Genomic DNA, 54,820 nt, shown 5'->3' with positions numbered 1-54,820 from the left:
ACCGGGATGACTGGAACAGCGAAGTCCCCGCTCACGAAGCGAAGGTCACCATCAGGGTGGACGACAACGCGGTGAGCCCCGGCAGCCAGCCAGTGGCACACGGCGGGTCGAGCCGTGCTGCATGTCCAGCCGCTCCTGCGTGACGGTCTTGCCGTGAAAGCGCCGCCGAGGCGGGCTGGCCCCCCGTGCGCTCTGCTTGTCGATCAGCAGGTGCGGGTGGGGGTGTCGGGCCAGCGTCAGCGCCGGTGTTCCAGCCAGGCACGGACGTTCGCCGTCGTACCTCGGGTTACAGCAGGCGTGCGAGAGGCAGCGTCGCGATGTCGGGAGCGGGCCGGGAGACATACAGGTCGGTGTGGTAGTAGCCGTCCGCTTCCTTGCCGGCCGTGTGCAGTCCGTTCACAGCCAGGGCGTCGAACGCCGCGTACCGCTCGGAGCTGTCGGCGAAGCGGCGCTGCCTGAAGGTACGGGTGGGAAGTTTCTCCGTCACCAGACCCGAGCGGGCCAGAAGATCGATGATCGGCTGGTAGGGCACGGTGCGCAGCACAAACGCCGCGACCCACGGCGGGGTCGGCATGGAGTCGAGAAGCCTGGTGAAAGTCCTGGTGAAGACGTAGCCGACGCCGCCCGTGACAGTGATGAGGTCCGTGCCCACCAGTGCGCGGCGCAGGGCGGGGCTCGGTTCGGTGACTTCGAGGTTCTCCGCGAAAGCGTGGTCGAGCAGGCCGACGGCGCGGGCGTATGCGACGGCCCGGGCTGCCGAGTCGATGCCTGTCGCCGTTGCGGCTTTCGGGCTGCGGCACGCTGCGAAGAAGGTCCGGTCCTCGGCCACGAGGTGCCAGGCCGGCAGCGCGGAGAGGCGGTGAGAAGTGTACCGGGCGAACAGGTCCGCCAGAGTGACATGGTGGTTGAGGAGGGCTGTATTGATCCCGTAGGAGCAGCACAGGTCCACCACGTTCAGTGGTGTCCGGTCGGGGTGCAGACAGCGCAAGCCACGGGCCAGTGCCCGGAAGACGGCCTGGCCGTGGTGGGGTATCTGGTACTCGAGGGATTGCAGGGTTGCAAAGTACGGACGGGGGTCGGGACAGTCGTAGATTTCGTTGAAGTTTGCTTTGCCCCAGTCGGCATTCGCGGTGTTGCTCGCTCCTGCTGCCATGAGCATCTCCTGACCTGCGTCGGCCGGTGGGAAGAACCCGATGGCCGCAGGGATACGAGGCCAGCGCCTGTGCGCTCGGCAGGCCACGCCACGGTCTCACTATGCACTCTCCGGCGCCAGGCGGCAGCTCGGAGGGGCTAACCGGGTGACTACGTCCGTGACCGGGGCCTTGGTGCGGCCTGTCCCCGGCCGGGGACAGGGACGGGGACGGTTGCCGGGCTCCGCGCGCACCTGGTGCGCGCGGAGCCCGGGTGTCCGTACGCTCCGTTGTGGCCGTGATGCTTCGGCTGCTGCCGAAGCGACCGGATTCTAGGCTGCCCGCCATGAAACCAGCACCGTCCCGTCATCTGCCTGCGGAATCTGTCGTCACACATCTGGAGATCGAGCCGAGCATCCTGTACTTCGGGACCCCGGTAGTGCTCCTGTCGACAGAAAACCAGGACGGCTCATTCAATCTCGCCCCCATATCCTCCGCATGGGCGCTCGGACGGACGGTCGTGATCGGACTGGGCCGCGACGGGCAAAGCGCGTACAACCTCAGCACCCGGCGCGACCTGGTGATCAACTTGCCCGCTCCCGGCCAGTGGCAGGCGGTGGAACAGCTGGCGCCCCTGACCGGCAGGAATCCGGTGCCCTCGACCAAGGCCGAGGGGTGCCGCTTCGAGCCGGACAAGTTCGGCGCGGCAGGGCTGACCGGAAAACCGTCCCACCTGGTCCGGCCACCGCGTGTCGCAGAATGCCCGATCCAGCTGGAAGCCCGCGCCGAGCGGGTGCAGCCGGCCCTCACCGGAGCTTTCGACATCGTCGAGGCCGTCGTATGCAAGGTCCACGCCGACTCCCGCGTGGTCGTACCCGGCACTGATCACATCGACCCCGCCGCCTGGAGCCCCCTCATCTACAACTTCCGCCACTACTTCGGACTCGGCCCGGAACTCGGCCACTCCTACCGAACCCGGACATCGCGCAGTTCCGAACGGCCCGCCACGGAGCACGTGCCCGTGAGCGCCCCGTCCCGTTGAGCCCAGGTCCGAGCAGCGCGGCCCATGCCCACCACGATGACGAACCGAAACGACTCTCAAGCGGCGATACCAACGGCCCAAACGTACGGATCCGCTCAGTTTCCGTACAGCAGGAACCGCCGACCTGGACGATCCCTTGTGCTGGTGAAGCCCCGGCCAGAGCCTTCACCAGCACAAGGGACGACTTCGTGCTACTCAGTTGGCGATGCCGACGGGGTGGACCTGGATCTCGTCGTCGTACGGGCCGGCCAGCTTCCGCGACACGCTGTGGGTCTCGTTCGGCGGCGTCACAATGATGTGGGTCGGGGACGCCAGGCTGTCGCCACTGAAGTCGACCTCACCCACCTTCTGGTCCGGCGGATCAGCGCAGTCCGGCGAAGAGATCGTTCTCGGGTACGGCCGCGCCGGTGGCGTCCTGGACACGTACGAAGGTCTCCATGCCCATCAACTCGCCGAACCTCTCCTTGTCGATCTTGAAGGTGGCAGGCCACCTAAGCTGCACGACCATGACGACATCACCGGACGACAGCATGCGACCGTTCCGAGTCGACATCGCGGACAGCGACTTGGACGACCTGAAGAACCGCCTCGACCGCACCCGCTGGCCGGACGAACTGCCCGATGTCGGCTGGGCCTACGGTGTTCCGCGTGACTACCTGCAGGAACTCGCACACCACTGGCGCCACACGTACGACTGGCGGGCGGCGGAGACTCGTCTGAACCAGTGGCCGCAGTTCATGGCCACGATCGACGGCGCAAACATCCACTTCGCACACATCCGCTCCCCGGAACCGGATGCCACGCCGCTGATCATCACCCACGGCTGGCCCGGCTCCATCGTCGAGTTCGAGCGGATCGCCGGACCGCTCACCGACCCCCGGGCGTACGGCGGCGATCCTGCGGACGCCTTTCATCTGGTCCTGCCCAGCATCCCCGGCTTCGGGTTCTCCGGCCCCACCCGGGACAGGGGCTGGGAGTACCACCGTGTCGGGGCTGCCTTCGCCGAGTTGATGCGCCGCCTGGGCTACCACCGTTACGGGACGCAGGGCGGCGACTGGGGAGCGGCGATTTCCCGCGAACTGGGCCGTATCCGCCCCGACCACGTCATCGGCGTCCATCTGAACCTCATCCCCGGTGCCGGCGCGACAGCCGAGCCGACCGAGGAGGAACTCGCCGCCCTCAGCCCAGCGGAACGTGAGCGGGCCTGGGCCTCCTGGGAGCGTATGCAGGCGTGGAGCCGCGACAAGCAAGGCTATGCCGACATCCAGTCCACGCGTCCGCAGACCCTCGCCTACGCACTCACGGACTCCCCGATCGGCCAGCTCGCCTGGATCGCGGAGAAGTTCAAGGAGTGGACGGACTCCGCCGACCGGCCGGAGGACGCCGTCGACCGCGATCATCTCCTGACCAACGTGATGCTGTACTGGCTGACCGGGACCGCCGGGTCCTCCGGGCGTATCTACTATGAGCGCGCTCACGCCGCCTACTCGGGAAAGCCGCTGGAGCCCTCGACGGCCCCTACCGCGTTCGCCTCCTTCCCTCAGGACAACTTCATCGCCCTGCGCCATATCGCCGAACGCACCAACAACATCGTCCGCTGGACGGAGTTCGCCCGGGGAGGCCACTTCGCCGCGATGGAAGAGCCGGACCTGCTCGTCGGCGACATCCGAGCCTTCTTCCGCAGCCTGCGCGACGCGGCCCCGTCCTGACCGAAGTCAAATTTGAACGCCGAATTATCCGGAATCTCTGAACAGTTTGTGCACGGCGGGAAGTGGCGGGGGTCGTGCGCTACCGCTTGGCGGAGCATGTCACCGGTTGGCCTGCTGCTCCCTTCTGTTGGTCCAGAACGCGGTCGTCGCCTTCCTGCAGGAGGCAGTGCGCCACGGCTTTGCCAGTAGGTACGACCTTGATACGCGGAGCGTGCCCGCCGTCCTCCTGGATGCTCCACGAGGCTCCACTCACCTTGGCCGGCATGCTTACCGCGCCGTTGGGGCCATCGACGTAGTCGTGCCTGACGGATTGCAGGTTGCCTCCTTCGGTCCAGGCCTTGTACGTCACGTCGGGAGTCTCGGCACCGCAAGCGGTCAGGAGTCCGCAGGCAACAGCCAGCCCCGCCATCGTGGTAACGAGCTTTGTGGCTGCTGGTATGGGGAATGTGGGCATGACGTGGCCTCTCAGCGAGTTCACTTGGGTGTGGGGTCGGGGAAGGATCTGTCGCCGAAGAGGACTCGGCTTGCCGCGGCCCGGCCGAACGGTGTGCGTAGCAGGGTGAATCCCGCTGCTGCTGTGGCAGGCGTCCGTACGCGGGCCAAAATCCTGCGCAGCATGAGTCGTCCGCGAAAGTGGGGGCGGAGCGCGGCTCCGTCGTAGTGGGTCATGGTGTCCGGATTTCCGGTGCGCAGTGCGTCGTCGAGGACCTCGGCTGCGAGCTGTGACTGCCGTAGGCACGGGTCCAGGCCGCCGGCGGTGAGCGGGGAGACCGCGCCTGCCGCATCTCCCACGAGGAGCCCGTCGGCGCAGCTGATCCGGCGCAGCAGGCCGCCGACGGGAATGGGACCTGCGCGCCGCTCCACCTTCTCGGGACGTTCGACGCCGGTCAGTCCGGGCGCCGAGGCGCTGAACTGCTCCATCGCACGGCGAAGACCGTCCGGATAGCGGTCGGCGTAGCCCGCGACTCCGACGTGGGCGTGTTGCCCGTCGTTGATCACCCAGGCCAGGTAGCCGGGGGCGAGTGAGGGGTCGAGTACGCAGTGGAATGTCGGTGGCTGGTCACTGCCGGGGAGTTCGAAGACCTCTTCGGCGCCGACGATCAGGTGGTGGTTGCAGTCGAGAGCGAGGTCGCGGGCGACTCTTGAGCGGGCCCCATCGGCGCCGACGACGAAGCGGGCCCGGACCGTGGCCGGACCGTCGCGACCGGCCAGGTGGAAGATGTTGCCCTGTCGGCCGGTGTAGCGCGTGCCCAGTGCGATACGGACGCCGGCGTCGACCGCGGTGGCGGCCGTCGCTTCGTAGAGTGCTCCCATGTCGCCCACCCGGTATTCGTCGCGGGTACTGGTGAGGCTGACCGGGCGGCGCAGGTCAGGGGGGTAGAGGACCACGCGTCGGATCGGTGGTCCGAGGCAGTCGGGGGGCAGCGGGAAGTCGTCGAGTGTCTTCCGTACGAAGATTCCTGTGGTGCGGATCGCTCCGGCAAGGTTCGTCCGGCGTTCGACCAGGAGCACGTCGTGGCCTTGTCGGGCGAGGAGTGTGGCGGTGTTGAGTCCGGCCAGGCCGGCCCCGACCACCAGTACGTCGGCACTGCCGGTGCCCCCGAGGCGGTAAGAGAGCCGTGCTGTCGTCATGTCTGCTCTGTTCGTCGTGGAGTCCGTCATCGGTGCGCGCGGCGCGCGGCGGGCGCCGACCGGCAGCGGGCAATACGGCCGAGCCCGTGCCGGGAGGAGGTGTGCGGACGTCGTCGTCAGGTCGTCACTCGGGAGCTTGCTGAAGATCAGGCGGAGCGGGTCGCGTAGCAGGGATGGTTGTGGGCGTCGCATCTGGTGGTGGTGTGCGGGCGGCCGGCTACCGCGACTGCGGTCACCGCGGCGGGGAGGGGGTTGGGACGGATGCTCCGGATTCGTGCGCAGCCTTGTCCCCGTCCCCGGGGCCGTCGGGCTCCCAGCGCAGCAGGTCTCCGGGCTGGCACTCGAGCACCTCGCACAGTGCGGCGAGCGTGGTGAAGCGCACCGCCTTGGCCCGGCCGTTCTTGAGCACCGCCAGGTTGGCGGGTGTGATCCCCACGCGGTCCGCCAGTTCGCCCACGGACATCTTCCGCTTGGCCAGCATCACGTCGATGTCGACGGCGATCGGCATCAGATCACCTCGGCCAGCTCGGCCCCCAGCTGCGACGCCTCGACGTCGCGTGCGACGGCTTGTGCGAGCAGCATCCGCAGCACGAGCACGATGAGTGCGTTCCCGAAGATCGCAAGGCTGGCCCCGCCCAGCAGGGCCACAACGCCCGGGGGAACGACATCGCCAGGCGCCAGGACCGCCCCGAGCGCGAGCACCAGGAGCGAGGCCGCCACGAACGCGCCCATCACGAGATGGACGTAGCGGAACGCGGCGTGGGAGAACACGGTTCCGCGTTGCGCCATCGTCACCAGCCGCCACACGCAGACCAGGACCACCTGGACCATCACGACGCCCAGGACCATGATCACGAGGACCGGAGTGCGGCGGTCCACAAGGATGCTCTCCTCCATGGCGCCCGTCAGCATCGCCACCATCACCGCCTGGGCGGAGACCGCCCCGGCGTGCAGTGCCACCATCACGGCGCGCAGCGCGAGCACTGTCAGTTTTCCCAACGCCACTCCCTTGATCGAATCACGATGGAAATCTATCGAATATCGATAGGTGTGGCAAATCCGGTCCATCTGCGGGATGGCCCGCGTGCCCTCCCGAACTTCTGACGCAGTGAGGCGAGCCGCCTCCGGAGCCCACGTGGAGCGGCTAACTGTGGTCCCCAGGGCGTCCCCCGCCAACTGGCGATACATCAAGAATGAGATGCGCCCACACAAGAAAGAAGCCCGCTGAACTGGAGTTTTCCAGAGCAGCGGGCCTCTTCGCACCGTCGGGACGACAGGATTTGAACCTGCGCCCCCTTGCCCCCAGTCAAGAGGGTCCGACAGCCTTGATCGCTGCTGAGTCTGCTGATTGGCTGGCCGACATGAATGATCTCGGACCCGTTGCGTGGCCGCCTGCACCGATCAGGACCGACAGGCTCGTGCTGCGTGAGCCCGAGGCCCGGGACCGTGTGGTGTTCATCGAGCTGCTGGCGTCCCCAGATGTGCACACCTACCTCGGCGGGCCCCGCCCGCGTGACCAGCTTGAGCGCGAGTTGCCCGAGGCACCCGGGCGGTGGCCCGGGAGCTTCGTCGTCGATCTCGACGGGGAGATGATCGGCCAGATCCTGCTCAGGCGAGCAACGGAGCACCTTCGTCCGGCTGCTGTGGGGAAGGCCGATCTCGGCTATCTGTTCCTGCCACGGGCGTGGGGGTTCGGGTATGCCACCGAGTCGTGCGCGGCGGCACTTGACTGGTTCGACGGCGTCCTTCCCAGTGAGCCGGTGGTACTCACCACCCAGACCGCCAACCTCGGCTCGATGCGCCTCGCGGCAAAGCTGGGGTTCACCGAAGTAGAGCGATTCCGGGCCTGGGACGCTGAGCAGTGGCTCGGCCTGCGGTCCCCGCTGCCGCCCTCCGACTGAGCTCACGCTCGACAGCTCGGATCTGTCGAAGCGTTGTTGACGATGCCGGGCGGGTTTGCGGTCATGCAGGCGCTTGGAGGGGTGACACGCCGAGGCAGGTGTGCAGATATGGCGACTCCAGCAGCTCGATGAGCATGACACGGTCCCGGGCCAGGCGGCCACGCAACAGGTCCGAGAACATTCATGTCGGCCAGCCGGTCAGCGGACTCAGCAGCGATCAAGGCTTGCCACGAAGCCCTCTGGCCATGATTCGCCGTTCTGCTGAACGCCACGGCGTGAACCGACTCCGCCGCACCGCCGCCGGCCACCGCGGGCTGCGTCGCAGCCCGCGGTGGCCGTCGGGGATGTGCTTGCCGACCGTGCCGCCTAGGCCGGCCCAGGTGGATTGGGGACGAGCACGGTGTTCGGGTCGGAGGTGCGGGCATGCGTCGACGCCGTCGGCGAGCGCCTGGACGCGGGCTGCCGCAGCGGAACTCGCTTGGGCAAGCCCCCTGGTGTGTGACCCGCTCGATCACACCGTGCAGTCAATGCGCCTTACTGGCCGGGCGGGCGGGCGAGCAGGCGGATCAGCGCAGTCCGGCGAAGAGATCGTTCTCGGGTACGGCCGCACCGGTGGCGTCCTGGACACGTACGAAGGTCTCCATGCCCATCAACTCGCCGAACCTCTCCTTGCCCATCTTGAGGAAGAAGATGTTCTCGCCCTGACTGGCATGCGCGGCCAACGCGTCGAACTTCTGACCGCTGAACGCGGTGGTGTCCACCCATGTGGTGATCTCATCGTCGGGGAGGCCGATCTCGGCCAACGCGGCGGCCTCGGCAGGATCCGGCTCCGGCATGTCCTCATGAAACTCACGCATGATTTCGCCGAACCGCTGCATCATCGAGCGGGGCATCGTGGTCCAGTAGACCTTCGGTGTCAGCGCGGTCATCTTCAGCGCCGCCATCGTGATGCGGTTGGCCTGGATGTGGTCGGGGTGGCCGTAGAAGCCGTTCTCGTCGTAGGTGACGACCACATCAGGTCGGTAGTGCCGCATGAGCTCCGCGAGACGGGCCGCGCCTTCCTCCACGGGGGTCTGCCAGAAGGATCCGGGGGCGTCATTGCTGGGCCAGCCCATCATCCCGGAGTCGGCATAGTCCAGCATCTCCAGATCGCTGATCTTCAACGCATCACAGCTCGCCTCGAGTTCTCGACGGCGCATTGAGGCGACCGCCGCCGGATCGTGCCCGGGATCGCCCGGCTTGACACCCCCCGGTCCGTCACCGCAACCGCCGTCGGTACACGTCACCAGAACCGTGCGGATGCCTTCGGCCGCGTACTGCGCGAGGATCCCTCCGGTTCCGGTGGCCTCGTCGTCGGGGTGGGCGTGCACTGCCATGAGCGTCAAGGGCCGGCCGGTCATGAAAGGGTCCTCCTGCAGTAATACGTCTTGGTCCGAATGCGCGGCGGTCGTACCGCGATCCTGGGCCCGGATCCTGGTGGGGCGGACGACCTCGTGGTCTCCGCGTTCCCCGCCCATGCGGCGCCGGTCCCCCGGTCGATGCAACCGCGCCGACCGGCCCGAATGTTCCCGGCGCAGCCGCCTGGACATGTGCCGGTGCTTCAACGCGGACGAAGTACAGGCCTGACCTGCATATCTCGGCGCCACGTCGGATCCGGCGTTCATCCGGTACCAGCCGTGAGATTCTGAGACTCTACAGGCCATGGATCATGTCTGTGCGATGTCGACAAAGCGCCCACCTCGACGGCGTCGGCCGAGGACCTGGGCAGCGTGATCCGTCGCTGCACCACCTGACGGACCACGAATGCCGACGGAAGGCGCCTCAAGGACATCGTGAGCAGGCCGACGCCGCCTCATGTCATCACGTCCCGGCGGAACAGCGCGGTCCACAGGAATGCCGCCCCGAAGAGCGATGACTCGGGTGGCTCCTCTCGCATGCGGCGCAGTTCGACCTCTACAAGGTCAGAGAAGATCCAGCGCAGGGATTCGGGTGTGTACGCGAGGCCGCCCCGCAATTCCCGTTCACTATAGATGTCCGCGTCGGCGAGCTCCGACCCCATGCCGCCCTCGCCGGCGGCGAAGCTGGTGAGGGCGAGATGGCCGCCAGCGGCCAGGACTCGATCGAGGAGAGCCAGGTAGCTGACACGGCGATGCGGCGGCAGGTGATGGAAGCATCCTGAGTCGACGACCAAGTCGTACCGGCCCCTCAACTCGGCGGCGGGGAGAGCGAAAGCGTCACCGCAGAGGAAGCGAACGTCGACTCCAGCCGCGTGTGCCCGGTCTTTGGCCCAAGCGATGGCGACCGGGGAGAGGTCGACGGCGTCCACCTCGAAGCCGTGCGAGGCGAGATACAGGGCGTTGCGACCCGGCCCGCACCCCAGGTCCAGAGCCCGACCAGCACTGATCAGGCCCTGGTCGAGGTAGGCAGCCAGGTTCTCGTCCGGCTTCGCCGCGAAGAACGGGACCGGCCTTGACCGGTCGGCGTAGAAGCGATCCCAGAAGCCCTTGCCGTCGCCGGTCGCCAAGCGGTCGGCCTCGGAGTCATCGGAGTCAGAGGTGAAGCGCCCGTCCAGGAGCGCGAGAACATCCTCGACGGTGCGTATGGTCCGGTCCATCCGGCCCCCTTTCGACCGAGATCGATCATAGGGATGATGGCCGACGCCGAGTTCAACCCAGCGCGGCGGGAGTTGCTGGAAGGGATCCCGGAAGGCTTCGGGCTCGTTGATGCTGTGGTCTGACCTGCGCTTACGCTGACGGCCCATGCCGATGGCGAGTCGGGACGCGGCTCTCGACGGGATGAGCTCCGCTCACGCGGCGTTGAGGCCCCCGGGGCACAGTGCGTGGTCGATCAGGGCACTGACGGCGTTCTCCTGGCCCAGGATGTGCTCAGGAGTGTCGCCGCGTGCCTCGGACATGCACACCACGGCGCTGCGCCTGCCGTCATCGGTGACGCCATTGAGCGTGATGTAGCCGCCGTCCCCGCCCTCGTGGCTCCAGTAGGTTCCTCCGCAGCTCAGGGGCCGTTCGACCAGGCCGAGGCCGTATCGGCCGCCGGGCCAGAGCTGTTGGACCTCCGCGTTCACGGGAACGGTCCGCTTCATGGCGGCCAACTGCCGTGCCGGGAGCAGGCGGCCCCCGAGCAGCGCGCGGAGGAAGCGGTTCTCATCCCGTGTGGTCGTGACCCATGAAAGGTTCTCATGGTCCACCGGTATCTGGTCGGTGACGTCCACCCGGGAACCAGGGCCGAAGAGCTGGTAGCCCCGGGCGTGCGGCCGGGGCAGGGTGGAGGAGGTGCCCATCCATCGGGTCTGGTCGAGGCCGAGCGGGCGCAGGATGCGGTTTTCGATCTCCTGGTGGGCGGGGTGCCCGGTGGTCTTCTGGATGATCAGGCCGAGCAGGATGTAGCCGGTGTTGGAGTACGCCCAGCCCTCGCCGGGCGGGAAGTCCGGCGCATGAGCCATGGCGCGGGCAATCAGCCGCCCGGGGCGGTGGACGTCGTGACGCTGCTGGTAGTACTCCTTCGGCGTGGTGTATCCGGGCAGGTCGTCGTGGATGCCGCTGGTGTGCTGGAGCAATTGGCGGATGGTGATCCGGCTGCCGTCATTGCCATTGCCCCGCACCATTCCTGGCAGCCAGTGGTCGACTGTGTCGTCCAGGGACAGCCTGTCCTCGGCTTCCAGTTGGAGGACCACGGTGGCGACCAGCGTCTTGGACGTGCTGGCCATGCGGAAGTAGCCGTCGGAGGAGACTGGGCGGCCTGTGTTCAGGTCGGCGGTGCCGCTGGTGGCGACCGACTGCCGGCCGTCAGGCCCGATCACGCGGGCCTGCACACCGCTGATTCCGAGTGCGTGGATCGCCTTGGTGTCCTGGCGCAACCGCTCCACAGGGGAGGAACTGGCGGACTGGGCAACGGTGGTGGCCACCTCGGCGACGAGCAGCGAGGTGACGGCGAGTGCCATGACGAGGTGCTTTCGCGGAGTCACAGTCATGACCGAACGCTATTTTCGCCTCCACCGGAGCACGATCCGACGCACCCCAGTACCGGAGAGGGGGATATCCCCAGCGGGGGCTCTGGCGTCGTGGTACTCGACCCATCGCGGATGCAGTGAGACAAGCCACCTGGAACGGGACGCGGGACACCACTGGGGATGACCGCACTCTCGACAACAGCCGCCCGACATGAGATTCGAGGCGTGCCCTGATCGACGCCTGCTACGAGGCAGCCGAAGGCGGCGCGGACGGGGCCGATCCGGGCCGGTCTGCTACAGCTTCCGGGTCCCGGCCAGGACGACCCGGCCGCCGATCTCGATGGAGCCGTCCGGCTGGGGGCTGGTGAGGATCTGCGAACCCACCCCCTGCGTGATGTTGAGGGCGCGGCCCAGCTCGCCCGACAGAGTCAGCGCGGCAGCGCCGGTGGCCTCGTCCTCCGTGATCGCATCGCCCCGGCGTGGGAAACCACGGGCCCGGACCCGGCCGGCCGGTTCGTCCAGCCACGCCCAGGCGTACAGCCAGCCCTCGCCCTCCGGCGGCGCGGGAAGGGTGTCGACCTCGGCCGCGGAGGCGTACCGCCGGGTGCGCCGCCCGGTGACCCACTCGGGCCGACCGGTGATCCAGGTGAACTCGCCGTCCTGGCGGGCGAAGACCTCACCAGCGGGCGGCAACAGTTCGGGCAGGTCGAGCAGCCAGGCGGTGCCCACCAGAGGATGGCCCGCGAAGGGCAGCCGGGCGCTCGGGGTGTAGATGTCCACGACGCCGCGCTCCGGGTCGTCGACGAACACGGTTTCGCTGAAACCCAGCCGGGCGGCGAGCCGTTGCCGCTCCCGCTCGCCGGTGACCGCACGGCCGTCGCGCAGCACACCGAGTTCGTTGCCGCCACGGCCGCCGGGCCCGCAGAACACCCTGAGCACGTCGAGATCCGTCACCTGGGCATTCAAACATGATTGCCGGGGGGGAACGCTCCGGCGGGAAACCGGCTGCCAGGCTGCCACGGGGCGACCGGGGTGAGCGCATGGACCGTGATGCGTACTGGCACGGTAACGACCGCCCTCACCGCGGCCCGGTGTCGGCGTACGTGTGAGCGTCACAGGTATGCCGACACCAACAACCGACAGCACGCGGCTCCACCGTCACCGACGGACAGCCATGTACCGCTCCTCCCCCGACGGCCGAGACGCCGCCCCTTGGTCAAGTCACCAACCCGCTTGCAACGCCGAAGCCTTACTTCGGTGGTCGTCCTGAAGACGCGGTCTACACCGTCCCGCCTGGTCCGGCCGCCGCGTGGCGCAGAATGCCCGATCCAGATGGGACACCCCCCGCGGTTCCGAACACAGTAAGCGGGGAGCACGGCTGGGAGCCGGACACACACTTCGTGATCGGGCCCGTTTCGAAGACACGCATTCACGCGAGGGTCGGCTCCAGGGCGGCGCGGCCGAGGAGGTGTACGCGTGCCGTTTCGGCGACCCGGATTCCCAGAGCTTCCGCGGTGCGCAGGTCGGACGAGGTGGCCATGCACTCGGGGGGCTCGTCATTGTTGGACTGCGCCATGGCACCGAGCCAGCTTCCGAGGCGGTTGAGGTCCTCGCTGGTGCCGGTGGAGGTGTTCCAGCCGCCGTATTCGGCAAGCCCTACCCAGATCATTCCGTGCTGGGCCGCGAAGAGGGCGATGTCTGTGAGTGTGTGCAGCTTGTCGCCGCTCATGCATCCGCTGTTGGTGAATCCGGCTGCGATCTTGTTCTTCCAGCGGAGGCCGTCCGCCCAGACGCTGCTGGTGGCTTCCACGAAGGTGCGGAATGCGGCGCTGCTGCCGCCCATGTAGGTGGGGGTGCCGAAGATGATCGCGTCGGCGGAGTCCAGGCTCGCCCAGTGCTCGTCCAGGAGGTCGGGGAGCGGGATCAGATCGACGTGGGCGATCGTTCCGGCGCCCCGTGCGACGGCTTCGGCCTGCTGCGCGGTGTGCCCGAATCCGCTGTGGTAGACGACGGCGATGCGCGGTTCCATGACCATACCTCTATCCTGAAAGCTATATGGAAAGCTATATCCTGAGAATAGAGCGCGCACAGCGGGACCACAAGACGGTTGTCAGGCGGGCGCCCGACTACAGAGGGTGAGAACACCCTCTCAACAGGGGCTCAGGCGGCACGCGGATAGCTTTAGACTGAGGGAGTTGGAACAGCGGATCCCGAGTGAGCCGCCGAGCGGGACGGAGGGGCATGACCACCGAGACCACGCCTACCGGCAAGGCCCGTCCCGATCACGTGGACGAGGTCATCACCGCGTGGCAGAGGGAACTCCCCGGGGTTGCCGGTCTCCCTCTGGAGGTCGCCAAGCGCACCTCTTTGCTCAACCATCTCTTCGAAAAAGCCACCCAGCACCAACTGGCCAAGTTCGGGCTCACCCCCGCCGACTACGGCGTGCTCGCCACCCTCCGCCGAGTGGGAACCCCCTACCGGCTCAAGCCCACCGAGCTGAGCAACGCCATCCTCCTGACCTCGGGCGGCACCGCGAATGTCCTGCGGCGTCTGACGCAACTCGGCCTGGTCAGCAGGACCGCGGACGCGACCGATGGCCGAAGCACCTGGGTTCAGCTCACCGAACAGGGCCTGGTCACGGCGGAGCAGGCCGTCGAGGCCGCCACCACGGCGCACGCCCGGCTGCTGGACCGCCTCCCTTCCGACACCGCGGAGCTGCTGAACGATCTGCTGCGGCGCACCCTGAACGCGTTGGACAACGAGTCCAGCGGCATCTGAGCACCCAGCGTGGGCCGCATGGTCGACGAGTCAGCCGACAGGTACCAGGCCGGTGACGACGCCTCTGGTGCCTCACCCGCGGTTCACCACCGCGGGAATCCCATACCGGCGTCTCGTTGCTTCCGTACAGCAAGTCCGCCGACCTGGACGGCCCTGTGCTGGTGAAGCTCCGTCCGGAGCTTCACCAGCACAGGGCCGTTTTCGCGGTACTCAGTTGGCGATGCCGACGGGGTGGACCTTGATCTTGTCGTCGTACGGACCGGCCAGCTTCAGCGCATCCGCGGGCCACTTCAGGGACACGCTGTGGGTCTCATTCGGCGGCGTCACGATGATGTGGGTCGGGGACGCCAGGCTGTCGCCACTGAAGTCGACCTCGTACGAGATGCTGAAGGTGGCGGTGTCACCGGGCTTCAGATCGGTGATGCGGGGCTGCTCACCGCCGCGGTGGACCGGGGCGGACGTGCCATCGATGTCCTTCAAGTCGACGCCCGCGAACCCCGTGGCCGAGCAGGTCTTCGCGCCCTTGTTCGTCATCTGAACGGTGACCTCACCCACCTTCTCGTCGGGCGAGCTGTCCACAGCCTCCATCATCAGATCGTCCGCTCGGCAGAACTTGCCCTTCCCCCCGCCGTTCGCCGAACCACCCCCGGAGTCCGACCCGTTGGCGTTGTCCGGCTGGGCATCGCTGCCCTGCGCACCGGCAGAGGAGTCTGCGCTGCTGGCCCCGGCCGTAGGCTTCGATGCGGTGTCGTCCGAGTTGTTGCAGGCGGTCACAGAAAGCGCGGCGGCTGCGGTCAGGGCCGCGGCGGCAACGCGCACGGTGCGGCGACGGGCGGTGCGGATCGTGGTGCTGGAGCTCATATCGGATTCCCCCAGGGAAAGCGGTGTCGGTCTGTCCTCGGAACAACAACCACTCTGGTCCGGGCCACTATCGGCACACTGCCGCCCCACTAACACCCCGCTAAGACAGCGTCTGCCGTACCTCTACGGAGCGGGTCCCCTGGGGCCCGTGGTGAATGGATCCTCTGTCAGACCTGCCTGGGATGCTCCGAGCATGGAGATGACAGTGCAGCTGACGATCGACTGCTCCGATCCGCAGAGAATGGTTGCTTTCTGGGCCGAGGCCCTGGGCTACGTGCCTGAGCCTCCGCCGGGCGGACACCCCACGTGGCGGGCTTACTGGGCGGCGATGGGGGTGCCCGAGGCGGAGTTGCCGCCCGGTGCCGGGGATATTCCGGAGTCGATCATCGATCCCGCGGGACATGGGCCGAGGGTGTGGTTCCAGCAGGTTCCGGAGCCGAAGGTCGCCAAGAACCGGTGGCACTTCGACCTGAAGGTCGGTGGGGACCGTGACGTCCCACTGGACGTCCGCGCCCAACGGGTCAGCGCTACAGTGGAACGGCTGGTCGAAGCCGGTGCCACCGTGCTGCGGATCAAGGATGAGCCGGACATGGGGCTCTTCGCAGCCGCCATGCGGGATCCCGAGGGCAACGAATTCGACGTCGTCTGAGGGCCGTTGCGATTGCTCTGGTCACAGCCACTGGTTCACGGTTGATCCCACACTCCGGCCCTTGGCGTCTGCCTCGGCCTGGAGCCGGGTGAGCATCCGGGCCCACGTGCCGTTCCCGCTGCCAGCCCCGGAACAGGCCATGGACCCGGTCCCACGGCCGGGGCTTGTCTGTTCCGGGCGGTGGCTTCCCGTCTGCGCTACCGGCTGAGCGCGTCGAGGGTGGCGTTGAGGTCGGTGGTGCGGGGCTGGTTGTGGGGCAGTTTGGCGAGCAGGGCGGCCATGCCGCAGGTATCGGTGAGCGCGGAGAAGACCAGACCGCTGCCAATGGCCGCGGACAGCCAGCGGGCGGGCCGGTAGCGGGTCCCCAGGGCGAGGCCGGTGACGACAAGGGATCCAGCGGCGAGACGGACCTGGCGTTCTATGGGCCAGGCGGCCTTGGTGGTGTTGTCGCGGTGGACGGGGTGGCCGTGCTGGATCCAGGCAGTGGTGCCGCCGGCCAGGTTGGCGGAGGGTATGTCGGCGGCGGCGAGTTGTTCGCAGGCGGTGGTGGAGCGGTTGCCGGAGGCGCAGACCATCAGCAGCCTGCCGCGGGCGGCGGCGGTCTTGAGGGCGGGCAGGGCGGTTTCGAGGTGGTCCAGGGGGATGTTGTGGGCGCCGGGGAGGCGGCCGGAGGCGTATTCGCCAGGGGTGCGGACGTCGATGACGGTGTAGTGGTGCAGTTCCTCGGCGGCCTGGGCCGGGTGGAGGGCGGTGGCGGTGTTCACGGGGCGGAGGTTCCTTTTCTCGGTGGCGGTGTCGAGCGGGCTAGAATACCCATGGGGGTATGGATTCAGGAGGCAGTGTGGAGCTGGAGATGGCGGCCGAGGAGCTGAAGAGTGTCCTCAATCGGCTGCGGCGGGCTCAGGGGCAGATCGCCGGGATCATCAAGATGATCGAGGACGGCCGGGACTGTGAGGACGTGATTACGCAGCTCGCGGCGGTCTCCCGGGCGCTGGACCGGGCAGGGTTCGCGATCATCGCGACCGGTCTGCAGCACTGCCTGGCCGAGGGCGGGCAGACCCCTGCGGACCGGGAGCAGATGCGGGCGCGGCTGGAGAAGCTGTTCCTCTCCCTTGCCTGAGGGGTGGCTCATGTCAGGGCGTCGGCCAGCATGAAGGCGGCCACGGCCAGCAGCAGGATCGCGAACACCTGCTGAAGGCGCCGTCCGGAGACCTTGGCGGCGAGGCGTTTGCCGTCCCATGCGCCCAGGATCGCGGCACCGGTGAACGGTCCGACGACCGCCCAGTCGAGGGTGACGGCGGCACCGGAGCGGGTGGCCAGGGAGGCCAGGGAGTTCACCGTGATGACGAGCAGGCTGGTGCCGACGGCGACCTGCATCTCGAAGGCGAGGACGGTGACCAGGGCGGGGACGGCGAGGAAGCCGCCGCCCACGCCCAGCAGGCCGGTCAGGGCGCCCAGTCCGGCGCCGGCACCCGCCGCTTTCCCCGCATGCGCGCGCCGACCGGTGGTCTCGGTCCGGGCAGCGGGTCGCAGCATGCGGGTCGCGGCCAGGGCGGCGACGGTGGCGAAGGCCGCGGTGAGGAGTGCCTGGGGCAGGTGGGCGGCCGCGGCTCCGGCCAGTGCGGCGGGCAGGATCCCGGCGGCGGCGAACGCCGCTCCGGCCCGCCAGCGCACATGGCTGGCGCGGGCGTGTGCGTACAGCGCGGTGGCGGAGGTGGCGGTGACGATGAGCAGGCTCGCGGTGGTGGCTGCCGCGGGGGTGAAGCCGAGCAGGTAGATCAGGGCGGGGACGGCCAGGACGCTGCCGCCTCCGCCGAGGGCGCCCAGAGCAAGGCCGACGACGGCCCCGGCGATCAGGGCCAGGAGCAGGGCGACACTCACGCTATTCGGCCGCCCTGTCCGCCCTCGTCGACGACCGGAAGCCCGGCGGCCGCCCAGGCGTTCATACCGCCGGTGACGTCCACGGCGTCGACGCCGCGTGCGTCCAGGAGCGTGGCGGCCCGCTGCGACCGGTGTCCGGAACGACAGATCGCCACCACCGGCCGGCCCTGCGCGGTCTCGGGCAGGGCGGCTCCGGCCAGCAGACGCGTCAGGGGCAGATGGAGCGCACCGGGTGCGTGCCCGGCCCGCCACTCCGGGGTTTCCCGGACGTCCAGCAGGACGGCGCTCCCATCGGCGGTGTTGGTGTGGGCCTGCTGCGGGGTGAGTCGCCTTTGACTGCGGCGGAAGAGGAACATCACATGCCTTCGCGGTCTGCGTGAGGAGGCGGGGGTCAGGAGCGGGTGACGGTCAAGCCCGCCTCGGCGGCGGCGTCGAAGCCGTCGTCGACGGCGACGACCCGGCGTCCGCTCGCGTCCAGGAGAGAGGCGGCGATGGCCGCGCGCATGCCGCCGGCGCAGTGCACCCACACGGTGCCGCCCGGGACCTCGCCGAGGCGGCCGTGCAGCTCGTGGATGGGGATGTGCACCGCGCCCGGGATGTGACCCTTGGCGTGCTCGGAGTCACGGCGCACATCCAGCACGACCAGCGGCTCGCCCCGTTCGCGGGCGGCGGCCAGAGCGGCGAAGTCGGCACGGGGGAAGGAGGCGAGGGCCTGACCCGGTTCGACCCAGTCGGCCGGGCCGCCGGTGGCGGCAGCGGCGGGGCGGTCGAGACCGACCCGGACCAGCTCCCGCTGGGCAGCGGTGATCTGTGCGGGGGTCTCGGCGAGGAGGGTGACGGGCTTGCCCCAGGGGATCAGCCAGGCCAGGTAGGTGGCGAGCTTGCCCTCGCCCTCGAAGTTGAACGAACCGGCCACGTGGCCGTCGGCGAAGGCGACCCGGCTGCGCAGGTCCACCACCCACTCCCCCGCCGCCAGCCGCCTGGCGATCTGACCGGCGTCGGCCGGCTCGGGCGGGGTGAGGTCCACGGGTGCGGGACCGGCGGCGTTGGCCGGACCCATGTGCGCGTAGTAGGCGGGCACGTCCTCCAGCCCGGCCAGCGTGCGGGCCACGAAGGTGTCCACGTCCAGGGTGAACGCGTCGTTGCTCACGCGTTCCTTGCCGATCGTGGTGGCGTCCCCCTCGGCCTGCGAGGACGAGCAGAAGCTGCCGAACCCGTGGGTGGGCAACACCGGCACCTCGTCGTCGAGTTCGTCGGCGAGCCGGTGGGCGGAAGCGTGCTGAGCGCGCGCCAACTGCTCGGTCAGCCGCGGCTCCACCAGGTCCGGGCGGCCCACCGAGCCGATCAGCAGGGAGCCGCCGGTGAAGACCGCCACACCACGGCCGTTCTCCTCCAGTACGTAGGAGGTGTGGTGCGGGGTGTGGCCGGGGGTGGCGATGGCGCGCAGCGTCAGGTGGCCGTCCACGTCCACCGTGTCGCCGTCCGTGACAGGAGTGCGTGCGTAGGACACCGCAGCGGCGGCCGGGACCAGGTAGCGGGCGCCGGTCAGACGGGCCAGCTCCAGGCCGCCGGTGACGTAGTCGTTGTGCACATGCGTCTCGGCCACGTACGCGATCCGCACCCCGCGCACGGCTGCCGCCGCGAGGACCCGGTCGACATCGCGGGGCGGGTCGATCACCACCGCGGTAGCGGCGCCACCGGCCAGGTAGCTGCGGTTTCCCAGGCCCTCGGTCTCGATGGTGTCAATGAAGAACACGCGGTTGCTCCTTTCGACTGGCGTTTACCCCCGGGGGTATATCTCGAGCCTAGCACGGGTACCCCCGGGGGTATTTTTCACGCCATGAAGCAGCCGCGGGGACCGTCTGCACCACGGCGCGTGCGCCCCGCCGCTCGCACACCGGGCCCCGTACACGACCGCGCCGTCGGCCCGCCGCCGCCCTGCAACGTCGTCGCCCGACGTGACGGCGACCACAGCCTGCTCCAGGCCCTGGGACCCCGGAGCGCGGCCGGCCTCGGGAATCCGTTCAGAGGCATGTGCACGTGGCGCGCATGATGACCACCCTCAACGGGTGGCCGGGCGGCTCTCAGGGCTCGTCATCCACAGCGCCGGGAGCCAGTGCCGGGGCGGGGAAGGCGTGGCGGGCCTCGGCGCCGGACCACCACACACCGATGGCGAACACCGCGGCCGCCTCCAGCAGCGCGGCACGGTGCAGACCTCCGCAAGGCAGCGGGGTGCAGCCCATCGAGGTGATCAGCTCTGTCGTCAGCGCGGTGGCGGACGGAGCGTCGGCGCAGAAGGGCACGGTCAGCGGCACGGCCTCGAAGACCGGTCGCGTCAGGGTCCAGATGCTCTCGTGCGGGATGCCGAAGACCTTGGCGACGTGGGCCTCCGGTACGGCGGCCGCCAGGCGCAGGGCGATGGAATCCGTGCCGCCGACAGTGGTCAGGGCGGGGCCGTCGGCACCGGGGGCCATCGGCACCGTGCAGTCCAGCACGGTCCGCCCGGACAGGGCCGGAGCCAGTTCCGCGGCCAGTGATGGTGCGATGTCCGCGGGTACGGCGACCAGTACTGCCTCGCCATAGCGCGCCGCGTCGGCCAGACTGCCGTGGCCGGCGGCTCCGGCAGCGTCCGCTGCCCTGGCCGCGGCCGCGGTGTCCCGGCCACCGACCATGACCTCGTGCCCAGCTCGCACCCAGGCCCCGCCCAGCGCTCTGGCCATGGCTCCCGTACCGAGGATGCCGATACGCATCGTCCTGACCCCGCTCGCCTCGTCGAGGTCATTCGTGTTGTGGAATGTCATGCCGGGGACACTAGGCAGCCCGATACACACCGCCTGGTGCGCATCCGCACGGCAGGATGTCCACATGACAGCGCCCGCAGAGCACAGAGAGCCCCATGAGACGCGCGATCTGGGCGGGGATCCCTTCGCGGCGGACTGCCAGGCACGGATCGCCTTCGAAGTGCTGGCCAACCGCTGGGACAGCGTGGTGGTCTACGTCCTCGGTGAACGGGGCCCGATGCGGCCACGCGCACTGCTGACCCGGATCGGCGGGATCAGCCCCAAAGTCCTCAACGAGGCCTTGCGGCGGCTGGAGTACAACGGCCTGGTGGAACGCTGCCGTTACGCCGAAGCGCCGCCCCGCGTCGACTACGCACTCACCCAGGCCGGCACAGCCCTGCTCACTCCGATCCGCGCCCTGGGCGCATGGGCCGCAGACCACGCAGACGCGGTGCTGGCTGCCCAGGACCGTTTCAACCGCCCTTGACGCACACCGCGGACATCTTCCTCGGGTCGGCCACTCAATCAGGGAGTGCTCTCCTTGGTGGTCCGCCCTCCGCCAGCCGGGCAACCTTTGCCGACCCGGTCCGTGGGCCAAGATCGATTGTCAGTGGCGGGTGAGACGGTAGGAGCATCAAGTTCGGAGATTGAGGGGGAAGCTGTCATGTCCGGAAGCCAGAACTACATCAACCACGTTGCTCTTGTGCTGGATGCCAGTTCGTCGATGTCGCACCTGAGCCGCAAGGTCGTGGAAGTGGCCGACCAGCAGATCGCCTATCTCGCCCGCCGGTCCGGGGAACTGGACCAGGAAACCCGCGTCACGGTGTACGTCTTCGCGGACAAGGTGGAGTGCGTCATCTATGACAAGGACGTCCTCCGGATGCCCTCGCTCAAGCAGCTGTACCGGGCCGGTGGAATGACAGCTCTGCTGGCGGCCGCACTGAAGTCGCAGCGGGAGCTGGCGCAGACAGCGCAACTGTACGGTGACCACAGCTTCCTGACGTTCGTCCTCACCGACGGGCAGGAGAACGCAAGCCATCGCTGCCCCGACGCTCCGTCCAGGGACCCGCGGGAACTGGTCGATTCCGTGGCCGGGATGTTCAGCGCACAGGAGGACAACTGGACGCTGGCCGTTCTCGTTCCGGACCAGATGGGCAAGCGCGAGGCCATGCAGTGCGGCTTCCCGAAGGACAACATCGCCATCTGGGACGCCACAAGTACGCAAGGTCTGGAAGAAGCCGGGCACGTCATCCAGCAGGCCACCGAGAAATTCATGGTGGGCCGCACCAAGGGCATCCGGGGATCGCGCGCCGTGTTCTCCACCGGCGCGGAAGCAGTCAACCAGGACACCATCAAGGCAGCCGGGCTCACCCCGGTGAACCCGTCGAAGTACCAGCTGATCCCGGTCACACGTGACGCGGCGATCCGGGACTGGGTCACCGAATCCGGACACACCTACCGGACCGGCGGCGCGTACTACCAGCTGAGCAAGTCTGAGAAGGTCCAGGCACGCAAGCAGATCGCGGTGCTGGAGAAGAAGACGGACCGGGTGTACACGGGACCCGAGGCCCGAGCTCTGCTCGGCCTGCCGGATGTCGAGGTTCGCGTCAAGCCGGACCACAACGACGACTTCACGATCTTCGTACAGAGCACCAGCGTGAACCGCAAGCTCATACCGAACACACGGCTTCTGCTGATGCTCTGACACCGCGGAAGCCACCCGGGGTTCGGGGACTGTCTGCCGGCACCCACCAACAACACAACCGGTGACAGCGGCGAAGGCACCCGCTGTCGGCGGCGCAAGCGGCCACGCGGTATCGGCGAGGGGGCGGGCTCTGCTGGGCCCGCCCCCTGCGGATGCAGGGGCCTCGGGCGACGGGGCCGGCCACCATCGTCGCCCTCCCCGGCCATGGCTCAGAACTCTCTCATCATGGAACGCTTCGCCTCGGCCACGGTCCGGGCGACGATCGTCGACGCCGGCAGCACCTCGTGGACGAGCCCGGCGGACTGCCCCGCGTACAGTGCCATCGAGTCCAGATCGCCGGTCATGCCAACCAGCGGTACGGCGTCCTGGTAGCGCAGGTACTGGGCGCCTTCGGCGTCCAAGGCGACGATGTCCCCCTCACCCGGCCGGGTCGAGAGCGGCGAGTCGGCTGCTTCCCAGGAGGTCAGTGTGCTGTTGCGCAGGGACCGGTGTGGGGCGTTCGGCCAGCCGCCGTCGAAGCATCCGGTGTAGTAAGCCTCTTCGGTGACGGCGTCGACGATACGACGGCGGTAGATGTCGTGCGTACGGGCCTCCGTGGCGGCGAGGAACCGTGTACCCATCCACGCGGCCTGAGCCCCAAGCGTCAGAACCGCCGCCAGGCCCCGGCCGTCGGCGATCCCGCCTGCGGCGATCACAGGGAGCGGGGACACGGCATCGACCACTGCCGGCACCAGTGGGAGCGTTGCCGTGAGGCCACGCACATGTCCTCCCGCCTCCCATCCCTGCGCCACCACGGCATCGGCTCCGGCGTCGGCGGCGTGACGCGCCTCGTCCGCGGACCCAACGGCGTGCAGGTGGATGGCGCCCGCAGCATGAATCCGGTCGGAGCAGGTGGCCGGGTCGGCCCAGAAGGTGGAGATGACCGGTACTCGGCGCTCCAAACAGGCGTCAAGCCTCTCGGCGATGGGGAAGTCGAGCACCAGGTTGGCACCGAAGGGGCGGTCGGTCAGCTCGCGGACCCGGTCGATGGTCGGGGCGATTTCCTCGACGGGAGTCCACGTGAGCGCAAGCATGCCGAGGCCGCCGGCGTTGGAGACGGCGGCGACCAGTTCAGGGGATACCGCGGAACCGATCGGTGCCTGGACGAGGGGTACGTCGATGCCCAGCCGGCGGCACAAGGGGGTGGTGAGCGAGGAAGGGTGTGGGTGTGCGGGCATGCGTGGGCTCCTCATCGTTCGGTGCGGGACGTCGGTGACCCAGCGGGTCATGTTGCTGTCCGGTGCCTGTCGTGTTGATCGCCACGGTGATCCCGCCGACGGCCGCGATGTGTTCCGGCTCCCGGATTCGACGGGCCCATCTGTCAAACGTCGGTGCTCTCGCTGTCAGGGCCTTGCCGCTTCCGGTCCGTGGGGTCGGACGTTTCCAGTTCGGTGGCCCAGCGTTCCGCCCACGCGTGCAGACCGACGAGTTCGCCGCAGACCTCTTGTCCGAGTGCCGTGAGGCAGTAGCTCTCCTCGTCGGCGCGTCCCACGAGTCGGACTTCCAGCAGCTCGAGCAGTCGCTGCCGCAACACACTTGAGGACATGCCGTCACACCGCTGCTGGAGGGCTCGGAAGCCCAGTGGCTCGTCGCGCAGTTCCCACAGAATCCGCAGGGCCCAGCGGCGGCCGAAGAGGTCCAGTGCGGCCATGAGCGGGCGCCCTGTCGTGGAGCCGCGAACTCGTTTTCCTGGCCTCGGAGTCGAGGGCATCGTTCGGTGTTCCTCTCCACGAAGCCTGGCGCTTCGATTTCAGAAACACTACGCTCGCTCCTGCTGATTTGAAAAGAGAAGCGCTGGGAGGATCCGTGCCCGAACGCATTTCGCCGCTGGAGGCGCCCTACGCGCCGGAGACCGCGGCGCTGCTGCGCAGGATGATGCCAACCGACGAGGAACCCCTCGCCCTGTTCCGCCTCTACGCCCGCAACCAGCAGCTTGCACAGGCCCTGCACGACTGGGGTTCCTATCAACTCAGCCGTCGGCTCAGTCTTGACCTGCGCGACCGGGAACTCGTCATCAACCGCACCTGCGCCCGGTGCGGCTGCGAGTACGAATGGGGAGTGCACGTCGCCCGATTTGCGTCACGTGCCGGGCTCACAGATGCCCAGATCGCGTCCTTGACACATGGCACGAGCGCGGACGAGTGCTGGACGACCGAACGCGACCGTCTGCTCCTCGATGCGGTAGACGCCCTCCACACCCATCACGACCTCGACGCGAGGCTGTGGGCCCGCATCAGCACGGAGTTCACCTCCGAACAACTGCTGGACCTGTTCATGCTGTGCGGGTGGTATCACGCGATCAGCTACACGGCCCGTGCCACCAGGCTGGCGCCTGAGCCTGGGACGCCACGTTTCCGCGACTTCGGCCTGCCGGCGCGCGACCAGGACCAGGCTTGACCCTGCGGGGCGCGAACAGGAGACGGCGCGGCAGCCCTGCAGAGTGCGTCGAATGACGCGACCGCGGCACGTCGGCCGAGCTCAGGGCCGGAGCACCAGCTTGCCCTTCGTCCGGCGGCCCAACAGATCCTCGTGCGCGTCGCGTGCGCGTGCGAGGGGGTACTCGGAGCCGCCCGGAGGGCGGAGGCGGTTGCGCGCCGTGAGGTCGAGCAGTTCCTCCAGCGCCTTGCCGCCGGCCCCGTCGCGGGCGATGAGCGGAGTGAGCCAGAACCCGCCGACCGTGATGTTCTCCACCGCGAGTCGGGTCGGCGGGATGGCCGCGGCGGCCTGGCGGGACGAGGATCCGTAGGTCACCAGCCGCCCGAGGAACCCGAGAGCGCCCACGGCGGCGTCGAGAACCGGCCCGCCGACGGCATCCAGGATGATGTCGACCGGCTGTCCATGGTTGGCGTCGAGGACTCGTTGCCGATATCCGTCCGCTTCGCCGTCGATGGCCACGTCGGCACCGAGTTCGAGGGCGAGGGCGCGCTTCTCCGCGGTCGACGCCGCGGCGATCACCCGCCCCGCCCCGAATTCACGCGCGAGTTGTACAGCGAGGCTGCCCGTCCCGCCCGCGGCGGCGTGGACCACAACACTCTCGCCGGGACGCACTCGGGCCACCGACCGCAGCAGATGCCACGCCGTCAGGCCCTGCACCAGCAGAGCCAGCGCGGCGCCCGCGCCCACCTCCTGCGGCAGCACTGCCAGGTCGCGCTCGGCGACGACGGCCTTGGTCGCGTATCCACCCTGCCGGATGTATCCGACGACCCGCCGACCGTCGCCAGTCCGGCCGACGACCTCCATACCGGGGATGTGCGGCAGGGGCCCCTTCCTCGCGTACGGTCCCTCGGTGAGCTCACCGGCGATCTCTTTGATGTCGCCGAAGTTGACGCCTGCGGCCTCGACCTCCACCAAGGTCTCACCTGGCCCCGCGACCGGGTCCGGCACCCGGACCTCCTTCAGGACTTCCGGACCACCGAATCGGTCATGTTGCATGGCTCGCATGATGGCGCCCCCCAGCGCTGCTACCCGGCTGCTAACCGATTCTCGGCCGTGCCGGTGGTCAGCAACACCCAACGGCCCAGACACCATGCTAGGTAACAGGAGACTTACTCGTTATCAACAGGGGGCTGACAGTGCCCGAAAGGGGCTGACCGGCGGAGGACGCCGCGAGCACACGGGCTGAAGATTGCCGCACACGTCTGTGGCGCACCGTCAGCGACACCACTCGCCTCGACCCGGTACAGATTCAAGAACTCATGGCGTACGGGACGCTCCTGAACACCAACGCAGCCCTTGCCACCGCGGACATCGATGCCGACTGGGCGAGCCAGACGACCTGCTGATACTCACGGCGCCGGCCTCGCCGCGAGGCGACGCTGCCAGGACGGCGCCCACAGCGCATCGTGGAGGGTTCCACTCCTCTGCGCCCTGGCGGGGGCGTCTGCGAGGGATGACGCGACCCATGGCGTTCTCGCCGTCCCGGCCGCAGAGGTCGCGTACCAGTTCAACGAGCCCCGGCTCCCAGATCATGACGCGGGCGTGCTGGAACGGCGGTTGAAACGGCGGGTTGGCGGGCCGTGGGGCCTTGGATCCGAAGACGTGGGGTCGCGTACCTGCCTTCGATCACGAGGCACCCCCGCGGTGAGCCGGAAAAGGAAGAGTGGTGGGATCGACGAGGCGGGGCTCACAGCCGAGCCGGTCGGTCAGGCAGGACGCGGCAGGCGCGGGGTGGGCCAGGTCGGCTCCCACCGCCAGGACGCCCACCGCTCGGCGTCCGCGAACACCCCAGCACGGTCAGCGAGCATCGCCAGGACCTGACCACGCGCATCCTCCACAGCCCGGTGCTCAGCATCGGTGACGATACCCAGCCGCCGCACATGCGCGTACTCATCCACGTCCTTCCACTCGTACCCGCCGAGATCAGGATCGACGACCAGGTCCACCGTCAGGTCGAACGTGTCGAACCCGGCCGGGGTACGGGTCATGGGCCGCTCAAAGTTCACATACCAGTTCCTCAACCGGCGCCCCGCCCCCTCAGGGACGAAGAAGGCGTTGACGCTGAACCAGACCTCGGGCTGCTTCCACACCAGCAGCTCAGTCTCCTGCCACCAGCTGTCGCTGAGCTCCCACTCCCCCGCGGCCATCGCATCGAACGCCTCTGTGCGCACCGACCGGTCCCCATCGGCACGTGCCTTCGCGTACAGGGCGGGCCAGCGGGCCTCCGCCCCGGGAGCACACGCGGCCACCAGCACCTGACCGGTATCAGCGACCACACGCAGCGCCTGCTCACTCCACACCCGTCCGGAGCGGTACACGTCCCGCCGTACCACCGTCTCCCCCACTCCAAAGCACCCCACAGAACCCCCTCCACGACAACCCCAGCAGAACCCAGCCAGGACGCGGCCGGGATCCGCATGGGAACAACCACCGCACCGTCCGACCCGAGACATCGAGGTACCGCGGGCACACGTCCATCACGCCGAGAACTACCCAACAACCGACATCTGAGCACCTCCGTCGACCTCTTCACCGGCCAAGCGCACTCTCTTCGGCGCGGCGCCGGTCACTGAGGATGCGAAGCCCTTAGCACCCGCACCAGTCCTACGGACGTCCGGAAGGCGGTTCCCCTTGGTGGGTTCTTAGTGACTGGTTATGGAGGGGTTGCCGGTGAAACCCAGGGAGGGTGTTGTGGGCAACCCCTCCCAGGGGTTGCCCACAACACCTGGGAGGCGCCGCAGTGCAACGTCAGCGCCTCAGTACCGCGGCGTGAGCGCAACTGCTTCACGGCGTCCCGCCACACACCGCCCATGCCTTCGTTCAGGCACTACCCGTCCGCCGAAGGCCCTGACGCTGAGCCGGCCACAGACACAGCCGCCAGCCCGGCTCTTCCCGACCTCAGCCGACTGGCCTTGTTCGCAGCCCTCGGCTCAGGCACTCCTTCTGTGATGCGGCTGAGAGGGCGAGGGGCCGTTCGAAGAACGGCCCCGAAGACCGTCCTACGGTCTACTGCTGGATCAACGTGCCCTGCTCCGTCTCGTAGAAGAGAAGCCCGCGGCGGATGTCTTCGCGGATGTAGTGCATCGGCGGGAAGCCTTCGATGCTCATCTCGTACTTCTCGGACGCGCCGGAAACCTCGAAGGAGAAGTAGAAGCTGCACATCTTGAACGGGGAACCCTCGGTGTCGCCCATCGGGAGCTTTTGGGTACCAAGAGTCTTGCCCTTGTCGTCCCTCACGCGCACTTCCGCCCCGACTTGGGTCTTGGCGTCCGGCCGGGACGTACACGGCTTGCTGGCCTCGGGTCCGGTACCGTCCGTAGACAGGAGCACAGAGACCGCCCCGCTGATGGAAAGCGTCACGGCCGAGGGCGTCGCAGTGGCCGCCACGCCTTTCGTGTCCTCCGTCGTGCCAGTGCACCCGGCCAGGCCGACCATGCTTAATACCAGGCCATAGGCCCACAGCGCTCTCATGCTCCCCACCCCTTGTGTCCTGCTAACGGAGTGATCATCGTAGGTTGCGTGGGCCTTAGCCACTCTTCACCAAGGGCGCCGATCGCGTAATTTGCGCCAAAGACCGTTCTCGCAAACACTCAGCGCCAGCGTTGCCTCGCGAACGGCTGTCGAGACGCTGTTCTGCGACCTGGACGGAGCGAGTCACCTGATGACCAACCAGAAGGTCACAGCCGTGGTGACGAGCCCAACGTGACCATGGCCTGGCGGGCTCTCATCAGTCAGGCGCACGGTGATCCCACCGAGCTGCAGGAGCACGAACCGATGACCAAGCGAGCAGGCCGCGCACCGCGTAAGGGATGAGGCGACAGCCTGAACCACGGCCCAGAGCACCCAGCCCCGGCCCGCCGACTGCGCAGTCAACCGCTGCCTCACGACTGCACAGCGGTAGCGCAGTTGCGCACCCCGGGAGCCACACCTGCACAGCCAACAGCCCACCACGGTCAACTGCGCAGCACACCCCCAGGGGGCAAGGATGCGGGAACAGACGCACGCGGTTGGCGCGGGGGACACCACCGACCATCCCCGCGCTTGACCGGTTGGTTGACCACGGCGTGGTCAAGACACATCCGCCACCATGGTCAACCAGCACCGGTCAACAGACCGGTCACACCTACCGGAGCGTCTCCAGGGCGCCAGGCCGTCACCATGCACCGCGCCCCGCCTCTCCTACCCGAACGGCTGCCGCAGCCACAAGTTGAGAGCCGCGTAGTCACCATCGGTCAGCCCAAGCCGAGCATCGACTCGGTGAAGCAGAGCGCGCCCCGGATGGTGGGCGGCCACCCAGTCCCGATCGGTGTCAGTGACCTCGTCATCGACCCAGACGAACTGCCGCCCCGCCGCCCAGTCGACGAGGAAGCGGGTCTTCCAGTGCAGTCCGCTGCGTTCATCCTGCTCGTCGATGCCGGACGGCTCCGGCCAGACCACTACGGCCAGCCGTGGAAGACCGATCAATGGAGCGATGCACTCGTTCGCGTCATCCATCCACGTCGTGGCCCAGACCAGCTCGCACGGAAGTGCGGCCAGCTTTGGGCCGTGCTCAGGGTTGACCCTGGTCAGCAGCGGGTTCGCATCGGCATCAGGTAGATCGATACCTATCGCATAGGTCGGGTACTGCTGCGGCTCCGCCCCGAACGGGATGAGCGGTCCATCGACATCAAGGAACAGCAGCGGAAGCGGCGCAGCGCAAGTCACAACAGCGCAGGATAGCGGCGAGCACCACCATGGGACGCCTCGATGAGGAGGGGCTGGCGCCCGCCCTTACTTCCAGCTGCCGCAGACGAAATGACACACCCTCGTCGCACAGCCCGCCGCCGATTCTCGAGTTCTGTCCCAGCTTCCGTGGCGAGGTAACGCTGGCCGCGTACCGTCCCGAGGACGCTCTCTACGTCCAGACAACGCATCCCCGTTGCTCTAGGAGATCGAGCAGGCGTGGCGCGGGCTCGATGTTGTTCCAGCGGAGGTCGAGTCTCTCGAGCGAAGGAAGCTCGGGCAGCCAGTCCGGCAGGGTGTGAAGTCTGTTGCTCCGCAGGTCTAGATGGCGGAGCCGTGAAAGGCTCGCCAGCGCCTCCGGGACGTCCGGCAGGGCATTCTCTCGTAGGTCAACGTGGCGCAGCTCGGCCAGTTCCCTGATGGATTCCGGTAGGCGCACAAGTTGGTTGCCACGCAACCACAGCTCGCGGAGCTGGCACAGGCGGCCGATCGATTCGGGAAGTGCGGTGAGTCGATTGCGCTCGGCCCGAAGTTCCACCAGTCCGATCATTTTTCCGATGGTGTCCGGCAGGCTGGTGAGGTGGTTCTCCCCGACGTTGAGGTATCGGAGGGCGGTGAGGCGGCCGACCGACCGGGGAAGCTCTCTCAGCTGGTTGTCGTGCAGGTACAGGTACTTGGTGAGTGGTAGTTCAGCCAGTTCCTCCGGGATCGAGGCAAGCTCGTTGTGGCCCAGGTCCAACGTGTGCAACTGCCGTAGCCGTGCAATCTGGGGTGAAACCCGCGTCAGCGCATTATCCGCGAGGATCAGCTCGTGCAATTCGGTCCGCTGCCACAGTGACTCTGGCAATTCTCCGCGGTTCTGCTTCCACAGATTCAGTGTCGCCATAACGTCGCACGCCTCCAAGACTTGCACGGACCCGCCGTCCGCAGCCTACGACCAGTAGTGGCCACCGTCAGGTGAGAAGAACCAGCTCCCGGAGGAGCCAGAAGCCCGCCCGACCGAACATCTGGCTCTTGACCATCAGCGTGCCGTGACCAGCAGCGCCCGGTCCTCTCATGGCAGACGAACGGCCGGCTCCGTTGAACCCTGTCCACGCCATGCTGTCGCAGCGTAGTCAGCGGCTTGCCGAAGCAATGCGGACTCACTCCGGTCGTCGATGTCATCCGGGAGGCCTCCGATGCCGTGATCACAACCACCACATCGTGATCATCATTCAGCTCGGCCCAATACCGAGACGATCTCTGCAGCTACGCTTCTCGGGCCAGTCGATAGTGAGCTAGACCGGGAGGAACCATGAACCGCCCACTGCTGTTCCTCGACGTGGACGGGCCGCTCAACCCTTATGCGGCCAAGCCGGAGAAGCGTCCTGACGGCTACACCACAATCAGAGTGCCCCAGGACGGCGGAACCCATGAGGAGGGCAGGAGCCTCACGACCCGACAGCGCCCCCTGCGGGTCTGGCTCAACCCGGAGCACGGGCGATTCTTGCTCCGGCTCGGCTTCGAGCTGTGCTGGGCGACGACATGGATGGGCGATGCCAACCGATGGATCGCACCGGTACTCGGCCTTCCGGAACTTCCCTTCGTCTACTTCGGCAACGTCTTGCTCCAAGAGCGCCCTGATGGAGTCCACTGGAAAACCGGCCCGCTGGTGGACTACGCCAACGGCCGACCTTTCGCCTGGGTCGACGACGAACAGAGCGAGCTGGATCAGACGTACGTTTCCGCCCACCACCACGGGGCCGGGCTTCTGCACCACGTCAACCCGCGGGTCGGCCTACGCGAGAGCGACTTCCACACCCTCGTCGACTTCGCCCGATCCCTGGACTCCTCACGAACCAGCAGCTGAGCACATCGCCGACCCTTCAGGTGGCTGGGGCACGGGGTTCGGAAACAGTTGCGTCTCGACTTCTCCTCGGCCTTCGGGCCCGGCGAGAGGGCCCTTTCGTGTATCCGGCGCCGCGGTGTCTCCCGTGCCGCACTCTTCCGGGCGTACCGTGGCCGAAAGACCTTCTGGCGGGGGAACCCCTATGAGCGACAAGACCATCGGCGACCGGCTCGGCGAGCTCCGCCGCTTCCGTGACATCACCCAGGAAGAGCTGGCTGAGCGGTCCGGCGTCCACGTCGATACGATCCGGAAGCTGGAGCAAAACACTCGGCAGTCTGCCCGGCTCGCTACTCTCCGGTCCCTGGCGAGGGCACTCGACACAGAGCTGGAGCGACTCCTGGGGCAGCCCACGGTGACCTCAGAACTCCCCGACGACGGTGGTTTACTCGCCCTGCGCGATGCGATCCAGGACATCAGCGCTTTGCCAGGCGTGCCGTCGGACGACCTGGACGAAGACCCACCCGCAGCGGACGTGTGGATGGACCAGGTCTCGGCGGCTACCTCCCTGTACTGGGCCGGTGGGTACAGCCAGCTCGCCAGCTCCCTGCCTCTGCTCCTTCGGGACGGACGTGCGGTTGCCCGTGAGACCACGGGCTCGTTGACCGAGCGGGTCTGGAATCAGCTGGCTTTGTCGTACCAGCTGGCGGCCAGTCTCGCTACGCAGTCCGGCCATCTGGACTGGGCATTCAAGGCCGTGGCCAAGCAGCTTGATGCGGCACAGCGCGCGTCCGACCCGCTGATGGAAGGCATGGGAGTCTCCACTCTCTCCTGGATTCTGCTGCGGCAAGGCCGATGGGAGGAAGCGCAGTCGGTCGCGGAGCGGAAGGCCGACGCGCTTGAACCTCCGATGCGGCGCGGAACGAGCGCGCAGTACGCGGTTTACGGCAACCTGCTGGTGGCTGCCGCCACCCCCGCCGCGCGGCGCGACCAGAAGGACGAAGCCGACCAGTTCCTCAACTACGCCGAGGCCGCTGCGGTGCGGTCCGGACCCGTGCGCGTCTACGGCACCGCGTTCTCTGCAGTGGACGTGAAGACCCAGATCGTGAACGTGGCGATGGCCGGGACGGCAGATGCTGGCAGGGCGCTGGAGGCGGCCGGGGATGTACGCCTCGACTTGATCAAGCGGCCGGTCCATCTGGCGGCACATCAACTAGATGTGGCTCAGGCTCAATACCAGACGGGGGACAGCGAGGGCGCGTTGGAAACGCTATTGGAGATTGAGGCGCACCAGCCCGAGTGGATCCGCTATCAGATGCTCGCACGTGCCACCGTCTTGGAGATGCGAGAGGAAGAGCGGCGCCGGAACACCCGGCTGCGTGGACTGGCTGCCCGACTTGGAGTTGAGCCCGCACTCTGAAGTAGGACGCGTTGTCCTACTCGTGCCGCAAGCTGCGAGAGCCTGATGCACTACGTCACTGTGATGTGATCCCATGGACACCTAGCGTGATCTGCATCCGGCGGCGCTGGCCCACTCTCCCGCCAGGACGTCAGCCAGCACCGCCCCCGCAGATCGCCAGGGGAGCCCAGCGTGACGACCAGCAGCACCTTGCCGTGGACACCACCGCCCGCCGCGGATGTCGAGCCGTTACCCGTAGGGAAGTGGTGGGACGCCGTCCGCGTCACGCCGCCCGTTGGAGACCGCGCCTTGGGCCTGCTCGGCGACGACACCGGCGCCGTCATCCAGGACAGCTACGGCACCCTCTACTGGCTCGTCGCCATCGGCTCTGCCGCAAGCTGGCACCTCCGCGGAACCCGCGTCCTGTGCGAACTGATCGATGAGGCCACGTACCTGGGCGTGCCTCCAGCCGACTGGACCGAGCCCACGCACAGGGGCCGCACCCACTGGCGCGTACCGCTCGGCCCCGACCGGTACCTGACCGACACCCGGCGTCTGTGGGAGGCCCTGGCCGCCGCGGACCACGCCGAGCTCGGCCCCCGCGTCGAGGGACGCCAGCTCTGCGTCCGCTGCCAGCTGCCGACCGACGAACCGGTCCTCGTCGGCACGGAAGGCGGCAACATCGGCGGCGCCGTCTACGCCTGCCCCCGGCACGCACCGGAGTACCAGCGCGACGCGGTGGCACTGATGGTCGCGCTGCGCCGCGGCCGTGACGGAGCCGGGGGGTGACGGCCGTGCAGCAGACGCAGCCCGTGACTGATCCCGAGTGGCGGGCTGCGATCGAGCATGCGGCGGGCTGTCTGACGTGCCGGACGCCGGGCGCCCCGTGCGAGCGGGGTGAGACGCTGCTCGCCGCATACGCCGAAGCCATGCAACTGGCCCGGTCAGGAGGTGACCGGTGAGACGCCGCCGCCAGACGACTGCAGTGCGTGCCGGGCTGTACGCGTTCCGGGTCGCCCGCGCCGGGCTGATCCTGGCCACCATGGTCGCTGTTCTGGCCGCCGCGGTCGTGCTGTGCATCGCCGGAGATCCGGCCACCCCATAGACCGGGCGGGCTGCTGGGTGTGATCCGGTCCCCCGTACCGGACGACGGCCCCGGCGGTCCGCCCCCCAACTCTGGAGCGGCAAGCAGCGCTGTCGCAAACCGCCACCGCATGCTCATGCGCAGCCACGACGCCTTGGGCTCGCCACCGGCTGAGCCCAAGACCACGAGCGGGCCGCGCGCATGGCCTCAGCCACTTGGGCACCGTCCGCTACGAGTCCGCTGTGCTCGGCGCAGTCCTCAACGAACGGCTGTGACCGGCAACTCCACTGCGCCCCCGGACTCAAGCAGGCGGAGGGCATCGGCAGCCGCCGGCGACAGCATGGAGTCCTGCAGGTCCGCCAAAGGGGTCCACACCGCCGCGTCGGTGGAACCCTCGACCTCGGCCACCGTGGGGGCCCCGCCCTTGACACCGACGGCGTAAAACAGCGCGGTGAGGTTCCAGTTCACACCACGTCGCTGGACTGTGTACGTCCGCGCATCGAGGAGCTGGGCAGAGGTGAGTTCGAGCCCTGTCTCTTCTCGAAGCTCGCGGGTCAGGGCCTCCACGGGTTGCTCGCCTGGATCGATTCCTCCGCCGGGCAGGTGCCACAGTCCTGGTGTGAAGATCGGTGACGCGTCCGTCAAGCGCGCCAAGAGCAGCCGATCATGTTCCATCACGATGGCGTATGCCGAAACACGGGTCTGCACGCGAGCATCCACAGTCCCTGCCCCTCCCCCAACATCCAAAGCCAGAGGCAAGAACTCTAGCCTTGCCAAGATCGACCTTCATAGGGGCTTCCAGTGGCCTCCCCCTTCGGAATGCGGCCAGGGACTCCTGAGTGCCAACTCTCAGTCCTCGTACGACACCCCGAGGTCGTGACGCATGGCGGTTCTCATGGTTCGGAGCATGTCCCAGACCTCGTGCTGGGCCTGGGCTGCGGCGTCCATCGTTTCGCCCGGCCCGGGGGCACCGCGTTCGAGGCGCTTGACCTGGCCGTAGACCTTGTTCAGGGCTTGGTTGACGACACTCGCTCGCATGAGCACTTCGTCGGGGGCGATCATCTGTGCTTCGGAGTAACGATCGCGGTGTGCGTTCTTCGCCTCCTCGAGTGTGTCGCTGTCGGCGTCCTCCACACCCCGCTCTCTCATGACGTGCAGGTGGCGGTTGAGCGCCGTGGTGAACTGCCGCGCATCTCGGTTGAGTTCGACATAGCACGTGCGTCGAAGTGAACGGTTCTCGCGGATCTCTTCATGGTCACGAACGAGCTCTATTTCCCGGCGCTTCGCTCGTTCGGAGCCTCGCTGGGTCAGTACTGATGCTCCCAGCGTTCCCGCGACACCTGCCACCGCGATGATCATCGAGCTGAGGTCCACCAACGCACCCCGTACCTCTCTGGCCGCTTGCCCGCTGCACACAGCCGAGGCTGCCAAGTCTGCCGCTCCTCGGTGCGCGACGGTTCGACGCCCCCTTGTGGCGAGCGAGGCAGCTATACCCCTGGCACCGGCCGGCAAGGGCTCTCCTCGCGTCACGGCGGTGGCCCGACGATGCGATCCGTGTGTTGAGTTGGTCAGGAGGCCCGCCACGGGGCCACGCTGTGGGCTCAGGCGCCCGGTGGCAAGACCTCAACCACTGTGGCCGTGCCGACAGCAGGGTGCGTTTTGCGAGTGAGGGCTGTGTCAGGGGAACTGCGCGCCTGGCCCCATCACTTGCACCGACGTCCTGGCCGCGCTCGGTGTCCCGATCGACAACGGTTGGGCCTCCATCAACCTCCCCGCGAACACGGAAGAACAGAGAACAGTCAGTGCTCGGCGGAAGAGGAGAGACGCAGCCGCCTCGGGCGTTGGACGCCCCGGAGGATCCAGTGCCTGCACCGCAGTTCCACGACCACGTAGAGCGCCCATGCCAGGCCGAGGGAGACAAGAAAGGCGGCGGTCGTCACTGCGAGGGCAGGGACAATGCCGAGGCGGGGGCTGACGGTGAAGAGGCTTTCGCCGGTGCGCATGACCAGGATGTGGATCATGTAGAAGGCGAAGGACCACTCCCCCAGGCGCACCAGACGAGGGTGGCGCCATCGGGTCGGTGTGCCGTTCAGGTCGGCCACGGCGGCGGCCGAGATGAGGCAGACCAGGCCGATGACCGTGCAGGCGGCATAGCAGAAGGCGCTGGGGAGAGGCCACATCAGGATGTAGCCGGTAAGGCTCAGAGCCGCGGAGGTGCCGAGGCCGGGGCCGCGCCAGGCGCCGAGTTGGACCAGACGGCAGGCGGCGGCTCCCACGACGAACTCGGGGAGGCGTACGAGGGGAAAGTGAGGGCTCCAGCCCAGGGCGAAGGTCAGGTTGGCGCATGGGATGAATATCACCGCCGCGGTGCTGGCCATCGTGAGGGCGGTGAGGGGGCGGGGTCCGAGGCGCCGCAGGAGGGCGAAGATGGCGGGGAAGGCCGCGTAGAAGAACGCCTCACAGGTCAGCGACCAGCTGACCGGATTGAGTGCCTGCCACCACTGCTCCTTCCAGGAACTGACCAACAGCAGATTCGCCACCGCCTCCGGTATGCCACTGGGCAGCAGTCCGGGCACCAGAGTGAAGGCCAGCGCCAGGGCCGTTGCCGCGGTTACCAGGTGGACGGGGTAGACACGGGCGATCCTTCTGCGCCAGAACGTCAGCGCGCGTTCGTCCTCGCGGAACGACCAGGCCAGTACGAAGCCGGAGAGGATGAAGAAGAATGAGACTCCGACACCACCGCCTCCGAGTATCCCGTCGACTACGAGTCCGAAGCCGCCGCCGAAGTAGTCGAATCGCGTCACATGGAAGATAAAGACGAGGAAGGCGGCGGCCCACCGCATTCCCGTCAGGGACGGCAGCCGGCCACCACCGGCTGTGGCAGGGGGTGTTGTCTGCGGTCGCCCGAGCAGGAGGGTCATCGGAGCACCCGCCGATCTGCTCGGGGTGATCGGCGGTCGGGCGGTGCAGTGGTCGTGCGGACGTGCATCGGTGAACTCCTGTAGGGGATGGTGTGGGTGCGGAGGGTCACCTCCGTAAGCGGACGGCCCATGCGCCCCCTTCGAACAAAGGGCACGGCGCGGCCGCTCCGCCATTCCAGCGGCTGCACGGTTGTTCGGCAGCCCCCTTCCGGAGCACCGAACAAATGCAAAAGCGCAGGTAGTTGGGGGACAACGGGAGCGGGCCGACAGAGCCAGGACCAGGGAAGCGGGAACCGGTGGGCCGTCGTGAGAGGCCGGTGGACCCGAGCGCTGGTCCGGTGCAGCGGTTCGCCCATGAGCTGCGCGAGCTGCGTCAGGAGGCCGGAGAGCCGACCTGCCGGGCGATGGCGCAGCGGACGCGGTACTCAGTCACACCTCTGACCTAGGCGGCCGGCGAGCAGTTGCCCGCTGGCGTACATCGAGGTCTGCGGTGGGGACCGGACGGACGATGACCCATGTGATGGTCCGCCGCCTCACCGGCGCGAACATCCCCACCTGGCGCAAAGCGGCGATGGGCGCATGAACAGCCAGCCTCGCCGCCCAGTGCTCGACGAGGCGACCGAACCACTGCGGTCCAGGGAGGTCTGCCAGGCGGACCAGCAACGCTCGTCGGCAAACGAACGTCACTTCACGAATGGTCCACTTAGGCTTCCCTGATGAACCGCGAGCAAATGTCCAGGATCGCTCATGCCAACCATCCGACTAAGTCCCCCGTCGACGACGATTCGGTGCGCGAACTACTTGAGCGCGGGATATCCCAACCCGACGCGCGTGTGCTCGATCTCGGCTGCGGAGGAGGCGAGTGGCTTCTTCGCACACTGTCCAGTAACCAACGATTGCGCGCCGAGGGCGTGGACGTCTCCAAAGACGCATTGGCACAAGCCCGTGAGACCGCAAGCAGCCTCGGCGTACAGGAACGCCTGGTCCTCCACCACCAAGCAGCCGCCGACTTCGTCTCCACGCACCCGTTCGACTTGGTGCTCTGCATCGGGGCCGCCCACGCCTTCGGCGGTCTGCTCCCCACTCTCACGGCGGCACGCAAACATCTGGCTCCTGGCGGACGCGTCCTGATCGGTGACGGATTCTGGGCGGCTGAGCCCTCCCCGGAAGCCGTGGAGATGCTTGGCGATTTCACCGACCTGGCGACCGCCTTGGATCGGGTGGACGCTGACGGGTGGACGCCCGTCCACGGCCACGTCAGCACCCGCCGTGAGCTCGACGACTACGAGTGGGCATGCTGGGGGTCGATGGCTGCATGGGCCCTGGACCATCCTGATGATCCAGACGGTCTCCAGGTTCTCTCCACGGCCACTATCCGTCGCTCCGAATGGCTGCGTTCCTACCGGGACAGCTTTGGCTTCGTCTGCCTGGTCTTGCGCCAGACCTACTCCGGCTGATCCGGATCAATCCCACTGCCCGGCCTGGCCGTGATCCCACGCCTCGGCGGGATCACGGCATCACATGCAACCCAGCGAACGTCCAGGGTCCGTCTTCATACTGAGGCGCCGGAAACCGTGCCCGCAGGAACCCCGGTTCGGCGTGGCGACGAACCGAGTCAGGCATTGCTCCAGCAGCTCACAAACTGCCGCATGTCATCTGCCACCCTGTCGAGTTCGGGTTCATCCAAGGTCGCCGGGGCGTCAGGCGAGCCGCGGGGCGCTCCCCCGCGGCGGGTCCTTGTTTGACCTTGACACGGTGACAAGGCTTTCACTGCTCGTCGAGGAGGTGGTCTCGGTGACGGTCACGCGAGAGGACCCGGATGCGATACGAGTGCTCAAGGGGTTGGAGGACGGCAGTTCGTCCATGCGGCTGCGAGCCGCACTGGCAGTCGGCACGGCGCCGGATCCGGGCTTCGTCGACAAGCTGATCGAGCGATGCGCGGTCGAGCCCGAGTTCTTCGTCCGCGACATGCTGACCTGGGCGCTCACCCGCCACCCGGTGTCCATGACGCTCCCCGCGCTGATCCGCGAGGTCCGCTCGGAGCGTGCGCAGGCACGGAGCCAGGCGCTGCACACGCTGTCCAAGATCGGGGACCGGCGGGCGTGGCCGGCAATCTCGTGGGCGCTGTTGTCCGACGCCGACGACGAGGTGGCGCGGAGCGCTTGGCGGACCGCGGTGGTGCTGGTGCCGGAAGGTGAGGAGTCCGCGTTGGCCGGGGAGTTGGCGAGGCAGCTCGGACGCGGTGGGCGCGAGATGCAGTTGAGTCTCAGCCGGGCCCTGGTCGACCTGGGGGAAGTGATCGTGCCGGCTCTGCGTACCGCGACGACGGCTCCTGACCCGCACATGCGCGCACACGCGCTCGCCACGGAACGGCTGCTGCGCGAGCCGGACACCGGATTCGAGTTCGCGATCGAGGAGGCGAAGCGCTGCGTGGCCCTCGGCGGTGCCGGCCAGGAGGGATGATGGGGACGTGTTGATCGGTGAGGTGGCACGACGGTCCGGGGTCAGTGCCCGCATGCTCCGGCACTACGAGTCGCTCGGTCTGGTGCGCCCCTCGGGTCGTACGGGCTCCGGATACCGGGAGTACTCCGGGGAGGACATCCGACGGATCTTCCATATCGAGAGCCTGCGGTCCCTGGGGCTGTCGCTGCGTGAGATCGGGCATGCGCTGGACGATCCCGGCTTCACGCCCTCGGCGCTCGTCGGCGACCTCATCGCTCAGACACGTGAACGCATCGCGGCCGAGACCGAGCTGCTCACGCGGCTGTGCCGGATCGACGCCGCTGCCCCTGAAGGCTGGGAGGACGTCCTCCAGGTCGTTGCGCTCCTCCAGGCACTGGAGTCCAAGAGCGCCGGCACACGCCAGCGCGCGGCCCTTTCATCGGTGGACGAGGTTCCGGTGCCCGTGGAGGCCCTGGTCCGGGCGGTACTGAACGAGACGGAACCGAACGTCGCCGGAGCCCTTCGATGGGCTCTGGCGCGATCGGGCGACGACGGCCCGGCACTGCTGGCGGAGGGCCTTGCCTCACCCGTGGCCGCGGTGCGGGAACGTGCCGTGCGATCCCTGGCCGAGTTGCCCGGCGGTGAGGCCACCGCGCATCTGCGGCACGCCCTCGCACACCCCGACGTCGTGGTCCGCGGGTACGCGGCTCTGGCGCTCGGGCCACGCGGAGTGGCCGATACGGTCCCGATCCTCATCGACATGATCGTGGAAGGGAGAAACGACACCGATGCGGCCGATGCGCTGAGCGTGCTGGCGGACGACACCGCGGGAGCAGAGCGGATCGCGACCGAGCTCGTCGACCGCCTCGCCCACGACACCGCCCGAGCGCCCGCACGCGGACGGCTGACCCAGGCGCTGGCCGGCGTCCCGGGGACGACGGCGTCACGCGCCCTCAGGGAGCTGTCGCACGACGAGGACCGTGCCGTTGCGCTGACCGCGACCTACCTTCTTCGGCTACGCGGCACACAGTGACGGATCGTATGGTCCGGAGAGCCTCCGCCGGGGGTGGCCGGAGGCCGGGCAACGCGATCCGGCCGCGGTGCAGCCCGGCACACATCGCTGCGTACCGACGGCGCTGCTCGGGCAGCAGCGTCAGATCCACTGCGCACTGCCTCATCAGTACGCAGCACGTCAGCGGCAGCCCGAAAGGCTCATCGCGTCGGGCGATCGGACACTCGCAGAGCCGGCCTCAGCCGCGTGACGCCTTCTTCTGGGCGGCATCGGGCAGCACGATGGCCTCGACCGCTCTCATGAGGCGATCTCCTGCCTGATCGATGCTCCCGTTCTGAGCGCTGATCTGCGCGCCCTCGAGGAGGAAGGTGATCGCGGCGCAGGTCTGCTCGGGGTCCGGCAGACCGGCCCGTGCGCACATGGCGGTGAGTCTGCGTGCCTGCCGGGCCTTGTGGCTCTGGATCAATTGGCGCGCCGGGTGTGCCGGGTCGGGCAGCTCGGCTATCGAGTTGATGAAGGGACAGCCCCGGTGTGTGATCGCCGGAAGTCCGTCGGCGATGAACTGGGCCAGGCCGAGCAGTTGAGCGCGGGCGTCGTCGGGGTGCTCCTCCTCCACCTTGTCGAAGGCTGCCGTGTAGTCATGGGTGACGATGCGCAGCCACTCGACGATCAGGGCGTCCTTGGACTCGAAGTGCCGGTAGATCGCCATCTTGGTGGTCTTGGCCCGATCGGCGATCGCCTGGAGGCCGACTCGCCCGATGCCTTCCTTGAGGAAAAGTTCCTCGGCGGCGTCGAGGATGCGCTCCCGCGGGGGCAGCGTCGCCACCCTCGTCGGCCTTCTCGAGCTGACTGTCACGCGGTTGCCTCCGCTGTGCGATCGGCGTTGTCGCCCTGTTCCATCGCTGCTACGGTACCAAACCATCCCTGGTGATACCGCTTGGTATCACCAGGGACTGTGCAGTATCGCCATGGCAGGAGGAGAGCGTGACAGTGAAACTTTCCGAGTACGTGAGCTTCGACGCGGTGGGGCTCGCGGACCTGGTCGCCCGCGGCGAGGTGACCCCCGCCGAGCTGGAGGCCGCGGCACATGAGGCGGTGCGCGTGGTCAATCCGCGGATCAACGCCGTGGCCGAGACATGGCCCGCGGATGAGACAGCGCAGGAGGGAAGAGGGCCACTGACAGGGGTGCCCTTCCTGATCAAGGACCTGGGCGTCTCGATGGCGGGCAAACGCATGGAGCTGGGCAGCCGCCTCGCAGCCGGCCACATCGCGGAGGCCGACTCGTCCCTGATGCGACGGTTCAGGCAGGCCGGACTGGTGACGCTCGGACGTACCACCACGCCGGAGATGGCCTACAGCATCACGACCGAACCGGTGCTCTACGGGGCCACCCACAACCCCTGGGACCTCGAACGGAGTGCGGGCGGCTCGAGCGGAGGGGCGGGTGCCGCGGTCGCCGCCGGGATCGTCCCCGTCGCGCACGCCACCGACGCCGCGGGATCGATCCGCATCCCGGCCGCCTACAACGGCCTGTTCGGCCTGAAGCCCACCCGGGGACGGATATCCATGGGACCCGACGTGGACGAGATCTTCAACGGGCTCGCCGTGCACGGCAGCGTCAGCCGCACCGTTCGCGACAGTGCCGTCCTCCTCGACCGGATGAGAGGCCCGGAGCCGGGCGACCCCTACTTCGCCACCCAGCCAAAGCGGCCGTACGCCGAGGAAGTCACCCGGCATCCGGGCGCCCTGCGGATCGGTGTCCTCACCCAGCCCTGGGGAGGCCGCCGTACCACCGCGCCCGTGGCCGACGCCGTCGCCGCCACCACGCAACTGCTGGAATCACTCGGTCACCACGTGCACGAAGCGGACCTCGACATGGGAGTCGGCTGGGACGAATTCATCCACGGCAACGCCGTCCTGTGGACCGCGAACCTCACCGCGTGGATGGATGACCTGGCGGCCGCCTTCGGCCGCCCCGTCGACGCCACCACGGTGGAGAACGTCATCCTCGCCAGCTACCGCTACGGGCAGCAGGTCACCGGCGCGCAGTTCGTCAACGCGCTGACGATGCGCAACCGCGTGGCCCGAAGCGTGGCACGGTACTTCGCCGCGTACGACATACTCCTCACCCCGACCCTGCCCGAGCTGCCCGTGCCCTTGGGAACCTATGCCGAAGGAGCCGACGAGCTGGACGGCCTCGGATGGCTGACCCGCCTGCTCGACCACTCCCCCTTCACCGCGGGCTTCAATGTCGCCGGCACGCCCGCCATGTCGGTGCCCCTGGCGTCCGACACCGCAACAGGCCTCCCCATCGGCCTGCAGTTCGCCGCCGGCTACGGAGGCGAGGACGTCCTCTTCCGCCTCGCAGGACAGCTCGAACAAGCCAGCCCTTGGAACCAGCGGACCCCCGCGGTGTGGGCGGGCCACGGCGACAACACCTGACGAAGGACGTCGCCCGTACGAACACCGGCATGCCCCCTGCTGCGCTCATGCCCTCACGGGTGTGCCGGCCGACGGCCGAAGCACCGGCCCGCACAAAGCCGCTGAGGAACTCGATGGCGACAGCGCCGCCGGATGTGCAAGCCTTCCCCTCCCAGATGCCGGACCGAGAAGACTTCGATGACCCGCGACGACGCCCTCGATCGGCTCAGAAACATCGCGCGTGAGCGGGCATTTGGTGGGAACGTCGGGTCTGACCGGCTCATTCAGGCTGGTCTGGACGCGCTGATGGCCGGGGTTGAGAGCCCGTCCCTCGCCATGCTGGCCGGCCTCCTCCGGAACGAAGAGCCCGAAGCGACAGCGCTCTTCGACCAGGTGCTGGAGGAGCTGGAACTGCTGTTCCACCCACCTGACGACCCCAAGGCCGCGAAGTGGGCGATGGCCTACTGGATCGCCGTCCAGATCGCCGACGGATCCCTGAATCCTGCCGCCGGCACGTATCGCATCTGGGCAGACATCGCCTATGACCTTGGCTACCCCGACGAGCTGGAGCCACTTGTGCACTGCGCGCACAACCTGGACGGCTGGGAGGAGAGTTGGGGCCGCTCTTTGGAAGAACTCAGCAGAGAAGCGATCGACGCGGCGAAGGAGTTCTTGAACGAGCGGTCGACGTCAGAGAAGTGACAGTTGCTTACGGTGTATGACTTTCGCCCTCGTTCCCCAACCGGAGGTCAGTTGTTCGTTTTCGTGTGTGCGGGGTGCGGTGCCAGGCTGACCACTCCGCTGTCGCAGATCGCTCTGCCGGTGCACGCCCATCAGAGGTACGGGAACGGCATTCAGCTTCCGGTGCTCATGGAGTCGGGCACATTCGCCGTGGATCCGGAGCCCTGGGGACCGCCGCGGCGAAGGTGGGAGGAGATCGATCCGGACGAGGCGATGGCCCGCGGCATCTACGCGCCTGTCCCTGCCCTGTCCGACGGCGCCCCCGGCGCGATCGTCATCTCACCCGGAGATGCTCGTGGCACCCTGCTGATTCCGGAGAAAAGTGGCGGCTCCTGCTGCGGCCTCGACGGGGGCGACGGACCCAACATGGCGTGCGAAGCGTGCGACCTGCCCGTGGCGAGCCGGATCGACGACTGCTCGCTCTGGCAGGCTGTGTGGCTCGCTCCAAACGCCGTGCGCCGTCACCGCCTCGACGACGCCAACAACGACGCACCACTGACCTGGGCGGAGCTGGTGGCAGCAGGGAAGGGCACACCCCCATTCGAGCCGATCTCCACCTGGGGCGGATCGCGGCTGGGGTCGGACCACTACTGGTCATGGAGCCCGCAGTGGGAAGCGGCAGCAGGCCGGGCGCTCGCCCACTTGCTGGCGGCCTCGGAAGGCCGGCCGGTGACCGTCCCGGACGGCCCGATCATGGAAGTGTTCCAACGCGCCCTCGACATCCTGCTGCCCGTGGGCACCGCCGCACGGCGGGCCGTGCTGGCCGGACCCGGGCAACCCGCCCCAGACGTGGACGCCGACATCCTCCTCGTGCCGGCCCATCCTCAGACAGGAGAGACCTGGACCCCGGCAGGCCCGTCCACCTCGGCATACCCGGTACCGTTGCCATTCGGGATATGGCTGTGGCTGGCCTCCCCCGGGCCGCACCTACCCGCCCCAGTGGCGGGCGGCATGCCTGAGGGCGTCCTCCGCGACGACCCACCCGCGCCGCGCCCCCACCACCTGTTCCAGCCCGACCCGGGAACGTTCCAGCACACACTGGTCCGGCTACCAGACGTCCGCAGCCCGTGGCTGCGCGAGATCCTCGAGAATTTCACACAGCATCAGCGGGCTCGCCTCTTCTAGCTGTGCCGCCTCAAGACGCTGGTAACTCCCTTGTGTTTCCTTTCGCATCTGAGGCAACCGCCTCGGCTGTACAGCCACAGCGTGACATCGAGTTCCTGGAAGTACCTTCGGTCGCTCAGGCACCCAGGTCAGCTGGATCTTGCCCCGTTCCTCAAGGGCGGGCTTCCACATCGGCTCCGCCCCAACGAAGCCCACGCAACTCATCCCGCCAGAGGGCCCGGGTCCGGCACCGCACAGCCGATCTCGGATTGCCACCGGGGCCGCATGCACTCGATGTAGTCAGCGATGTCCGCGCGCACATACCGAGGATCGGACGGCTTCAACCGGACCTGCTTGCGGCTGTCGGCCCACCAGACCTCGAAATCGGTCACCGTACCTTCCACCGGCCAGGACTCGCTTCGCTCGGGCAGCAGCAGAACATCGACGAAGCCTCCGACCCTCAGGCCGATATCCACGAAGATTCCGATCGCACCGCGACGGGGCACCCTCACCACCGCGCCCTCAAGCACCTGCCCGAAGCGCAAACCTCCCCGGATCCGAGCCCACTCCGCGTCGGTCACCTCCACCGGCGTCAACACCCTCGCTCGTATTCGACCTGGTCAAGGGGGTTCCCATCGCCGAAGTCAAAGGTACGGGCGGTTCCGCACTCGGTGAAGCCACACTTGCCGTAGAAGCGACGGGATCGTGGGGTGTCGCGCAGTGTCCACAGGTGCACCTGGGCGAAACCGTCGTCGCTCAGGGAGCGCAGCGTCTCGGTCATCAGTGCGGCGGCGACCCCGCTGCCCCAGCTGTCGGGGTGGCTGTAGAAGGTGAGGATCTCGGCGAGGCCCGGCCGAGTCGAGGACGGACCGTAGGCGGACATTGCCAGCGGACGGCTCTCACCTTCGGCCAGCAGGATCGTCGCCGCTCCCTCCGCGATCCTCTGGTGCCATCGCGTCCGCCTGCTCTGGACCGCACGCGCGGCGAACTCCGGGTCGAAGAAGGGGGCGTAAGCCGCCTCCCAGGCTGCGGCGTGGATCTCACCGAGGACGTCCCCGTCGCGGGCGTCGGCGCGACGAACGTTGAACATCCGGTCACTCTATCCGGGACACGTTCGGCGTGTCCCAGGGGCGGCGGGCCCATGCGGAAATGGTGATCTGTGGAATGTCGATGAAGGCAGGGTCCTTCAGCAGGTCCGAGAACGCGGTCAGGTCCGCTTCGGTGATGAGCCCGTCGGCAATGAGGTCCGGGGCTGCCTGGGTGATGAGGGGAAGCCAGCGGTCCTCCTCGAGTCCACCGCCCATACGGCCGAGGTTCCCGGAATAGGACACCTCGCTCAGCCCAGAGCGGGCGAGGTGGGCGGGAAGGCCACGTGCCCACGTCATGTCGGCCCCGTGCTCACGGTACTTGCGCTGATAGGCGTCCAGGAGCCGCTGGATGAGAGGGAAGGGCGAGGTCTCGGCCGGAAGGTGATAGGGCTCCTCGACGACGAGCCAGCCGCCGGGCGAAAGCCAGCCCGCGGCCCGCCTGATCAGCTCGTCTCGCGTGGGCAGATGGCAGAACAGGTAGCGGGCGTGAATGAGGTCGAAGCTGCCCGGCGCGTAGTCCTCCTGGCAGATGTCGGCTTCCTGGACGTCGAGATTCGCGGCGCGGCCGGCGTTCAGGTAGCGGGTGTCGATGTCCACGGCGACGACGCGGCCGTCCGGGCAGCGCTCGGCAAGCCAGTAGGCGATGGATCCGGCGCCTGCGCCCAGTTCAAGGCAGTTCCAGGATGCTTCGATGCGGAGGTCTTCGATGAGGCCGATGGTGAAAGCGTCCACATTGCGCTGGATGGACTCCAGACGACCACGCTCGCCCGCCGCATCCTCTCCCATCTGGGCAGAGATGGAAGGTGGGTTGGTGTTCATGGCGGCATCTCTCTTCTGTCGTGGTGTGGGGGACGGATGGCGAGCGTCAGCATGCCTGATCTTGTACGGCACGGTGTCCACGAGCCGGCCGCGGGGCAGAGTGCGGCCGTCGACGGTGAAGCGCAGCCATCCGCGGCGTGCGCGGATCGCACCCGGGCAACCCCCTGCCATGTCCGTCGGCAGCGGTGCCGTGCGATTCAGACCTCGGGAAGGGAGGGATCGGGCGCCCAGGGGTTCGGTGCGGTGATGGCCCAGCGTTCGTGGTCCCGCCAGTCCCCGTCGATGTAGAGGTAGGCAGGCGAAACCCCTTCGTAGCAGAAGCCCAGCCGCTGGACCAAGGCCAGAGATGCCTTGTTCCCCGGCTGAATGCTGGCCTCCAGCCGGTGGAGCCGCAGGTCGGTGAAGGCGTGCCGCAAGGTCACGGCGAGCCCCTCGGTCATGTACCCGTGTCCGGCCGACGGACTGAAGGCCGCGTAGGCGAGGGCCGCGCCCTGGTAACGGCCCCGGATGATCGAGTTGATATTGACCATGCCGGCGGCTGCGCCGGTCTCCCGGACACGGACCAGGAAGCCCAGGTTGGTGCCGTCGTCGAAGCGACGCATCCAGACCTGGAACTCCTCCGCGGTCGCCGGCAGCTGCATCCACGGCAGGTGCAGTTCGGAGCTGGCCTGCACCAGCGTGCAGAACTCGTCCTGGTCGGAGAGGGTGAGCGGGCGCAGTTCGACCCGTGACGGCATCTTGAGCATGGGCCAACGTTAGAACCTGTGAGGGTGGGTCACCAGAGTGATCCACTACCCGGGGGTGTGGTCAGGCGCTCACCCCTTCTTGGGTGTCGCCAACGCTCGGGCCGACGATGGATTCGATGCGTGGCTGGGCGAGTGCGGCGTAGTCGGCACCCGAGATGGCCACTGAGCGGTCGAGGCGAGCGGCGTTGAAGTAGAGCTGTGGTCGGGCAACGACCTCGGGATCGGCAACGAGTTCCAGATCGGGGTCGAAGGCGAAGGGAAGCACCGTGCCGGGGACGGCATGGGCCAGTCGTTCAGCGGTGGCAGCGTCGCTGAATCCGACGTAGCGGGCGTTGAACAGCGAGCGAACGGCATCCAGGTCGACACGGCGGTCTCCCGGCACAACCGCCAGCACATGGCGGGTGGTCCGTCGGTCGGTCTTGACCCGGAGGATGATGCACTTCGCCGCATGCGCGGCGGGGTGCCCGCGCAGCGCGCTGACCGAGTCCGTGGTGCCCTCCGGTTCGTGGTCGATGAGCCGGTACGGCGTCCGGGTGGTGTCGAGCAGGGTGATCAGGCGCTGGAAGGTGTCATGACCGGGCACGCTTCATCCTCTTTCGCGGTCTTCACTGCGGTGGTGCGGTGGGTTCGTTCGATGGCTTGACCCCAGTAGGTTCCGGCGACCATGAGCACGGCGCCGAAGGTGGCCCAGAGGGTGAGCCGTTCGCCGCCGAGGCTGACCCCGGTGGCAACGGCCCAGATCGGTTCGGTCCCCAGCAGAAGGCTGGCCCGGGTTGCGGAGGTGCCCTGCACGGCCCAGGTCTGGGCGAGGAAGGCGAAGACGCTGCAGAACAGGGCGAGATAGATCAGCTGGGTCCAGGTGGTGGCGGTGCTGTGGGCCAGATCAGGCAGGTGGGTGATGGCGGGTGGCAGGAACAGGATCGAGCCGACGACTGTCTGGGCGGTCGTCAGGCGCAGTGGGTCCATGGAGCGGCCCGCCGTGAGCCGTCCGACGAGGACGACGTGCCCGGCCCGGACGGCGGCCGCGACGAGGATCAGCACGTCTCCGAGCCGCGGTGCGTGCAGCCCGGTGCTCGAGGTGAGCAGCGCGACGGCCAGCACACACAGTCCGGCGGCGAGGAAGAACGCCCCTGGCAGCCGACGGCTGCCGGTGCGGTCCAGCACCGGCGTCAGCACGATGGTCAGGCTGATGATCAGCCCGGCATTGGCGGCGCTGGTGTGCGCCACCCCGTAGGTCTCCAGCACGAGCACCGCCGCTTGTGTGACTCCCAGCAGCGACCCGACACGGATCTCCGCTCGGGTCCAGCGGCGCGCCTGACGGCGGGAGGCGACCAGGGCCGCGCACGCGAGTGCGGAGATCCCATATCGGGCGAACAGCACCGCCATGACCGGGAGCGCGACGGTGGCCGTTTTGGCTGCGAGATAGCTGGATCCCCAGACCAACGCGACCAGCAGGAGTACCGCATCGGTACGGCGGGCAACAGGCATGCCCCCACGCTGCACCCTCAGAACGTTGAAGACCATGACCAACTTCTAAATCTGATCTTTAGCAGCACTACAATGTCAGGATGGATGAAAGGCAGCTCCGGATCCTGCGCGAACTGGGAGATCTGGGCAGCGTCAGTGCGGTCGCCGAGGCACTGCACGTGACGCCGTCCGCGATTTCACAGCAGCTTCGGCTGCTGCAGCGCTCGATCCCCGTCCCGCTCACCGAACGCGCCGGACGCCGGGTGGTGCTGACCGACGCCGGGCAGGCCTTGGCCGCGGCCGCCATCGAGGTGGAGACCGCGCTGGCACGGGCACGCCACACCATCACCGACTTCGTCGGCCAACCCGACGGCGTCGTATCGGTGGCCGCCTTTCACAGTGCCGCCTCCGCGTTCTTCCCGCTCCTCCTACGCGGCCTCGCCGGCCCCGACCGGCCCCGCCCCGCGCTCGCCGACGAAGACGTCGCCCAGGACCGGTTCCCCGCCCTCACCCGCGACTACGATCTCGTGCTCGCTCATCGCCTCGATCACGCTCCACCCTGGCCGCGCACCGTGGCCTCGGCCACGTTGCTGCGTGAGCCCCTCGACGTGGCCCTGTCGGCCGGTCACCCGCTGGCCTCCAAGCCACTGCTTTCACCGCGGGACGTGGCGGACCAGCCGTGGATCACGGTCCATGATGGCTTCCCGTTGATGGCCACCATCGAGGCCATCGCCAGCGTCGCCAACCGCCGACTCGAGATCGTCCACCGGATCAACGAATTCGCGGTGGTCGCCGAGGCCGTAGCCGCCGGCGGTGGCATCGCGCTGATGCCCCGCTGGACTGCCCGCGCGCACCCCGACGTCGTGCTCAGGCCACTGAGCGGAGTACACGCCCTACGCCACATCGACGTGCTCCACCGGCCCGAGCGCACCGCCCGGAGCGCCGTCCGAACGGTCCTCACCGAGTTGCACCACGCCGCCACACAGATCCAGGGCCGCGACGTCTGACCGCGCCCGAGGTCGGTGTGCAGACCCCGGCCGACCTGCTCCACCTGGAGAGCGTCAGACAGGAACTCGACCAGGCGGACACCGACTCGGGCACCGGCGAGGCCGCATCAGCCCACCTGAGCAACAGCGCCTTGCGGGGCGGATCGTGACAACCCGGAGGACCACAAGTCCCGGCACTCGGCCGAGTGTTGCGCCATCAAAGAGTGGTTGTGACGTACTGCTCCGAAGACAACTCGAACACCCGCACTCGCCGACCGCAGGTGGGATTGACGGTCTCACGGACCGGATGCATCCCCAGTTTGGTCATGATCCGCTCGGAGGCGTCGTTGCCCACTTGAGCGATGCTGACGATCCGCTCCAGCCCCCGCTCTTCGAACCCGAACCGCAGAGCAGCTCTCGCGGCCTCGGTAGCCAGGCCCTGCCCCCAGTGTGAACGTCCCAGCCGCCAGCCGACCTCAACCGCCGGCAGTACCTCCGGCAAGAAGCCGGGCACCGAAAGGCCGGTGAACCCGGCCAGTTCACCAGTGGACCGCACCTCCACGGCGAACAGGCCGAAGCCCTGTGATTCCCACTCGCTCTCCCATGCCTGGACCCCGCTGCGAGTCTGCTGTTCATCACGGACGCTGCCGTCACGGATCCACCGCATGACCTCGGGGTCGGCATTGACGACAGCCATGGGCGCAACGTCTTCCTCGCGCCAGCGACGCAGGATCAAACGGGGAGTCTCAAGCGTGACCATCCCATCATTCTGGATCACACCTGACTCTCACACGGGCTGCGTCAGGGAATGTTCTGCTGCAGCTGCTCGTGGTGAGGCTGGTCCGGCCGACGGCAGCAGAAGGAGGCGTGGCCGGGCGAGGAGCAGTACCGGGCCGTCGACGGTGATGCCAGGCGTGGGAGTGCGGGGTGCGTGGGGGGGAGTTCATCGGCGGTAGGCGGTGGTGGCGACAGCGGGCAGGAGGGCGAGGGAGAGGATGCCGCCGGTAAGGGCTAGGACGGGGTAGCTGGTGGCGGCGACCATGACACCGGAGGCCATGCCGCCGGTGGCGCCGGCGATGGCGATGGCGACGTCGACCACTCCTTGGGTCTTGGCACGGGTGGCGAGCGGGACGGTGTCCGAGATGATCGCGGTGCCGGACACGAGGCCGAAGTTCCAGCCCAGCCCCAGCAGGGCCAACGCGAGCGCTAGGGGTACGAGGGAGTCACCGGGTGCTGTGGCGGCGAGGACGCCGGCGGCCAGGAAGGTGATGCCGGAGGCGGCGACGATCTTCATATGGCCGTAGCGGTCGACGAGCCAGCCGGTCAGTGGTGAGGGCAGATACATGGCGCCGATGTGGATGGCGATGACGAGGCCGGAGGCGGCGGTGCTGTGGCCGTGTTCGTGCATGTGGACCGGTGTCATCGTCATGATCGCAGCCATGACGAGCTGGCTGAGGACCATGACGAGCGCACCGAAGACGACGGCTCTGCGGCCTTCCCGAGTGTCCGCGGCGTCTACGGCGGTCGCGTCGGCGGCCCTGGTGTCCTTCGACATGGCGAGGCTGCGAGCCAGGAGCAGCGGATCGGGCCGCAGCCAGATGGCGAGGACCAGGGCGGCCAGGGCGTAGGCGATGCCGGAGAGGATGAAGAGTCCAGCGAGGTTGGGCACGCCGAGGGTTTCCGCGAGATGGCCGGTGGGGGCCGCGAGGTTGGGTCCGGCGACACCGCCGAGAGTGGTGGCGACCAGGACGGTTGAGACAGCGCGGCCGCGGTGGTCGGGCGTGGCGAGGTCGGCTCCGGCGTATCGGGCCTGGAGGTTGGTGGCGGTTCCGGCGCCGTAGACGAAAAGGGCGGTGAACAGCAGGACGGGGTTGTCCAGGATGACGGCCGTGATGACGCCTGCGGAGCCGATGGCGCCGGTGAGGTAGCCGGCGGCGAGGCCGGGGCGTCGGCCACGGGATTGGGAGATGCGGCCGACGGCGATGGCGGCGAGAGCGGAGCCGGCGGTGAACAGGGCGCTGGGCAGTCCCGCGAGGCTGGTGGAGCCGAGCATGTCCTGGGCAAGGAGGGCGCCGACGGTGGCGCCGGCGGCGAGGCCCGCGCCGCTGAGGATCTGAGAGGCGATCAGGACGCGCAGGATGCGGGGCTGGGCCTGGGCGGGGTCGGATATGGAGTCCGTCGTGCCGCCGGGAGCGATGCTGGTCATGTCTCTTTCCGGAGTGTCGGTGAATGGCGTTGGCCTGGGGCTACCGCCGCGGTGCCGGGTGGGTAACGCTTCGGGCCGGTGCACGGGGTGGGGGCTGTTTGCCCGCGTCGCCGCGGGCAGCGTCGTCGCGCTGGGTGTACGGCCGGTGGAGGAGTACTTCGCGGCGTACATCCCGGCACGCTCTCCCCCGTCGCAGCCGTCCTCGCTGCCGGCCTCGGCCTCATCCACTGTCATCGCCGTCGCCATCCCCCCGCCTCCGGACTACTCGCTGCCCGCCCTGGTCCAGGCGGCACACATGGTGCGCTCGGTCCGTCCGGACCGCTAGCGGGATGCCTCCCCGAATCCGCGCTGCACCATGGATATTAATGCTCGTCGTCACGCATTAAGGATTCGGGGGTGCTGACACTCCGCGGGACACGGCGGGATCGACGACGATGACGGAGACGGTCACGCCCGACTCCGGGATGACCTGTCGGCGCCGATTGCGGGACTGGAGCGAGGCCGGGTCTGCGTCGGCTGCCGGCCCGGCTGCGCCTGGCCGGGAGCCCGACACCGTTCACGGCTGCCACCAGGGGCGCCCCGATGCGCACCGAGAGCCGCACGCGGCCGCGCCGCGGGCGGCCGTTGTGAGTAGCACATACTGTATCGCTGGGAAATCGGTCGACCACAAGATGAGCCACGGCACATATGACCAGGTGCCAGCGGACTCAATTCAGGGGAACATATATGGATCGCCGGAGATTCCTCGCGACCAGTGCCGGTGCTCTTGGCGCCGCCGCAATCGGGCAAGGCATCGCACTTGGCAGTGCAACGCCCGCCGCCGCCGACGACGGCCGACTGGCCGATTGGTTTCAGAAGGGCGTGACAGAGCGGGGAGGATCCCCCTGGACGGACGAAGCCCAGGGCATCACCTCTGACGGCAAGAACGGATACAGGTGGGTCACCACCAACGCGGACGCCGACCTCAGCTACAAAGGCATCTGGCGGCTGAACGGGGAATACACCCCGGACAAGTCACTGATCTGGAACGAGTCCTGGTGGCCTGACGGCAATACGAATCACCACATCGGCGCTCCGCAGCACGACCTGTACCACGGCAACATCTGGGTCCCTATCGAGCACGGTCCGCAGCCGCGAGTCTGGTGCGTCCCGGAAGGCCTTGGCTCCAAGGGAAACATCTACAATCTGGGCCATCCCAGCGACAGTTGGCATCAGAATACGTTCGCCTGGTGCTCACCTGACCAAACGCGTTCCTCTGCCCCCATCCGCACGACTCAGGGTGGCGGTGGCCTGCTCTACACGTCACAGAGCAGCGATCACATCATCTACGGCTACAAGATGATTCCTGGCGATGTCCTGCACGCTCCCTACATGAAGATCGCCCGGACGTCCCGGCTTCCGCACACCATTGACGGCATCGCCGGCGGGTTTGTGATGGAAGGTCGGCTCTACCTGTCGATCGAGCCCGACGACGGTTCATGCGAGGTCCGCTGCTACAGGTTCGGCCGCCGCAACACGAACGGTGTTGAAGACCTGGAACCGATGACGTACGAAGGTACTTACGTCGTTCCGGACACGGGTGACGGGCTGTTCGGCAACCCGCACGAGGCCGAGGGACTGTGCTACGACCCCAAGTGGTGGGGAACGGGGGATACGACTCAGGTCAGCGTGCTGATCCTCGACCAGCACGCGATAGGTGACGACTCGATTTCGATCCGTCACCTGGATATGCCGCACGAGGTCAAACCGGGGCCCGTCATCTTCTGACCGAAGGAGCGGCCGTCCGGTCCAGGCGTCGTGACGCCACCGGACGGCCGCCGCCGCCCGGACGTCAGCTTGCGGCGATGAAGCGGTTCACGATCTCCGCGAACTCGGCACCCCGGTCCTCCTGGAGGAAATGTCCGCCGTCCTTCACCACGGCATGCTCCTGGCCCGCGCAGCCGGGTACGAGCTTGAGGAAGACCCGGTCGGCACCGCGGGTGATCGGGTCCTGGTCACTGAAGGAACAGAGAAAGGGCTTGGTGAAGCTCTGAAGCGTCTGCCACGCCCGGCGGTTGGGCTCGGCGGCGGGATCGTCCGGGGACGCGGGCACCAGCAGCGGAAACTGCCGTGCCCCTTCCTTGAACGTCTCATCGGGAAACGGCGCGTCGTAGGCGGCTATGACCTCGGGAGCGAGCGCGGTCGTGCAGCCGCCGTTGACGATGTCGCCCGCGCGGAACTCCGGGGTTTTCTGGCTGAATTCACGCCATGCGCGGAAGGCGTCGCCTGGATCGCGGTCCCCGGTGGGCAGGAAGGTGTTCGCCACGACCACGCGCGCGAAGCGGTCGGGCGCCTCAGCCACCAGACGCAGGCCGATGAGCCCGCCCCAGTCCTGGCACACCAGGGTGATGCCGCGTAGGTCCAGCCGGTCGAACAGGGCCTCGCGCATCCAGTCCACGTGGCGCTGGTAGGTGTAGTCCGAGCGCTGGGCCGGCTTGTCCGACCTGCCGAAGCCGACGAGGTCAGGCGCGACGCACCGGTGTCCCGCCGCGGAGAGGACCGGAATCATGTGCCGGTAGAGGTAGGACCAGGAAGGTTCCCCGTGCAGCAGCAACACGGTCTCGCCCGAGGAACCGTCGCCGTCGTCGACGTAGTGCACCCGCAGCGCCTCATCGCTGCCGTCGCCCGCCGCCACGTCCGCATAGTGGGGCGCGAAGGGGTAGTCCGGAAGGTCGTCGAACCGCTCATCAGGCGTACGAAGACTATTCATGGGACGACTCTAGGGGGATCTACGGCCAGTGGAAGGTGGCCAACCAGCCTTCCGGCACACATCCATGAGGTCGAGAGATGGCAGTCGGGACAGTTCGGCGTCGGCGGTGCGCATCGCGGCGGCGTACTGCGGGGTACCGAGGACGGCCGTGATGGCGTCGGCGATCTCGGCGCGCGTCGCCGCGAGGTCCAGCGCACGCCCCAGGCCGCGCCGGGCGAACGCGGCGGCATTGTGGGGCTGGTCGGCGAGAACGCCCATGACCAGCACGGGCGTTGTGCCCTGCACCGCGTCGAGCAGGGATGCCCGGCCGCCGTGTGTGACGAACAGATCGGCGTGGCGCAGGAGCGCGGGTTGCGGGACGTGCTCGACGACCTTGATGCGGGGGCCGGTGCTCGGCAGATGCTCCGCGAGGCTGCCCGCGGACACGATCGCGTCGCAGTCGATTGCGGAGAGCGCGGCCATGATCTCCCGGTATGCGCTCCCTACGACGGTACCCAGACCGGTCATTGCGGTGGTCAGGGTCCCGAAGCTCACGTAGACGAGCGGACGGGAGGAGGAGGGCGAGCGGTCCAGCCACC

Annotated in this window: 61 protein-coding genes and 1 pseudogene (1 of these 62 running past the window's edge); 23 read left to right on the top strand and 39 right to left on the bottom strand. The window is 68.1% G+C overall.

Features of this window, described 5'->3' with window-relative positions; translation table 11 throughout:
• Positions 1-286 precede the first annotated feature (286 nt).
• Positions 287-1,153 (bottom strand): hypothetical protein, encoded by an 867-nt coding sequence (locus NMK44_RS25790; RefSeq protein ID WP_254747156.1) that lies wholly within the window; start codon positions 1,151-1,153, stop codon positions 287-289.
• Positions 1,154-1,476: 323 nt separating this feature from the next.
• Between NMK44_RS25790 and NMK44_RS25785 the strand changes: the two genes are divergently transcribed.
• Entirely contained in the window at positions 1,477-2,172 is a 696-nt protein-coding gene (locus tag NMK44_RS25785) for a flavin reductase family protein (RefSeq protein ID WP_254747291.1), read from the top strand.
• Positions 2,173-2,367: 195 nt separating this feature from the next.
• Here the strand turns inward: NMK44_RS25785 and NMK44_RS25780 are convergent, their stop codons facing one another.
• Together NMK44_RS25780 and NMK44_RS25775 are read right to left on the bottom strand one after the other, a co-directional pair.
• Positions 2,368-2,517, bottom strand: coding sequence for a hypothetical protein (locus NMK44_RS25780; protein WP_254747154.1), 150 nt, complete (start codon positions 2,515-2,517; stop codon positions 2,368-2,370).
• A gap of 16 nt (positions 2,518-2,533) precedes the next feature.
• Positions 2,534-2,647 (bottom strand): annotated as a pseudogene (locus tag NMK44_RS25775) (PIG-L family deacetylase); the annotation flags it as partial.
• A 31-nt stretch (positions 2,648-2,678) separates the two neighbouring features.
• Here NMK44_RS25775 and NMK44_RS25770 point away from each other — a divergent pair.
• Positions 2,679-3,881, top strand: coding sequence for an epoxide hydrolase family protein (locus NMK44_RS25770; RefSeq protein ID WP_254747152.1), 1,203 nt, complete (start codon positions 2,679-2,681; stop codon positions 3,879-3,881).
• 79 nt (positions 3,882-3,960) lie between these two features.
• Here NMK44_RS25770 and NMK44_RS25765 read toward each other — a convergent pair whose 3' ends face one another.
• From NMK44_RS25765 to NMK44_RS25750, 4 genes are all read right to left on the bottom strand, one after another.
• Positions 3,961-4,230, bottom strand: a complete 270-nt coding sequence (locus NMK44_RS25765) for a hypothetical protein (RefSeq protein WP_254747150.1) — start codon at positions 4,228-4,230, stop codon at positions 3,961-3,963.
• A gap of 125 nt (positions 4,231-4,355) precedes the next feature.
• Positions 4,356-5,513 (bottom strand): FAD-dependent oxidoreductase, encoded by a 1,158-nt coding sequence (locus tag NMK44_RS25760; RefSeq protein ID WP_254747148.1) that lies wholly within the window; start codon positions 5,511-5,513, stop codon positions 4,356-4,358.
• Positions 5,514-5,745: 232 nt separating this feature from the next.
• Complete coding sequence (locus tag NMK44_RS25755) at positions 5,746-6,021, bottom strand: helix-turn-helix domain-containing protein (protein ID WP_254747146.1); 276 nt, start codon at positions 6,019-6,021, stop codon at positions 5,746-5,748.
• On the bottom strand, positions 6,021-6,512 hold the full coding sequence (locus NMK44_RS25750) for a DUF2975 domain-containing protein (RefSeq protein WP_254747144.1): 492 nt from the start codon (positions 6,510-6,512) through the stop codon (positions 6,021-6,023). Before NMK44_RS25750 ends, NMK44_RS25755 begins: the two co-directional genes overlap by 1 nt.
• A gap of 362 nt (positions 6,513-6,874) precedes the next feature.
• On the opposite strand from NMK44_RS25750, the gene NMK44_RS25745 reads away from it, so the two are divergent.
• Complete coding sequence (locus NMK44_RS25745; RefSeq protein WP_254747289.1) at positions 6,875-7,414, top strand: GNAT family N-acetyltransferase; 540 nt, start codon at positions 6,875-6,877, stop codon at positions 7,412-7,414.
• Positions 7,415-7,980: 566 nt separating this feature from the next.
• Here the strand turns inward: NMK44_RS25745 and NMK44_RS25740 are convergent.
• The 5 genes from NMK44_RS25740 to NMK44_RS25720 form a co-directional block, all read right to left on the bottom strand.
• Entirely contained in the window at positions 7,981-8,814 is an 834-nt protein-coding gene (locus NMK44_RS25740; RefSeq protein WP_254747142.1) for a PIG-L family deacetylase, read from the bottom strand.
• 452 nt (positions 8,815-9,266) lie between these two features.
• A complete protein-coding gene (locus tag NMK44_RS25735) occupies positions 9,267-10,028 on the bottom strand; it encodes a class I SAM-dependent methyltransferase (protein ID WP_254747140.1) in 762 nt (253 codons plus the stop codon).
• A 192-nt stretch (positions 10,029-10,220) separates the two neighbouring features.
• Positions 10,221-11,402 carry a serine hydrolase domain-containing protein gene (locus NMK44_RS25730; RefSeq protein ID WP_254747138.1) on the bottom strand — a complete coding sequence of 394 codons (1,182 nt, stop codon included), beginning with the start codon at positions 11,400-11,402 and terminating at the stop codon, positions 10,221-10,223.
• A 273-nt stretch (positions 11,403-11,675) separates the two neighbouring features.
• Positions 11,676-12,335 carry a PhzF family phenazine biosynthesis protein gene (locus NMK44_RS25725; RefSeq protein ID WP_254747136.1) on the bottom strand — a complete coding sequence of 220 codons (660 nt, stop codon included), beginning with the start codon at positions 12,333-12,335 and terminating at the stop codon, positions 11,676-11,678.
• A 475-nt stretch (positions 12,336-12,810) separates the two neighbouring features.
• A complete protein-coding gene (locus tag NMK44_RS25720; protein ID WP_254747134.1) occupies positions 12,811-13,410 on the bottom strand; it encodes a flavodoxin family protein in 600 nt (199 codons plus the stop codon).
• Positions 13,411-13,622: 212 nt separating this feature from the next.
• Here NMK44_RS25720 and NMK44_RS25715 point away from each other — a divergent pair, with 212 nt between their 5' ends.
• Positions 13,623-14,159: a MarR family winged helix-turn-helix transcriptional regulator gene (locus tag NMK44_RS25715; RefSeq protein ID WP_254747132.1), complete on the top strand. Its 537-nt coding sequence runs from the start codon at positions 13,623-13,625 to the stop codon at positions 14,157-14,159.
• A gap of 210 nt (positions 14,160-14,369) precedes the next feature.
• Here the strand turns inward: NMK44_RS25715 and NMK44_RS25710 are convergent, their stop codons facing one another.
• Entirely contained in the window at positions 14,370-15,020 is a 651-nt protein-coding gene (locus NMK44_RS25710; protein WP_254747130.1) for a DUF4232 domain-containing protein, read from the bottom strand.
• A gap of 193 nt (positions 15,021-15,213) precedes the next feature.
• On the opposite strand from NMK44_RS25710, the gene NMK44_RS25705 reads away from it, so the two are divergent.
• The gene (locus NMK44_RS25705) at positions 15,214-15,669 is read left to right on the top strand and encodes a VOC family protein (protein WP_254747128.1); all 456 of its coding nucleotides are present in this window, start codon (positions 15,214-15,216) and stop codon (positions 15,667-15,669) included.
• Between the two features lie 197 nt (positions 15,670-15,866).
• On the opposite strand, the gene NMK44_RS25700 is transcribed toward NMK44_RS25705, so the two are convergent.
• Positions 15,867-16,433, bottom strand: coding sequence for a rhodanese-like domain-containing protein (locus NMK44_RS25700; protein WP_254747127.1), 567 nt, complete (start codon positions 16,431-16,433; stop codon positions 15,867-15,869).
• Between the two features lie 77 nt (positions 16,434-16,510).
• Here NMK44_RS25700 and NMK44_RS25695 point away from each other — a divergent pair, with 77 nt between their 5' ends.
• Positions 16,511-16,789, top strand: coding sequence for a metal-sensitive transcriptional regulator (locus NMK44_RS25695; protein WP_308358555.1), 279 nt, complete (start codon positions 16,511-16,513; stop codon positions 16,787-16,789).
• An 8-nt stretch (positions 16,790-16,797) separates the two neighbouring features.
• Here NMK44_RS25695 and NMK44_RS25690 read toward each other — a convergent pair whose 3' ends face one another.
• The 4 genes from NMK44_RS25690 to NMK44_RS25675 all read right to left on the bottom strand — a co-directional run bounded on the left by NMK44_RS25690 (position 16,798) and on the right by NMK44_RS25675 (position 20,351).
• A complete protein-coding gene (locus NMK44_RS25690; RefSeq protein WP_254747123.1) occupies positions 16,798-17,550 on the bottom strand; it encodes a sulfite exporter TauE/SafE family protein in 753 nt (250 codons plus the stop codon).
• Entirely contained in the window at positions 17,547-17,906 is a 360-nt protein-coding gene (locus NMK44_RS25685; protein WP_254747121.1) for a rhodanese-like domain-containing protein, read from the bottom strand. The genes NMK44_RS25690 and NMK44_RS25685 overlap by 4 nt, the downstream gene beginning before the upstream one ends.
• A 35-nt stretch (positions 17,907-17,941) precedes the next feature.
• A complete protein-coding gene (locus tag NMK44_RS25680; RefSeq protein ID WP_254747119.1) occupies positions 17,942-19,306 on the bottom strand; it encodes an MBL fold metallo-hydrolase in 1,365 nt (454 codons plus the stop codon).
• Between the two features lie 328 nt (positions 19,307-19,634).
• The gene (locus NMK44_RS25675) at positions 19,635-20,351 is read right to left on the bottom strand and encodes an NADPH-dependent F420 reductase (protein WP_254747117.1); all 717 of its coding nucleotides are present in this window, start codon (positions 20,349-20,351) and stop codon (positions 19,635-19,637) included.
• A 64-nt stretch (positions 20,352-20,415) separates the two neighbouring features.
• Between NMK44_RS25675 and NMK44_RS25670 the strand changes: the two genes are divergently transcribed.
• Together NMK44_RS25670 and NMK44_RS25665 are read left to right on the top strand one after the other, a co-directional pair.
• A complete protein-coding gene (locus NMK44_RS25670) occupies positions 20,416-20,817 on the top strand; it encodes a winged helix-turn-helix transcriptional regulator (RefSeq protein WP_254747115.1) in 402 nt (133 codons plus the stop codon).
• 177 nt (positions 20,818-20,994) lie between these two features.
• On the top strand, positions 20,995-22,035 hold the full coding sequence (locus NMK44_RS25665) for a vWA domain-containing protein (RefSeq protein WP_254747113.1): 1,041 nt from the start codon (positions 20,995-20,997) through the stop codon (positions 22,033-22,035).
• A 209-nt stretch (positions 22,036-22,244) separates the two neighbouring features.
• Here the strand turns inward: NMK44_RS25665 and NMK44_RS25660 are convergent, their stop codons facing one another.
• Together NMK44_RS25660 and NMK44_RS25655 are read right to left on the bottom strand one after the other, a co-directional pair.
• Entirely contained in the window at positions 22,245-23,252 is a 1,008-nt protein-coding gene (locus tag NMK44_RS25660) for an NAD(P)H-dependent flavin oxidoreductase (RefSeq protein WP_254747112.1), read from the bottom strand.
• A 143-nt stretch (positions 23,253-23,395) separates the two neighbouring features.
• Positions 23,396-23,725 carry a winged helix-turn-helix transcriptional regulator gene (locus NMK44_RS25655; RefSeq protein WP_254747110.1) on the bottom strand — a complete coding sequence of 110 codons (330 nt, stop codon included), beginning with the start codon at positions 23,723-23,725 and terminating at the stop codon, positions 23,396-23,398.
• Between the two features lie 155 nt (positions 23,726-23,880).
• Here NMK44_RS25655 and NMK44_RS25650 point away from each other — a divergent pair, with 155 nt between their 5' ends.
• Entirely contained in the window at positions 23,881-24,471 is a 591-nt protein-coding gene (locus NMK44_RS25650; protein ID WP_254747108.1) for a carboxymuconolactone decarboxylase family protein, read from the top strand.
• Positions 24,472-24,552: 81 nt separating this feature from the next.
• Here the strand turns inward: NMK44_RS25650 and NMK44_RS25645 are convergent, their stop codons facing one another.
• The 5 genes from NMK44_RS25645 to NMK44_RS25625 form a co-directional block, all read right to left on the bottom strand.
• Positions 24,553-25,506 carry a quinone oxidoreductase family protein gene (locus NMK44_RS25645; RefSeq protein ID WP_308358549.1) on the bottom strand — a complete coding sequence of 318 codons (954 nt, stop codon included), beginning with the start codon at positions 25,504-25,506 and terminating at the stop codon, positions 24,553-24,555.
• A gap of 710 nt (positions 25,507-26,216) precedes the next feature.
• Positions 26,217-26,855 carry a ribonuclease FAU-1 family protein gene (locus tag NMK44_RS25640; RefSeq protein WP_254747104.1) on the bottom strand — a complete coding sequence of 213 codons (639 nt, stop codon included), beginning with the start codon at positions 26,853-26,855 and terminating at the stop codon, positions 26,217-26,219.
• Between the two features lie 661 nt (positions 26,856-27,516).
• A complete protein-coding gene (locus NMK44_RS25635) occupies positions 27,517-27,981 on the bottom strand; it encodes a hypothetical protein (protein WP_254747102.1) in 465 nt (154 codons plus the stop codon).
• Between the two features lie 708 nt (positions 27,982-28,689).
• Entirely contained in the window at positions 28,690-29,214 is a 525-nt protein-coding gene (locus NMK44_RS25630; RefSeq protein ID WP_254747101.1) for an HAD domain-containing protein, read from the bottom strand.
• A 190-nt stretch (positions 29,215-29,404) separates the two neighbouring features.
• Complete coding sequence (locus NMK44_RS25625; RefSeq protein ID WP_254747099.1) at positions 29,405-30,118, bottom strand: leucine-rich repeat domain-containing protein; 714 nt, start codon at positions 30,116-30,118, stop codon at positions 29,405-29,407.
• A gap of 408 nt (positions 30,119-30,526) precedes the next feature.
• On the opposite strand from NMK44_RS25625, the gene NMK44_RS25620 reads away from it, so the two are divergent.
• The 4 genes from NMK44_RS25620 (at position 30,527) to NMK44_RS25605 (ending at position 33,561) form a co-directional block, all read left to right on the top strand.
• Positions 30,527-31,081, top strand: coding sequence for a hypothetical protein (locus tag NMK44_RS25620; RefSeq protein ID WP_254747097.1), 555 nt, complete (start codon positions 30,527-30,529; stop codon positions 31,079-31,081).
• Between the two features lie 181 nt (positions 31,082-31,262).
• On the top strand, positions 31,263-32,477 hold the full coding sequence (locus tag NMK44_RS25615) for a helix-turn-helix domain-containing protein (RefSeq protein WP_254747095.1): 1,215 nt from the start codon (positions 31,263-31,265) through the stop codon (positions 32,475-32,477).
• A gap of 171 nt (positions 32,478-32,648) precedes the next feature.
• A complete protein-coding gene (locus tag NMK44_RS25610; protein WP_254747094.1) occupies positions 32,649-33,245 on the top strand; it encodes a hypothetical protein in 597 nt (198 codons plus the stop codon).
• 169 nt (positions 33,246-33,414) lie between these two features.
• Entirely contained in the window at positions 33,415-33,561 is a 147-nt protein-coding gene (locus NMK44_RS25605; protein WP_254747092.1) for a hypothetical protein, read from the top strand.
• A gap of 237 nt (positions 33,562-33,798) precedes the next feature.
• Here the strand turns inward: NMK44_RS25605 and NMK44_RS25600 are convergent, their stop codons facing one another.
• The 3 genes from NMK44_RS25600 to NMK44_RS25590 form a co-directional block, all read right to left on the bottom strand.
• Positions 33,799-34,248, bottom strand: a complete 450-nt coding sequence (locus NMK44_RS25600) for an NUDIX hydrolase (protein ID WP_254747090.1) — start codon at positions 34,246-34,248, stop codon at positions 33,799-33,801.
• Positions 34,249-34,389: 141 nt separating this feature from the next.
• On the bottom strand, positions 34,390-34,914 hold the full coding sequence (locus tag NMK44_RS25595) for a hypothetical protein (protein ID WP_254747088.1): 525 nt from the start codon (positions 34,912-34,914) through the stop codon (positions 34,390-34,392).
• A gap of 425 nt (positions 34,915-35,339) precedes the next feature.
• Positions 35,340-36,461, bottom strand: a complete 1,122-nt coding sequence (locus tag NMK44_RS25590) for an acyltransferase family protein (protein WP_254747086.1) — start codon at positions 36,459-36,461, stop codon at positions 35,340-35,342.
• Between the two features lie 716 nt (positions 36,462-37,177).
• Here NMK44_RS25590 and NMK44_RS25585 point away from each other — a divergent pair.
• From NMK44_RS25585 to NMK44_RS25575, 3 genes are all read left to right on the top strand, one after another.
• Positions 37,178-37,918 (top strand): SAM-dependent methyltransferase, encoded by a 741-nt coding sequence (locus tag NMK44_RS25585; RefSeq protein WP_254747084.1) that lies wholly within the window; start codon positions 37,178-37,180, stop codon positions 37,916-37,918.
• A gap of 337 nt (positions 37,919-38,255) precedes the next feature.
• The gene (locus NMK44_RS25580; RefSeq protein ID WP_254747277.1) at positions 38,256-38,924 is read left to right on the top strand and encodes a HEAT repeat domain-containing protein; all 669 of its coding nucleotides are present in this window, start codon (positions 38,256-38,258) and stop codon (positions 38,922-38,924) included.
• Between the two features lie 7 nt (positions 38,925-38,931).
• Entirely contained in the window at positions 38,932-39,936 is a 1,005-nt protein-coding gene (locus NMK44_RS25575) for a MerR family transcriptional regulator (protein WP_254747082.1), read from the top strand.
• Positions 39,937-40,153: 217 nt separating this feature from the next.
• Here the strand turns inward: NMK44_RS25575 and NMK44_RS25570 are convergent, their stop codons facing one another.
• Complete coding sequence (locus tag NMK44_RS25570) at positions 40,154-40,741, bottom strand: TetR/AcrR family transcriptional regulator (protein WP_374215339.1); 588 nt, start codon at positions 40,739-40,741, stop codon at positions 40,154-40,156.
• A gap of 164 nt (positions 40,742-40,905) precedes the next feature.
• On the opposite strand from NMK44_RS25570, the gene NMK44_RS25565 reads away from it, so the two are divergent.
• The 3 genes from NMK44_RS25565 to NMK44_RS25555 all read left to right on the top strand — a co-directional run bounded on the left by NMK44_RS25565 (position 40,906) and on the right by NMK44_RS25555 (position 44,202).
• Positions 40,906-42,357, top strand: a complete 1,452-nt coding sequence (locus NMK44_RS25565; RefSeq protein ID WP_254747275.1) for an amidase — start codon at positions 40,906-40,908, stop codon at positions 42,355-42,357.
• Positions 42,358-42,534: 177 nt separating this feature from the next.
• Positions 42,535-43,038, top strand: a complete 504-nt coding sequence (locus NMK44_RS25560) for a hypothetical protein (protein ID WP_254747078.1) — start codon at positions 42,535-42,537, stop codon at positions 43,036-43,038.
• A gap of 51 nt (positions 43,039-43,089) precedes the next feature.
• Positions 43,090-44,202, top strand: coding sequence for a hypothetical protein (locus NMK44_RS25555; protein ID WP_254747273.1), 1,113 nt, complete (start codon positions 43,090-43,092; stop codon positions 44,200-44,202).
• Between the two features lie 200 nt (positions 44,203-44,402).
• On the opposite strand, the gene NMK44_RS25550 is transcribed toward NMK44_RS25555, so the two are convergent.
• The 6 genes from NMK44_RS25550 to NMK44_RS25525 form a co-directional block, all read right to left on the bottom strand.
• A complete protein-coding gene (locus NMK44_RS25550) occupies positions 44,403-44,768 on the bottom strand; it encodes a hypothetical protein (protein ID WP_254747076.1) in 366 nt (121 codons plus the stop codon).
• A 5-nt stretch (positions 44,769-44,773) separates the two neighbouring features.
• Positions 44,774-45,271, bottom strand: coding sequence for a GNAT family N-acetyltransferase (locus NMK44_RS25545; RefSeq protein WP_254747074.1), 498 nt, complete (start codon positions 45,269-45,271; stop codon positions 44,774-44,776).
• A gap of 4 nt (positions 45,272-45,275) precedes the next feature.
• Positions 45,276-46,088: a class I SAM-dependent methyltransferase gene (locus NMK44_RS25540; RefSeq protein WP_254747072.1), complete on the bottom strand. Its 813-nt coding sequence runs from the start codon at positions 46,086-46,088 to the stop codon at positions 45,276-45,278.
• Positions 46,089-46,285: 197 nt separating this feature from the next.
• Positions 46,286-46,834 (bottom strand): GNAT family N-acetyltransferase, encoded by a 549-nt coding sequence (locus NMK44_RS25535; RefSeq protein WP_254747070.1) that lies wholly within the window; start codon positions 46,832-46,834, stop codon positions 46,286-46,288.
• A 61-nt stretch (positions 46,835-46,895) separates the two neighbouring features.
• Positions 46,896-47,417 (bottom strand): YbaK/EbsC family protein, encoded by a 522-nt coding sequence (locus NMK44_RS25530; protein WP_254747068.1) that lies wholly within the window; start codon positions 47,415-47,417, stop codon positions 46,896-46,898.
• Positions 47,387-48,322, bottom strand: coding sequence for a DMT family transporter (locus tag NMK44_RS25525; protein ID WP_254747066.1), 936 nt, complete (start codon positions 48,320-48,322; stop codon positions 47,387-47,389). Before NMK44_RS25525 ends, NMK44_RS25530 begins: the two co-directional genes overlap by 31 nt.
• 80 nt (positions 48,323-48,402) lie before the next feature.
• Between NMK44_RS25525 and NMK44_RS25520 the strand changes: the two genes are divergently transcribed.
• Both NMK44_RS25520 and NMK44_RS42135 read left to right on the top strand, forming a co-directional pair.
• A complete protein-coding gene (locus tag NMK44_RS25520; RefSeq protein WP_254747064.1) occupies positions 48,403-49,308 on the top strand; it encodes a LysR substrate-binding domain-containing protein in 906 nt (301 codons plus the stop codon).
• 17 nt (positions 49,309-49,325) lie between these two features.
• Positions 49,326-49,457: a hypothetical protein gene (locus NMK44_RS42135; RefSeq protein WP_302888616.1), complete on the top strand. Its 132-nt coding sequence runs from the start codon at positions 49,326-49,328 to the stop codon at positions 49,455-49,457.
• A gap of 47 nt (positions 49,458-49,504) precedes the next feature.
• On the opposite strand, the gene NMK44_RS25515 is transcribed toward NMK44_RS42135, so the two are convergent.
• Complete coding sequence (locus tag NMK44_RS25515; protein ID WP_254747062.1) at positions 49,505-50,047, bottom strand: GNAT family N-acetyltransferase; 543 nt, start codon at positions 50,045-50,047, stop codon at positions 49,505-49,507.
• A 183-nt stretch (positions 50,048-50,230) separates the two neighbouring features.
• Complete coding sequence (locus tag NMK44_RS25510; RefSeq protein WP_254747060.1) at positions 50,231-51,493, bottom strand: MFS transporter; 1,263 nt, start codon at positions 51,491-51,493, stop codon at positions 50,231-50,233.
• A gap of 58 nt (positions 51,494-51,551) precedes the next feature.
• Between NMK44_RS25510 and NMK44_RS25505 the strand changes: the two genes are divergently transcribed.
• Positions 51,552-51,818, top strand: coding sequence for a hypothetical protein (locus tag NMK44_RS25505; protein ID WP_254747059.1), 267 nt, complete (start codon positions 51,552-51,554; stop codon positions 51,816-51,818).
• A 401-nt stretch (positions 51,819-52,219) separates the two neighbouring features.
• Positions 52,220-53,260, top strand: coding sequence for a hypothetical protein (locus NMK44_RS25500; RefSeq protein WP_254747057.1), 1,041 nt, complete (start codon positions 52,220-52,222; stop codon positions 53,258-53,260).
• A gap of 64 nt (positions 53,261-53,324) precedes the next feature.
• On the opposite strand, the gene NMK44_RS25495 is transcribed toward NMK44_RS25500, so the two are convergent.
• Positions 53,325-54,242, bottom strand: a complete 918-nt coding sequence (locus tag NMK44_RS25495) for a haloalkane dehalogenase (protein ID WP_254747055.1) — start codon at positions 54,240-54,242, stop codon at positions 53,325-53,327.
• A 9-nt stretch (positions 54,243-54,251) separates the two neighbouring features.
• A protein-coding gene (locus NMK44_RS25490) for a glycosyltransferase (RefSeq protein WP_254747053.1) crosses the window boundary here: on the bottom strand, positions 54,252-54,820 show its 3' portion. 670 nt of this gene lie beyond the right edge of the window; only the last 569 of its 1,239 coding nucleotides appear in the window; its start codon lies beyond the right edge, outside the window — the gene reads right to left on this strand; its stop codon occupies positions 54,252-54,254.

The organism is Streptomyces cucumeris (assembly GCF_024295805.1).
Taxonomy (GTDB): domain Bacteria; phylum Actinomycetota; class Actinomycetes; order Streptomycetales; family Streptomycetaceae; genus Streptomyces; species Streptomyces cucumeris.
Note: the sequence above shows the minus strand (reverse complement) of the source record. Positions and strands in the feature narration are given on the sequence as shown.

Excerpts from the sequence above, each read along its gene's own strand:
- NMK44_RS25620 (WP_254747097.1), top strand. The coding sequence starts at position 30,527 with ATGAACCGCCCACTGCTGTTCCTCGACGTGGACGGGCCGCTCAACCCT.
- NMK44_RS25645 (WP_308358549.1), bottom strand. The coding sequence starts at position 25,506 with ATGCAACATGACCGATTCGGTGGTCCGGAAGTCCTGAAGGAGGTCCGG.
- NMK44_RS25660 (WP_254747112.1), bottom strand. The coding sequence starts at position 23,252 with ATGCCCGCACACCCACACCCTTCCTCGCTCACCACCCCCTTGTGCCGC.
- NMK44_RS25560 (WP_254747078.1), top strand. The coding sequence starts at position 42,535 with ATGACCCGCGACGACGCCCTCGATCGGCTCAGAAACATCGCGCGTGAG.
- NMK44_RS25590 (WP_254747086.1), bottom strand. The coding sequence starts at position 36,461 with ATGACCCTCCTGCTCGGGCGACCGCAGACAACACCCCCTGCCACAGCC.
- NMK44_RS25735 (WP_254747140.1), bottom strand. The coding sequence starts at position 10,028 with ATGGACCGGACCATACGCACCGTCGAGGATGTTCTCGCGCTCCTGGAC.
- NMK44_RS25615 (WP_254747095.1), top strand. The coding sequence starts at position 31,263 with ATGAGCGACAAGACCATCGGCGACCGGCTCGGCGAGCTCCGCCGCTTC.
- NMK44_RS25730 (WP_254747138.1), bottom strand. The coding sequence starts at position 11,402 with ATGACTGTGACTCCGCGAAAGCACCTCGTCATGGCACTCGCCGTCACC.
- NMK44_RS25770 (WP_254747152.1), top strand. The coding sequence starts at position 2,679 with ATGACGACATCACCGGACGACAGCATGCGACCGTTCCGAGTCGACATC.
- NMK44_RS25790 (WP_254747156.1), bottom strand. The coding sequence starts at position 1,153 with ATGGCAGCAGGAGCGAGCAACACCGCGAATGCCGACTGGGGCAAAGCA.
- NMK44_RS25710 (WP_254747130.1), bottom strand. The coding sequence starts at position 15,020 with ATGAGCTCCAGCACCACGATCCGCACCGCCCGTCGCCGCACCGTGCGC.
- NMK44_RS25745 (WP_254747289.1), top strand. The coding sequence starts at position 6,875 with ATGAATGATCTCGGACCCGTTGCGTGGCCGCCTGCACCGATCAGGACC.
- NMK44_RS25675 (WP_254747117.1), bottom strand. The coding sequence starts at position 20,351 with ATGACATTCCACAACACGAATGACCTCGACGAGGCGAGCGGGGTCAGG.
- NMK44_RS25540 (WP_254747072.1), bottom strand. The coding sequence starts at position 46,088 with ATGAACACCAACCCACCTTCCATCTCTGCCCAGATGGGAGAGGATGCG.
- NMK44_RS25515 (WP_254747062.1), bottom strand. The coding sequence starts at position 50,047 with ATGGTCACGCTTGAGACTCCCCGTTTGATCCTGCGTCGCTGGCGCGAG.
- NMK44_RS25785 (WP_254747291.1), top strand. The coding sequence starts at position 1,477 with ATGAAACCAGCACCGTCCCGTCATCTGCCTGCGGAATCTGTCGTCACA.
- NMK44_RS25665 (WP_254747113.1), top strand. The coding sequence starts at position 20,995 with ATGTCCGGAAGCCAGAACTACATCAACCACGTTGCTCTTGTGCTGGAT.
- NMK44_RS25585 (WP_254747084.1), top strand. The coding sequence starts at position 37,178 with ATGAACCGCGAGCAAATGTCCAGGATCGCTCATGCCAACCATCCGACT.
- NMK44_RS25715 (WP_254747132.1), top strand. The coding sequence starts at position 13,623 with ATGACCACCGAGACCACGCCTACCGGCAAGGCCCGTCCCGATCACGTG.
- NMK44_RS25545 (WP_254747074.1), bottom strand. The coding sequence starts at position 45,271 with ATGTTCAACGTTCGTCGCGCCGACGCCCGCGACGGGGACGTCCTCGGT.
- NMK44_RS25525 (WP_254747066.1), bottom strand. The coding sequence starts at position 48,322 with ATGCCTGTTGCCCGCCGTACCGATGCGGTACTCCTGCTGGTCGCGTTG.
- NMK44_RS25670 (WP_254747115.1), top strand. The coding sequence starts at position 20,416 with ATGACAGCGCCCGCAGAGCACAGAGAGCCCCATGAGACGCGCGATCTG.
- NMK44_RS25535 (WP_254747070.1), bottom strand. The coding sequence starts at position 46,834 with ATGCTCAAGATGCCGTCACGGGTCGAACTGCGCCCGCTCACCCTCTCC.
- NMK44_RS25720 (WP_254747134.1), bottom strand. The coding sequence starts at position 13,410 with ATGGAACCGCGCATCGCCGTCGTCTACCACAGCGGATTCGGGCACACC.
- NMK44_RS25625 (WP_254747099.1), bottom strand. The coding sequence starts at position 30,118 with ATGGCGACACTGAATCTGTGGAAGCAGAACCGCGGAGAATTGCCAGAG.
- NMK44_RS25760 (WP_254747148.1), bottom strand. The coding sequence starts at position 5,513 with ATGACGACAGCACGGCTCTCTTACCGCCTCGGGGGCACCGGCAGTGCC.
- NMK44_RS25500 (WP_254747057.1), top strand. The coding sequence starts at position 52,220 with ATGGATCGCCGGAGATTCCTCGCGACCAGTGCCGGTGCTCTTGGCGCC.
- NMK44_RS25520 (WP_254747064.1), top strand. The coding sequence starts at position 48,403 with ATGGATGAAAGGCAGCTCCGGATCCTGCGCGAACTGGGAGATCTGGGC.
- NMK44_RS25510 (WP_254747060.1), bottom strand. The coding sequence starts at position 51,493 with ATGACCAGCATCGCTCCCGGCGGCACGACGGACTCCATATCCGACCCC.
- NMK44_RS25635 (WP_254747102.1), bottom strand. The coding sequence starts at position 27,981 with ATGAGAGCGCTGTGGGCCTATGGCCTGGTATTAAGCATGGTCGGCCTG.
- NMK44_RS25655 (WP_254747110.1), bottom strand. The coding sequence starts at position 23,725 with ATGGCCGCACTGGACCTCTTCGGCCGCCGCTGGGCCCTGCGGATTCTG.
- NMK44_RS25685 (WP_254747121.1), bottom strand. The coding sequence starts at position 17,906 with ATGTTCCTCTTCCGCCGCAGTCAAAGGCGACTCACCCCGCAGCAGGCC.
- NMK44_RS25705 (WP_254747128.1), top strand. The coding sequence starts at position 15,214 with ATGGAGATGACAGTGCAGCTGACGATCGACTGCTCCGATCCGCAGAGA.
- NMK44_RS25755 (WP_254747146.1), bottom strand. The coding sequence starts at position 6,021 with ATGCCGATCGCCGTCGACATCGACGTGATGCTGGCCAAGCGGAAGATG.
- NMK44_RS25495 (WP_254747055.1), bottom strand. The coding sequence starts at position 54,242 with ATGAATAGTCTTCGTACGCCTGATGAGCGGTTCGACGACCTTCCGGAC.
- NMK44_RS25740 (WP_254747142.1), bottom strand. The coding sequence starts at position 8,814 with ATGACCGGCCGGCCCTTGACGCTCATGGCAGTGCACGCCCACCCCGAC.